Source organism: Coprothermobacter sp. (assembly GCA_013824685.1).
Classification (GTDB): domain Bacteria; phylum Caldisericota; class Caldisericia; order Cryosericales; family Cryosericaceae; genus Cryosericum.
This window is the reverse complement of record PNOG01000008.1, coordinates 57,366-115,036: the sequence shown is the minus strand read 5'-3', so window position 1 is coordinate 115,036 and position 57,671 is coordinate 57,366. Positions and strand designations below refer to the sequence as shown.

Annotated in this window: 51 protein-coding genes and 1 riboswitch (2 of these 52 cut by a window edge); of the genes, 17 read left to right on the top strand and 34 right to left on the bottom strand. The window is 60.8% G+C overall.

What is annotated here, in order from left to right; genetic code table 11:
• Nucleotides 1-1,193: the 3' portion of an alanine racemase gene (locus C0398_02525; protein ID MBA4364866.1), read on the top strand. 76 nt of this gene lie to the left of the window's left edge; 1,193 of the gene's 1,269 nt are visible here — the last part of the coding sequence; the start codon falls outside the window, past its left edge; the stop codon is at nucleotides 1,191-1,193.
• 105 nt (nucleotides 1,194-1,298) lie between these two features.
• Nucleotides 1,299-2,876: a hypothetical protein gene (locus C0398_02520; protein MBA4364865.1), complete on the top strand. Its 1,578-nt coding sequence runs from the start codon at nucleotides 1,299-1,301 to the stop codon at nucleotides 2,874-2,876.
• A 61-nt stretch (nucleotides 2,877-2,937) separates the two neighbouring features.
• On the opposite strand, the gene C0398_02515 is transcribed toward C0398_02520, so the two are convergent.
• The 8 genes from C0398_02515 to C0398_02480 all read right to left on the bottom strand — a co-directional run bounded on the left by C0398_02515 (nucleotide 2,938) and on the right by C0398_02480 (nucleotide 9,190).
• Nucleotides 2,938-3,579 carry a hypothetical protein gene (locus C0398_02515; protein ID MBA4364864.1) on the bottom strand — a complete coding sequence of 214 codons (642 nt, stop codon included), beginning with the start codon at nucleotides 3,577-3,579 and terminating at the stop codon, nucleotides 2,938-2,940.
• A gap of 1 nt (nucleotide 3,580) precedes the next feature.
• Nucleotides 3,581-4,984 (bottom strand): dipeptidase PepV, encoded by a 1,404-nt coding sequence (locus C0398_02510; protein ID MBA4364863.1) that lies wholly within the window; start codon nucleotides 4,982-4,984, stop codon nucleotides 3,581-3,583.
• Nucleotides 4,985-4,996: 12 nt separating this feature from the next.
• The gene (locus C0398_02505; GenBank protein MBA4364862.1) at nucleotides 4,997-5,692 is read right to left on the bottom strand and encodes a chromate transporter; all 696 of its coding nucleotides are present in this window, start codon (nucleotides 5,690-5,692) and stop codon (nucleotides 4,997-4,999) included.
• The gene (locus C0398_02500; GenBank protein ID MBA4364861.1) at nucleotides 5,524-6,141 is read right to left on the bottom strand and encodes a chromate transporter; all 618 of its coding nucleotides are present in this window, start codon (nucleotides 6,139-6,141) and stop codon (nucleotides 5,524-5,526) included. The genes C0398_02505 and C0398_02500 overlap by 169 nt, the downstream gene beginning before the upstream one ends.
• Before the next feature lie 78 nt (nucleotides 6,142-6,219).
• Nucleotides 6,220-7,194, bottom strand: coding sequence for a phosphate acetyltransferase (gene pta / locus C0398_02495; GenBank protein ID MBA4364860.1), 975 nt, complete (start codon nucleotides 7,192-7,194; stop codon nucleotides 6,220-6,222).
• Between the two features lie 146 nt (nucleotides 7,195-7,340).
• Entirely contained in the window at nucleotides 7,341-7,658 is a 318-nt protein-coding gene (locus tag C0398_02490) for a branched-chain amino acid transporter AzlD (GenBank protein ID MBA4364859.1), read from the bottom strand.
• A complete protein-coding gene (locus C0398_02485; protein ID MBA4364858.1) occupies nucleotides 7,651-8,337 on the bottom strand; it encodes a branched-chain amino acid transporter AzlC in 687 nt (228 codons plus the stop codon). The genes C0398_02490 and C0398_02485 overlap by 8 nt, the downstream gene beginning before the upstream one ends.
• Before the next feature lie 211 nt (nucleotides 8,338-8,548).
• Complete coding sequence (locus C0398_02480; GenBank protein MBA4364857.1) at nucleotides 8,549-9,190, bottom strand: ECF transporter S component; 642 nt, start codon at nucleotides 9,188-9,190, stop codon at nucleotides 8,549-8,551.
• A 78-nt stretch (nucleotides 9,191-9,268) separates the two neighbouring features.
• Here C0398_02480 and C0398_02475 point away from each other — a divergent pair, with 78 nt between their 5' ends.
• The 3 genes from C0398_02475 to C0398_02465 all read left to right on the top strand — a co-directional run bounded on the left by C0398_02475 (nucleotide 9,269) and on the right by C0398_02465 (nucleotide 13,299).
• Nucleotides 9,269-10,669, top strand: coding sequence for a hypothetical protein (locus tag C0398_02475; GenBank protein MBA4364856.1), 1,401 nt, complete (start codon nucleotides 9,269-9,271; stop codon nucleotides 10,667-10,669).
• Nucleotides 10,670-10,776: 107 nt separating this feature from the next.
• A complete protein-coding gene (locus C0398_02470) occupies nucleotides 10,777-12,192 on the top strand; it encodes a hypothetical protein (GenBank protein ID MBA4364855.1) in 1,416 nt (471 codons plus the stop codon).
• Nucleotides 12,193-12,504: 312 nt separating this feature from the next.
• The gene (locus C0398_02465) at nucleotides 12,505-13,299 is read left to right on the top strand and encodes a hypothetical protein (GenBank protein MBA4364854.1); all 795 of its coding nucleotides are present in this window, start codon (nucleotides 12,505-12,507) and stop codon (nucleotides 13,297-13,299) included.
• Here the strand turns inward: C0398_02465 and C0398_02460 are convergent.
• The 12 genes from C0398_02460 to C0398_02405 form a co-directional block, all read right to left on the bottom strand.
• Nucleotides 13,289-14,107: an iron permease gene (locus C0398_02460; GenBank protein MBA4364853.1), complete on the bottom strand. Its 819-nt coding sequence runs from the start codon at nucleotides 14,105-14,107 to the stop codon at nucleotides 13,289-13,291. The genes C0398_02465 and C0398_02460 overlap by 11 nt on opposite strands.
• A 98-nt stretch (nucleotides 14,108-14,205) precedes the next feature.
• Nucleotides 14,206-15,036 carry a hypothetical protein gene (locus tag C0398_02455; protein ID MBA4364852.1) on the bottom strand — a complete coding sequence of 277 codons (831 nt, stop codon included), beginning with the start codon at nucleotides 15,034-15,036 and terminating at the stop codon, nucleotides 14,206-14,208.
• Nucleotides 15,037-15,048: 12 nt separating this feature from the next.
• On the bottom strand, nucleotides 15,049-16,710 hold the full coding sequence (locus tag C0398_02450; protein MBA4364851.1) for an AAA family ATPase: 1,662 nt from the start codon (nucleotides 16,708-16,710) through the stop codon (nucleotides 15,049-15,051).
• Nucleotides 16,711-16,801: 91 nt separating this feature from the next.
• On the bottom strand, nucleotides 16,802-17,602 hold the full coding sequence (locus tag C0398_02445) for a hypothetical protein (protein ID MBA4364850.1): 801 nt from the start codon (nucleotides 17,600-17,602) through the stop codon (nucleotides 16,802-16,804).
• 33 nt (nucleotides 17,603-17,635) lie between these two features.
• Complete coding sequence (locus C0398_02440; GenBank protein ID MBA4364849.1) at nucleotides 17,636-18,358, bottom strand: hypothetical protein; 723 nt, start codon at nucleotides 18,356-18,358, stop codon at nucleotides 17,636-17,638.
• 234 nt (nucleotides 18,359-18,592) lie between these two features.
• Entirely contained in the window at nucleotides 18,593-19,114 is a 522-nt protein-coding gene (locus C0398_02435) for a hypothetical protein (GenBank protein MBA4364848.1), read from the bottom strand.
• Nucleotides 19,115-19,178: 64 nt separating this feature from the next.
• The gene (locus tag C0398_02430) at nucleotides 19,179-19,835 is read right to left on the bottom strand and encodes a hypothetical protein (GenBank protein MBA4364847.1); all 657 of its coding nucleotides are present in this window, start codon (nucleotides 19,833-19,835) and stop codon (nucleotides 19,179-19,181) included.
• A gap of 18 nt (nucleotides 19,836-19,853) precedes the next feature.
• On the bottom strand, nucleotides 19,854-20,645 hold the full coding sequence (locus C0398_02425) for an oxidoreductase (GenBank protein MBA4364846.1): 792 nt from the start codon (nucleotides 20,643-20,645) through the stop codon (nucleotides 19,854-19,856).
• A gap of 35 nt (nucleotides 20,646-20,680) precedes the next feature.
• Entirely contained in the window at nucleotides 20,681-21,094 is a 414-nt protein-coding gene (locus tag C0398_02420) for a hypothetical protein (protein MBA4364845.1), read from the bottom strand.
• Nucleotides 20,979-21,332, bottom strand: coding sequence for a hypothetical protein (locus tag C0398_02415; GenBank protein MBA4364844.1), 354 nt, complete (start codon nucleotides 21,330-21,332; stop codon nucleotides 20,979-20,981). The genes C0398_02420 and C0398_02415 overlap by 116 nt, the downstream gene beginning before the upstream one ends.
• 201 nt (nucleotides 21,333-21,533) lie before the next feature.
• Nucleotides 21,534-22,403 (bottom strand): hypothetical protein, encoded by an 870-nt coding sequence (locus C0398_02410; GenBank protein MBA4364843.1) that lies wholly within the window; start codon nucleotides 22,401-22,403, stop codon nucleotides 21,534-21,536.
• Nucleotides 22,403-25,447, bottom strand: coding sequence for a restriction endonuclease subunit M (locus tag C0398_02405; protein MBA4364842.1), 3,045 nt, complete (start codon nucleotides 25,445-25,447; stop codon nucleotides 22,403-22,405). Before C0398_02405 ends, C0398_02410 begins: the two co-directional genes overlap by 1 nt.
• Nucleotides 25,448-25,590: 143 nt before the next feature.
• On the opposite strand from C0398_02405, the gene C0398_02400 reads away from it, so the two are divergent.
• The 3 genes from C0398_02400 to C0398_02390 all read left to right on the top strand — a co-directional run bounded on the left by C0398_02400 (nucleotide 25,591) and on the right by C0398_02390 (nucleotide 29,926).
• Nucleotides 25,591-26,445, top strand: a complete 855-nt coding sequence (locus C0398_02400; GenBank protein MBA4364841.1) for a ribonuclease — start codon at nucleotides 25,591-25,593, stop codon at nucleotides 26,443-26,445.
• 205 nt (nucleotides 26,446-26,650) lie between these two features.
• Nucleotides 26,651-27,322, top strand: a complete 672-nt coding sequence (locus C0398_02395) for a hypothetical protein (protein MBA4364840.1) — start codon at nucleotides 26,651-26,653, stop codon at nucleotides 27,320-27,322.
• A 57-nt stretch (nucleotides 27,323-27,379) separates the two neighbouring features.
• Nucleotides 27,380-29,926, top strand: coding sequence for a hypothetical protein (locus C0398_02390; protein MBA4364839.1), 2,547 nt, complete (start codon nucleotides 27,380-27,382; stop codon nucleotides 29,924-29,926).
• A gap of 75 nt (nucleotides 29,927-30,001) precedes the next feature.
• On the opposite strand, the gene C0398_02385 is transcribed toward C0398_02390, so the two are convergent.
• The 8 genes from C0398_02385 to C0398_02350 form a co-directional block, all read right to left on the bottom strand.
• Complete coding sequence (locus tag C0398_02385) at nucleotides 30,002-30,478, bottom strand: molybdenum cofactor biosynthesis protein (protein ID MBA4364838.1); 477 nt, start codon at nucleotides 30,476-30,478, stop codon at nucleotides 30,002-30,004.
• The gene (locus C0398_02380) at nucleotides 30,475-30,930 is read right to left on the bottom strand and encodes an MOSC domain-containing protein (GenBank protein ID MBA4364837.1); all 456 of its coding nucleotides are present in this window, start codon (nucleotides 30,928-30,930) and stop codon (nucleotides 30,475-30,477) included. The genes C0398_02385 and C0398_02380 overlap by 4 nt, the downstream gene beginning before the upstream one ends.
• Nucleotides 30,927-31,409, bottom strand: coding sequence for a cyclic pyranopterin monophosphate synthase MoaC (gene moaC, locus C0398_02375; protein ID MBA4364836.1), 483 nt, complete (start codon nucleotides 31,407-31,409; stop codon nucleotides 30,927-30,929). The genes C0398_02380 and moaC overlap by 4 nt, the downstream gene beginning before the upstream one ends.
• Before the next feature lies 1 nt (nucleotide 31,410).
• Nucleotides 31,411-32,376 carry a GTP 3',8-cyclase MoaA gene (gene moaA / locus C0398_02370; GenBank protein ID MBA4364835.1) on the bottom strand — a complete coding sequence of 322 codons (966 nt, stop codon included), beginning with the start codon at nucleotides 32,374-32,376 and terminating at the stop codon, nucleotides 31,411-31,413.
• The gene (locus C0398_02365) at nucleotides 32,376-33,605 is read right to left on the bottom strand and encodes a molybdopterin molybdochelatase (protein ID MBA4364834.1); all 1,230 of its coding nucleotides are present in this window, start codon (nucleotides 33,603-33,605) and stop codon (nucleotides 32,376-32,378) included. The genes moaA and C0398_02365 overlap by 1 nt, the downstream gene beginning before the upstream one ends.
• 44 nt (nucleotides 33,606-33,649) lie before the next feature.
• A complete protein-coding gene (locus C0398_02360) occupies nucleotides 33,650-34,435 on the bottom strand; it encodes a phosphate ABC transporter ATP-binding protein (GenBank protein MBA4364833.1) in 786 nt (261 codons plus the stop codon).
• Nucleotides 34,416-35,135, bottom strand: a complete 720-nt coding sequence (locus C0398_02355) for a tungstate transporter permease (protein MBA4364832.1) — start codon at nucleotides 35,133-35,135, stop codon at nucleotides 34,416-34,418. Before C0398_02355 ends, C0398_02360 begins: the two co-directional genes overlap by 20 nt.
• A gap of 26 nt (nucleotides 35,136-35,161) precedes the next feature.
• Nucleotides 35,162-36,973, bottom strand: a complete 1,812-nt coding sequence (locus C0398_02350; protein MBA4364831.1) for a hypothetical protein — start codon at nucleotides 36,971-36,973, stop codon at nucleotides 35,162-35,164.
• A riboswitch (molybdenum cofactor riboswitch) is annotated at nucleotides 36,963-37,080 on the bottom strand. It overlaps the preceding gene by 11 nt.
• A gap of 122 nt (nucleotides 37,081-37,202) precedes the next feature.
• On the opposite strand from C0398_02350, the gene C0398_02345 reads away from it, so the two are divergent.
• From C0398_02345 to C0398_02315, 7 genes are all read left to right on the top strand, one after another.
• Nucleotides 37,203-40,517: a hypothetical protein gene (locus C0398_02345; GenBank protein ID MBA4364830.1), complete on the top strand. Its 3,315-nt coding sequence runs from the start codon at nucleotides 37,203-37,205 to the stop codon at nucleotides 40,515-40,517.
• Between the two features lie 9 nt (nucleotides 40,518-40,526).
• Nucleotides 40,527-43,568: a hypothetical protein gene (locus C0398_02340; protein ID MBA4364829.1), complete on the top strand. Its 3,042-nt coding sequence runs from the start codon at nucleotides 40,527-40,529 to the stop codon at nucleotides 43,566-43,568.
• Between the two features lie 235 nt (nucleotides 43,569-43,803).
• On the top strand, nucleotides 43,804-46,659 hold the full coding sequence (locus C0398_02335) for a hypothetical protein (GenBank protein MBA4364828.1): 2,856 nt from the start codon (nucleotides 43,804-43,806) through the stop codon (nucleotides 46,657-46,659).
• A 119-nt stretch (nucleotides 46,660-46,778) separates the two neighbouring features.
• The gene (locus C0398_02330) at nucleotides 46,779-47,690 is read left to right on the top strand and encodes a hypothetical protein (protein MBA4364827.1); all 912 of its coding nucleotides are present in this window, start codon (nucleotides 46,779-46,781) and stop codon (nucleotides 47,688-47,690) included.
• Nucleotides 47,669-48,592 carry an EamA family transporter gene (locus C0398_02325; protein MBA4364826.1) on the top strand — a complete coding sequence of 308 codons (924 nt, stop codon included), beginning with the start codon at nucleotides 47,669-47,671 and terminating at the stop codon, nucleotides 48,590-48,592. The genes C0398_02330 and C0398_02325 overlap by 22 nt, the downstream gene beginning before the upstream one ends.
• A 251-nt stretch (nucleotides 48,593-48,843) precedes the next feature.
• On the top strand, nucleotides 48,844-50,130 hold the full coding sequence (locus tag C0398_02320; protein MBA4364825.1) for a phosphopyruvate hydratase: 1,287 nt from the start codon (nucleotides 48,844-48,846) through the stop codon (nucleotides 50,128-50,130).
• 49 nt (nucleotides 50,131-50,179) lie between these two features.
• The gene (locus C0398_02315) at nucleotides 50,180-51,403 is read left to right on the top strand and encodes an MFS transporter (protein MBA4364824.1); all 1,224 of its coding nucleotides are present in this window, start codon (nucleotides 50,180-50,182) and stop codon (nucleotides 51,401-51,403) included.
• Here C0398_02315 and C0398_02310 read toward each other — a convergent pair.
• A complete protein-coding gene (locus tag C0398_02310; GenBank protein MBA4364823.1) occupies nucleotides 51,361-52,167 on the bottom strand; it encodes a hypothetical protein in 807 nt (268 codons plus the stop codon). The two genes, C0398_02315 and C0398_02310, sit on opposite strands and share 43 nt — an antisense overlap.
• A 44-nt stretch (nucleotides 52,168-52,211) precedes the next feature.
• Here C0398_02310 and C0398_02305 point away from each other — a divergent pair, with 44 nt between their 5' ends.
• Together C0398_02305 and C0398_02300 are read left to right on the top strand one after the other, a co-directional pair.
• Entirely contained in the window at nucleotides 52,212-52,502 is a 291-nt protein-coding gene (locus C0398_02305) for a hypothetical protein (GenBank protein MBA4364822.1), read from the top strand.
• A complete protein-coding gene (locus C0398_02300; GenBank protein ID MBA4364821.1) occupies nucleotides 52,499-53,620 on the top strand; it encodes a threonine synthase in 1,122 nt (373 codons plus the stop codon). The genes C0398_02305 and C0398_02300 overlap by 4 nt, the downstream gene beginning before the upstream one ends.
• A 94-nt stretch (nucleotides 53,621-53,714) precedes the next feature.
• On the opposite strand, the gene C0398_02295 is transcribed toward C0398_02300, so the two are convergent.
• From C0398_02295 to gltA, 5 genes are all read right to left on the bottom strand, one after another.
• Complete coding sequence (locus C0398_02295; protein MBA4364820.1) at nucleotides 53,715-53,999, bottom strand: hypothetical protein; 285 nt, start codon at nucleotides 53,997-53,999, stop codon at nucleotides 53,715-53,717.
• A gap of 65 nt (nucleotides 54,000-54,064) precedes the next feature.
• Nucleotides 54,065-54,724 (bottom strand): hypothetical protein, encoded by a 660-nt coding sequence (locus tag C0398_02290; protein MBA4364819.1) that lies wholly within the window; start codon nucleotides 54,722-54,724, stop codon nucleotides 54,065-54,067.
• Between the two features lie 18 nt (nucleotides 54,725-54,742).
• The gene (locus C0398_02285) at nucleotides 54,743-55,450 is read right to left on the bottom strand and encodes a ubiquinone biosynthesis protein UbiE (GenBank protein ID MBA4364818.1); all 708 of its coding nucleotides are present in this window, start codon (nucleotides 55,448-55,450) and stop codon (nucleotides 54,743-54,745) included.
• 212 nt (nucleotides 55,451-55,662) lie between these two features.
• Nucleotides 55,663-56,304, bottom strand: coding sequence for a hypothetical protein (locus C0398_02280; protein MBA4364817.1), 642 nt, complete (start codon nucleotides 56,302-56,304; stop codon nucleotides 55,663-55,665).
• A gap of 143 nt (nucleotides 56,305-56,447) precedes the next feature.
• Nucleotides 56,448-57,671, bottom strand: the 3' portion of a protein-coding gene (gene gltA / locus C0398_02275) for a glutamate synthase (NADPH), homotetrameric (protein MBA4364816.1). 204 nt of this gene lie beyond the right edge of the window; the window shows 1,224 of its 1,428 coding nt (coding positions 205-1,428); its start codon lies beyond the right edge, outside the window; its stop codon occupies nucleotides 56,448-56,450.

The window sequence follows — 57,671 nt, the reverse complement described above, 5'->3', positions numbered from 1 at the left end:
TTCAATCAAGCGCTGCCGACAGGAGCGTACATACAGTGAGTAGTTTTCCGCGTGTCGTCGTCGACCTCGATTGTCTGACCGATAATGCCGCCAAGGTCCGCTCACTCTGTCGGGAGCACGGACTAGGTGTCGTGGCCGTCACCAAAGGAGTGACGTCGGACGCCGAGATCGTTCAGGCGTTCATGCGCGGTGGCATTCACAGCATCGGCGATTCGCGCGTCCACGACTTTCTGAGCCTGCGTCAGGAGGAGTTTGGTGTCCTGGAATTGACGCTCCTCAGGCAGCCTCCGCACTCACAGATGCATCTGGTTCCACACATCACCGACCGCGCGTTTATGTCGGAGTTGAGTGCCATGGAGGCGCTGGGTGAGGCTGCTCTGGCCAAGGGAACGACCTGTGACGTCCTCGCGGTGGTCGAAATGGGAGACCGTCGCGACGGCGTGCCGACGTCGGAGCTGACCCCATTCGTCCTTGCCGCATCGAGGATTGCGGGTGTGGAGGTCGTGGGCCTGGCGGCAAATGTGGGATGTATCACCGGGATCTTACCCACCGCCGAGAACCAGGAACTGTTCGGTGCGTCAGCCGCGCGTGTCCGCCGCGAGACAGGGCTACCCCTGCAGATTGTCTCGACCGGAGGAACGGTAGCCCTCGACCTGATCGAGCATGGCTTGCTGTCACCGACGGTGACCGAGCTGCGAGCGGGCGAGGCGTTGCTGCTGGGTGTCAGTACGACCGACTCGCGCGTCATCCCCTGGCTGCGCCAGGACGCGTTTGTCCTGGAGGCCGAGGTCATCGAGGTGCGGGAGAAGCCGAGCGCGCCCGACGGGCCGGTAGGCTTGGACGCGGAAGGCCGGCAACCCCATGTCGTGGACCGTGGTGTCCGCAGGCGCGCGGTGGTGGCACTGGGATATACCGACACGGACCCAGGCGCTCTGATACCTCTGGACGACGGTGTCACGATAGCCGGCAGCTCCAGCGATCATATGGTGCTCGACGTGACAGAGGCAGAGTACGATTTCTGCGAAGGCGACGTCGTGCATTTCAGGATGAAGTACGCAGCACTGCTGCACTCCATGTTGTCACCGTACGTGGCCCGGGAGTATCATCGGAGCCAGAACGCCGTTGTCGAGATGCTGACCCGGGAGGGTCGATTGACACAGGGACGTCAGACTAGCACAGAGGATGGTGCGTGACAAAGAGGGTTTTCATGAAGATGTCTCCAGAGCCGGCAAGTTCGCTGGGTGCTGTGCATTGCAACTGGTCTGGGGCATGAGAGCACAGTCGCAAGGGGGGGTGAGATGAAGGATTGGAGCTGGACAACGATGGTGGAGCTGCCGGCCGACCAGGCACAGCAGGAGCCTGATGCTTCCTGTGTTCCCGGGAGCTGCCCGTGCTCGTGCCTCCGCAGTATGGTGCGCGTGATAGACGCAGTCTCGACCGAGCAGGCCGTGCTGGAGGCCCAGGCGGCACTTGGCGACGTGACCGGCAAGGTGCTCCTCTCCGTCTACCGCAGGGTGGCAGGCGAGGATCTGCTAGATTTGTTGGCGACAGGACATGATCCCGGCGAAACGCTCACCCGCATCAGAGTGCCGATTGTGGCGGCCTCGATGCTGGGAGCCGTGCTGACGGATAGCGTGGTCCGTTGGGCGACTGTCGACGAGGGCGACGTTTCCGCGGTCGGCGTGGCAGCCCTCCACGACCAGGGACAGACCATTGGACTGGTGATCGCCGAGTCTGCACGTGACGGTTCGGGGGTGGGCAAACCGTCTGCGGTTTGCCTGCGCTGCGTGGCTGCGGTCATGAGTGTGGTCACCCTCAGGGCCAGGGTCGATGAAGCGCGCGGAATCCTGTTGTTGTTGGCCCGCTATCGCAGTGTGGCGGAGCTGTCCGTGCAGGTGACCCACGACTTCAACAACATGATGCAGGGAGTGCTTGGCAACGCGGCGCTGGCCAAGATGGACGTACCCGAAGATAGTCCCCTCGCCGTGTCGATGGCTGCTATCGAGGAGTCCGCCACACGAGCTTCAGTTCTGGCGCGCAAGATGCTGAACTTCGCGCGCGATAGCGCCAAGGGCGCGGCGACATGCGACGCGGTCAAGGTGGCCTCGGATGCGCTCGACCTGGCTGGGACACTGTATCTCAAGGGAGTCACGGTTACAAAGGAGTTGCCCGGACATGCCGTTCCCGTGCGCATGACCGACAACGACCTGGAGAATGTACTGGTCTTGCTCATCAAATCTGGGGTCCTTCGGCTCAAGCCGGTCACGGGCGTCCAGTTGAGCATTACCAGTGGTCCCATGAGTGAACGCGCAGAGATTCGACTGGAGCTTTACGGCGTCACCCAGGCGATCAGCACTGAGGATGGCACGGAGGCAGAACTGCTCGCGTCGGCGGCGCAGGCGGTGGCAACCAGGAGCGGAGCATCGCTTGATGTCACGTCTGTCCCGGGAGTCACCAGCATTGTCCTGACAGTGGCAAAGGAGGTGGCGCAGCAGTCTTCGTTCAGCTCTGGCCCCACGCAGCCGGTACAGGAGATGAACCTCAGGGGGACGCGCGTCCTCGTCGTCGGCAAGCCGTCACCGCTCGTCATGCTGCTCGGCGCGACCGGGTGCACGGCGCAGGCGTCGTTGACCTGGGAGGGCGCTGCTCAGGATATGGCGTACTTCGCTCCGCGTGTCGTACTGGCCGTCATCGGCGACAGCTCCGACCTGGACGCGGCGGTGGAAGGCCGTGGACGTCTGGGTTTGCCGGTGATCGTCATTTGCCAGCACGGCGTCGGTTGTCCTGCTGACAAGGCATCATCCGTCGACGGCGTCCTGGGTCTGCCGCTTGACCTCGACGACCTGCGTCATATGCTCACTCGCGTCCTTCACTGACTAATTGTGAACCCCTTGGGGTCAGGCACAATGGGGTTCACAATTGATGACGGAATGTCCGTCAGATGAGTTCGAGTGCCTTGAGCCCGTCCTGGTACTTCGATGAGGCGCGACGGGGAACGACAGCGAAGAACGTCTCGAACACGCGCATCAGGTCCCGAAGACCCTCGACCGAACCGGCTTTCTGTTCGATCTCCAGTTCGGTTGCCTCTGCCTTGTGACCGGGCTTACGGGGGGAGCTGAAGGCGACCGTGTCACACGCGATCTCGTAGGCGCGCTCGCCCTCATGGAGGATGTAGTGCAGGGAGCGCTTGTCCATTGATCGCAGGGAAGCAGACAGGGTCAGGTCCTTCAGCAGGATCACTGACGAAGGCATCAGGCGCAGGATGTCCTCGACGTTTGGCAGCGATTTCTCCGAAAAACGCAGGGCGTCGACCTCGTCCTCGGGACGCTCCTGCACGAGCCCGTCCGGCGAGGAGGACGGACCCTTGAGAGACAGAAAAACCCTGCCCTGCATGATGCGCAGACGCAGGGCGTGGTGGCTGTAGAACAGGGTCAGGTCGGGAGTGTCGAGGTAGATGGTCAGGATGTCGACGGTCCCGGCATGCTCGAGCGCGAAGTTTCCAATGTGATCCATGGCGTTCAGGCGGCGAAACAGCGCCTGATCCAGGACCTGATACTTGACTTCGCGCTCGGTGCCCACCCTATCCCTTCAAGAGCTCTGCCATGGCGTACGCGTAGATGCGCGTCGCCTTGAGCAGGGAGTCGACGTCGATATACTCGTCCGGTCCATGCTCAGTCATCGGCTGACCGGGGAACAGTGGTCCAAAGGCAACTGCGCCAGGGATGGCCCGCGCATAGGTGCCGCCGCCGATGGCAAAGCACTTTGCTTCCGTGCCCGTATATTCTGTATACGCCTTCTGCAGGGTCTGGATGAGGGGCGTGCCGGGATCGACATAGTGTGGCGTGCTGTCAGACATGACCGTGAACTCGACCTTGGTCCCCAGCAGTTTCTCGACGAACTGGTCGGTGACCTGCTTACTTGTGATCGTGATTGGATACCGGATGTTGACGACCGCGGTGCTGTCGTCATGGTCGATATGCAGGGTACCCAGGTTGAGCGTGAGGACACCCGAGACCTCATCCGCAAAATCCACGCCCACACGGTGCCCGGTCCACTCGGTACCAATCTCGCGTGCAAGGAACTGCAGGGACTCGTCGTCCTCGAGACAGTGTACGGCGTCCAGTACTTGCAACAGCTTGCCAATGGCGTTGCGGCCCTTCTCGGGAGTAGATGCATGGGCGGGCATGCCTTCCACGTCGAGCTTCAACTCGCCGTTTGCGAGCGTCGTTGATACCGAAAACTCGTCCTTGGGCAGGCGTTCGATCAATCCTTGCAGACGCTGCAGCTTGTCATGATCGGTGACCAGGACCGCCTCGGCGTGCTGCGGGACGACATTGGAACGCGTGCCGCCCTCGGCGTGGCGCAGCATGCCTCCGTGTGTGCCATGACCGGCCAGCTGCAGGTTGAGGATACCCTTCTCGCCGTTGACGATAGGGAACTCAGCGTCTGGGCTGAATCCGGACTCGGGGATGCCGTACTTCTTGAAGTAGTAGTCGAAGTCGGCCCATCCGGACTCCTCGTCGGTGCCAAACAGCAGCATGATAGCGTTCCTGGGCTCGATGTGCTGCGCTTGCAGCGCCGCACGGGCGGCAGCCAGCGCAAAGATGGAGGCAATGGCTGGTCCCTTGTCGTCGGCGGAGCCTCGGCCGTACAGCCGGCCGTCCTTGATGGTCCCGGCAAACGGGGGAACACTCCAGCCCGTTCCTTCTGGCACGACGTCGACATGGGTCAGGACGGCATATTGTGTCCCATCGCCGCCCCAGCGGACGCGGCCGACATAGTTCTCCATGTTCTCGGCCGCAAACCGTCGTCCTTCGGCGGTCTTGAGCATGAACTCGAGAGCACGGCCGATCTCTTTGCCAAACGGAGCATGCGAGTTGGCCGTCGCCGGGTCTTTGACTGACGGGATAGCAATGGCGCCGGACAGTGCCACCATCATCTCGTTCTCGTGTTCGTTGAGGTAGTTGTCGATAGCTTTCTTCATGTAGTTCCCCCTTTACCTGAACATCAGGAGTCCGAGTCCACCGGCTGCAAGCAAGACCAGGAACAGGTTGAGCTTCTTCCCATACTTCAGTATAAGCAAAAGGATACTGAGTGCTGCGATGTATCCCCACCACGCCGGGATTCCGCCCCTGGCGATGGAATAGACCGCGTAGGTGAGCAGGGCCAGCACGACGGGTTTCAGGCCGTCGAGAAATGCTGAGACCCAGCGGTTTGTGCGGAACGTGTGTGCGACGGTCGCGATGATGAGGATGATGATGAACGAGGGCAGGATGACACCCATCGAGGTGACCAGCGCGCCGGTGAGACCGCGCAGCTTGTACCCCACAAAGGTCGCCATGTTGATGGCGACCGGACCCGGCGTGATTTCGCTGATGGCGACGAAGTCCAGAAACTCCTTCATGGGAACCCAGGCCAGATTGACAACCAGGTCTTTCTGCAGCAGCGGGATCATGGCCTGTCCGCCGCCGAACGTGAAGATCCCTATCTTGAAGAAAACGCCGAACAATGCAAGGAAGCTGATCATGACACGCTCTTTCCGACGGTAGGCACTGTTCCACGCCGTTTGAACGCCTCGACGGTGATGCCGACCAGGCCGCCGCCCAGGATGAGCCAGACAGGGCTGACCTGGTGGACGAAGAACAGGATGCCGAGCGATGCAGCGCATACGACAGCGGAGACAATGGTCCATTTCTGCCGTTTGCCCAAGTCAAGGACGATGGTCGCTATCTGTGCGACGACGCCCACAATGACGCCGGCAAAGAAGCGCTGGACCCAGACGTTGTCCTTGAAGCCGGGGAAGAAGATGGCGATGACGATGATGACGGCCACGGCCGGGATACTGACGCCCAGTGTGGCAAGGACGGACCCCAGGATACCGCCTTGCGTGTAGCCGACAAACGTCGCCATGTTGACGGCGATGGGGCCGGGCGTGACCTGGCTGATGGCCAGCATGTCATAGAACTCCTCATCCTTGAGCCAGTGATACTGCTCGACGAGATAGCGCTTCATCATGAGGATCATGGCGTACCCGCCTCCGATGGTAAACGCCCCGATGATGAAGAAGATCCAGAACAGCAGAAGCTGTTTCCTGACTGACGCGTGACCGGCTGTATAGGTGATTGCCTTCTTCTGTTCCATGCATTCCTCCGGAGTCACGAAAGGGGCAGCACACGGCTGCCCCCCAGATTTCTATGTCGTGTGGGCCAATCCTCGCAACTACGCGTTGAGGAGCGCAATGCAGCAGACGTCGCGGATGTCCTCGGGTGAGCAGCCACGGGACAGGTCGTTGGCGGGCTTGGCAAGACCCTGCGAAATCGGCCCGATAGCCTGAGCGCCTGCCAGGTGCTGGACTATCTTGTAGCCGATGTTACCTGCATTGAGCTCGGGGAAGATGAACACGTTGGCCTTGCCTGCGACCGGGCTGCCCGGAGCCTTGCGCGCACCGACGGAGGGAACGTACGCGGCGTCGAACTGCAGTTCGCCGTCGAGCAGGAGCTCGGGTGCCTTCCGGTGTGCCAGTGCAGTCGCCTCACGAACCTTGGTGACCATCTCATGCTCGGCAGAGCCTTTGGTACTGAAGGACAGCATCGCGACGGCGGGCTCGATACCCGTCAGCGTCTTATACGTCTTTGCGGTTGCGATCGCGATGTCGGACAGCTGGTCGACAGTGGGGTCAGGGATGACGGCACAGTCACCGAAGCCCAGCAGCTTGCCGTCGGGCATGACCATGAGGAACATCGAGCTGACCGTCTTGCCGCCAGGCGCGGTGCCGACGATCTGCAAGGCAGGCCGCAGCATGTCGCCGGTGCTGTGAACAGCGCCCGTGACCAAGGCGTGCGCCATGCCGGTCTCCAGCATGCAGGTGGCGAAGTAGATGGGGTCCACAGATAGCTCGGCCGCCTTCTCGGGTGTCATGCCCTTGGCTTTGCGCTTTTCATAGATGAGGGTGGCAAACTCGGCCGCCTTGGGTGATGTGTTCGGATCCACGATCTGCATCCCGGTCAGGTCGACGCCGAGGCGGGTCGCATTGGCGCGGATGGATGTCTCGTCCTCGACCAGGATGACGTCCGCCATTCCTCCGCTGACCAGCATCTGTGCCGCTTTGAGGGTACGTTCTTCATTGCCCTCGGGCAGAATGACAGTGCGGTGCAGGGCCTTTGCCTTGGCTCGAATATCTTCCAGTACACTCATGTGTTCCTCCCGCAAAGGTTGGCTACACCAAGCATTGTACCACGGCAGCGTTCAGCGTCCAATAGGACGGTGAAACGTCCGGTGACCGGCTGATGACGCGGTTACGTCAGGCGATGTCTGCGACTCTCCATGACGGGCACGGAACACTACGCGAGCAGCCGTGTCAGCACCATGTAGACTGCCGTTCCTGAGAGAATGCTCAGGAGAGCGCTGTGTTTCCACCGGTGGGCGAGGACGGTAATCGCCACGCCCGCAAGTGCCGGTATCCCGTAGGGCATTATGCGCCACGAAATGCTACTGAGCGAGTAGAAGACGAGAAGCCATAGAACAAGTGGTGGCAGAACAGTCTCGACGGTGGCAACCCAGCGGGGCGGGCGCTTTCGGCTGAACAGCAGGAACGGCAGCAGGCGGCTTGCGAAGGTGATGCCTGCCATGACGGCGAGGACAACGAGGGAGTCAGGCATCGTCCGTGTGCCTTGCGAGAAGCAGCAGCAAGCCTGTTCCAACAGCGATGGAGGCCGGCAGAACGGCCGATGATGGAAGAACGAGGCGTCCGACCACGGTCGTTGCCAGGGCGACAGCAAGGGGAACCAGCGAACGGATTCTCTCCGTGCTTCCGACGGCTAGGACCACAAACAGAGCTATCAGCGAAAACTCGATGCCCGTGATGGTGGCGGGGACCGCTGTTCCCAGGAGGGCGCCGATGAGCGTTCCAGCAACCCAGTACAGCTGGTCGAGGAGTGAGATGGCGACGTACAGCCGAGTTCTTGTGGAAGGATCCGGTTCCAGGGTGGTCGTCAGCAGGGCGAAGGTCTCGTCCGTGATGGCGAAGATCAGGTATGGCTTGGCCCACCGTGCGCCGGAGAACTTGATAAGGAGCGACAGGCCATAGAAGGAGTGGCGCAGGTTGAGCAGGCACGCCATCATGACAGCCGTTGGCATGGACATGCCAGTCGCAGACAGTCCAAGGATGAAGAACTGGGTGGCTCCCGAGTAGACGAAGATGCTCATGGTCACTGGATACCACCATGGGTGTCCGGCCTGCACTGCCACGAACCCGAATGCGACGCCGAGAGGGATGTACCCCATCAGAACCGGGAGAGTATGGCGTGCAGCCTGTCGGAAGATCGATTGGTTTTCCATGGGCGGATTGTATGGAATCGGCGGTCGGTGTCAAGCCGAAGGATGGGCTGCTACACCAACCGGGGTCAGGTCCACACATTTTACAAAACCGTTCACGTCAGGCAGAAGAACCCGTGGGCGCAAACCCACGGGTTCTCGGTCTCCGGAGGATTGACTATTACACTGTTCCTATCGGTACCTGGATAGGGGCGAAGGCGCTGAATGATAGGATTTAGTCAAGATCGCGCTTCATCTGTCTCTGTATGGGCCGGCAGACGGCGTATGCGGCCACCCCGCCGATCACCGCTTCGGGAATGCCGCTCGTCAGGATGGTCAGGCCGATCAATCCGAGAAGCACGTCGAACCCTTTCCCGAGCACCGTGGCGTAGCTGTGGCCAAAGAACACATAGATGCCCCCAAGGACTCCAAAGGTGTTCGCGAGACTGCCCAGCGCTCCACTGAGGCCATAGACGACGCCACTCTTCCATTTCAAGCGGGTGAACAGCTTGAAACAGGCGCCCGCTACCACGCCGACAAGGATCCTCGGCACAAAGCAAATGACAAGGCTCCACACATTGCCTCGCGTGGTCCCGAGCGCGTAGAACGGGGTGAAGACAAACGCGACAAGAGGGTTCGGCGGGGTGAACGTCCAGACCAAAAAGCTGAACAGGCCGGCGAACGCCCCCATGGCTGCACCCGCGCCGGTGCCGAGAAGGATGGCTGTGATGATGACCGGGACCATGGCGAGGGTCGCAACGATCGGTCCGATCGCTGGAAGCGATCCCAGCGGAGTGAAGCAGACCACAGCCTCGATAGCGAGAAGCATGGCGAATTGAGTCAGAATGAGGGTACTTCTCTTGAGCGGTGTTTTCATGCCAAACCTCCATATAGGGTATCGGCGGCATCCTCGGCGCAACAATCGCAGCCGCTCCTCTGTATCGAGAAGGCGGTGATGTCCCCTTGCGAAACCACAGGCATGGGTGGTTCCACAAATATTCTAGCACAGTTTCCTCAGCGCGGGCGTATACTGGTGCCGCGGGAGGTTGGATCTCAGGAACGAGAGGTGGCACGAATGGGTGATGTGATGCGGTTGGTGGCGCGAGTTTGCCGGAGGTATCTTGCGGGGCCCGACCGGGACTTTATCCTGCGCCCAGCCACTGGGTTCACACCGCCTGGCGTCACGCGGGCGGGGCTGTACCTGCACATCCCCTTCTGCCGGAGCCTGTGCCCATACTGTCCGTACAACCGTATTGCGTATGATCCCGATCTGGCGGAACCCTATGCGCAGGCGGTTCTCGCGGAACTGGCCAGGTACGCGGGCGGTGAGCACAACATCCAGGCATCGTCTCTCTACATTGGCGGCGGCACGCCCACAACCATGATGAACCAGCTTGGGCCGGTGCTGGAGGGCTTCCACAGGGTCTTCGACATCACGGGCGAGGTTGCCCTGGAGACGACCGTCGGCGACATCACACCGGATGCAGTGACGCGTCTGCGTGCCCTTGGCGTCGACGTCCTCAGTCTGGGCGTGCAGAGCTTCAACGATCGTCTCCTGCGAGCGATCGGCCGGACATACAGCAGTGAAGCAGCGCGCGCGGCGGTGAGGGTAGCGCAGGCCGGAGGGTTCCAGTCCCTGAATGTCGACCTGATGTTCTGCCTCCCCGGGCAGACAGTCCAGAATTTCCTGCACGACCTGGAACTCGTGACACAGCTGGGCGTGGACCAGGTGACCTGCTACCCCTTGTTCTCGTTCCCCTATTCGACGGCTGGGCGTTCGCAGGGCCTGCCCGAGCTGCGCATGCCACCAACGCGTGAGCGGCGCGCCATGTATCATGCGATGCATACGTTCCTCGAGGGCCACGGCTATCGGCGCGTATCCGTCTGGGGGTTCCAGAAGGGTCAGGGTCCGCGGTATTCCTCGGTCACACGGGACGAGTACCTCGGCTTCGGGGCGGGCTCCGGGTCGCACATTAACGGGTTGTCCTGGTTCAACACGTTCTCCGTGTCGGAGTACACGGCGGCGTGCGCTGCAGGCCGCTCTCCGGTGGCACTGTCCATGCCTTTTACGCCGGCCATGGAACGGTCGTTCTGGCTCTACTGGCGCCTATATGACTCCAGCATGGACATCGCGCAACTGCGGGACCACTTTCGCGCTGATGCAGGCAAATTGTGGCTGCTACTGGCCAAGGCGCGGGCGCTCGGCATGGTCCGCGAAGAGGCCGGCCGGTTGTGGCTCACGGAACGAGGCGCGTTCTGGATCCACCTGCTGCAGAACGAGGTCGCCCTTCGGGCCGTCGACCGTATCTGGAGCGTCTGTCTGCACGATCCCTGGCCGGAGGAGATCCAGCTGTAGGAATCACCCGAACTGATGTACACCTCCTGCAGGCTCCCAGGATGTTGATGCTTGCGTCGTGACAATGCCGTAGCCGGCAATATACTATCCATTGCGGGAGGTGAGCGATGGATGAGAACGAGAAGGCACGACTGGCGCAGGTACTGAAAGGTCAACTAGCTGGCGGACAGCACCCCGGTCCCGTCATCCCGTCTGTACATCCTGCCATCCAGCCCGATTTCACTCCGTTTGCGCTTGCGGCGTGTGCAGCGAATGCACATCTGCATCGGCATATCGATGACGCGCTGCGGCTGGCTGACCCCACGTGGGACGCGCAGATCGCAAGCAGTATGCTCGTGCGTCATCCGGCGCTGATCACGCTGTCCATGGAAGACGCACCGTATGCGTGCAGGCTGGTCGGTGTGGCGGTGGCGGCACAGCACGACCAGCGGGCGCGGTCCTGCCTGGGTGAGATCATGCGCGATGGCTGGCGCCGCGCGTGGCAGACGGTCAGCGCCGGCGAGAGTATCAGCCTGGAGCGGTTCAGAGCAATGCATCCGAGGGAACAGCAGCAAGAACCCGATGTGGAACTGGTGGTACTGGTATGGTACGCTGGCGTCTGCGGTGTCCCGGTGGCGGAGACCCCGTTGCGTGAGGCTTTGGATCATTCGCTCGTCAAGGCGCTGCACCGCCTGACCCTGGCAGCGGCGGAGATCGATACGGAAAGCCAGTCCCGCTATGATGCCGCTTTGAGGTATGACGAGCTGTGGTGGCGGGCGACGAGTGGGGACTCTGGAGACCGGGAGCTGGCTGCGCGCCTGAGCGCCGCTCGTGACCTTCTCAGGCAGATAGCACAGATGGACCAGGCTGTCTCTCCAGGACCGGGCGACGTCTGGCAAGCCGCCTTTCTGCTTGCTGGAGCCGATACCGGACTCGACGATGGGACAGCCGTCAGCATGCTCGCTGGACTCTTTGCTTTGAGACAGATACCGGTGACAAAGTCACCGACTATGTACGGGCCGAGTCCATCGGTCGGCTCCCCGGAAGACGGCGTAGAACTGCGCAGGGCACGCGCGGATCTTGCGGTGCAACTGCGCGAGTCGCACCGCCTGACCGGTGAGCTGGATCGGGCACGCGACCGGCTGAGCGCACGCGAGGCTGAGATCTCGCGGCTGCTGGGTATTCTCTCGGCGCGTGACGAGTCTGAGGCTGAAGTGCAGTACACCGTGCGCTCCCTCACCGAGCGGGTCCTGGTTGCCGGTGGGCATGAGACGCTGTCCCGGAACCTGCAGACATGGCTTCCCAACAGTGTCTGTATCGCTACGAACGGCAAGGAAGACCTCGACCCCGCAGTTCTTGCCACGACCCGCCTCGTGGTCGTCCTGACCTCGTACATCAGCCATTCCTTCTCGGGGAAGGTGATCAACGAGGCCCACAAGAGGGACCTGCCCGTCCTGATGCTGGATTGGCGCAGCGCCAAGCACATCCTGCAGGAGATTGACCGCGCTCTGGCGGCGCAGCGGGACCTTCCGGCAAAGCAGTAGGACGCATCGTCATTCCCGCGCATGCGGGAATCCATCATTGCATCATCATGTGGGTCCCCGCCTTCGCGGGGACGACAAGAACCGACCGACCTCTGATCTGTCATTCCCGCGTATGCGGGAATCCATCATTGCATCATCATGTGGGTCCCCGCCTTCGCGGGGACGACAAGAACCGACCGACCTCTGATCTGTCATTCCCGCGCATGCGGGAATCCATCCTTAACCTTATTGCCGTTGCCCAGGCCGGCGAGGGCCATATACTAAAAGACTAGGCCCAGATGACTGGGTGCCGCGAACGTGGAGGTCCAGAGAGTGAACATGCGCAAGGCAGTGGGATGGATCCTGCTGGTAATAGCAGTTGCAGCGGCAGTCGTCGTTTCGGTCGGGTTCAGCCGTGACCGTGCCGACGAGCGCCACGCGGTTGCCTACGTGCAGTCGGCGGACGTCTGGCGGGCCAGACAGCAACTCCTGTGGCAGGAGGCCGACATCGCTTATAGTGCCCAGGTGGCACGGCAGGAAAGCATGCTGCGGGTGGCCGAGGCTGAAGAGGCAGGAGATGTGGCTGCGGTCGAGGCAGGTGACCACGAAGCCATGGCACGTCAGGGCGACCGTGAGGACCAACTGGTTCGGTCGGTCATCGCGGGATGCGACCCAGCGGTCGCCGCTCAACTCCACCCCGTGGCAGAGCTGGCATGGCCGCTGACGGGACCTATGAAGGTCACGTCGCCCTATGGCGAACGCATGCACCCCATCATCGGTGAAGAGGCGTTTCACCGGGGCGTCGACCTGCGCTCTCACTATGGCTCGCCCATCCTTGCGGCCGCTGATGGAGTCGTCCTATACATCGGCAGCAAGACCACCTATGGCAACATGGTCGTCGTCCTGCACGGTGAAGGCATTGCCACGGTGTACGGTCACTTGTGGAAGTTTGTGGTCCAGCCCTACCAATGCGTCAAGAAAGGACAGCTCCTCGGGTATACGGGCAACACGGGCTTCAGCACTGGCCCTCACCTGCACTTCGAAGTGCGCCAGGATGGTGAGCCGACCAATCCACTCGAGTGGCTGCCTCCCATCGAGACAACTGACCAGGGGGTGGTCATCCAGTGACCGATGCTGACGTTGCCGGACGAAAGTAGGCCCACAGTGCTCCAACCAGATAGGCAATCCATGCGACGACCTGCACGAGATTGGGGCTGTCAGTATATCCGAAGATAGAGCTCAGCAGGCCACCGATGATACTTGTGTCACTCAGCAGGGTCCGCGTGGACCAGAGAGGGGCGACTCCTGTCGGAAGCAGGCCAAGGCCCTGGAACTCACCAACACCTCCAACCAGGAGACCGGCGGCCATGACGATGAGGAGGACACTCGTGACGGTGAAGAACGGTTTGAGAGCCAACTGCCTGCTCCCGCCGTACACGATTCCACCAAGCACGGCGGCGACGGCGAAGCCGAGCACGGCGCCACTGATGGTTGCAGCTGGACTGGCCTGCTGTGTGGAGCCGACGACAAAGAGGACCGTCTCGATACCTTCCCGGATCACAGAGATGAACGCGAGCGAGGCGAGCATCCACACAGAACCGTCGCTGACGGCATGCAGGACGCGTTGCCGAAGGCCGGAGCCGATCGCCCCCGACTCTCGCTTCATCCACAGGGTCATCCACGTCAGGATGATGACCGCCAGGAACTTCAGGCTTCCCTCGAGAGGGGCCTGGAAGCGTTCAACTTCCGTCGTGTGCAGGACGGCGAAGATGCCGACTGCTGCCGCAACACTGACAATCGCCGCCGCCGCTGTCCCCAGCCATACCTTGCTTGCAGAACGGCCGGCGCCCAATTGATGCAGGTAGGCCAGAATGATGGCCAGCACCACCGCTATCTCTACTCCCTCGCGAAGCGCTATAATGAACGTATTCAGCATATCTCACCCTTTCCTGCCGGGCCACAACAGGCACTCAGCAAGAAAGTATATATAGCTATTCTAAGAAACAAGTGAAGCAGGTATCAACATCGTCGTCTTCACACCCCCGGCACGATGCCGCCCATTGGCGTCAGATCGAGCCCACCTGCCCGCAGAACCCGGATGAGCGCATTGAGTCCCACGGAATCGCAGGCCATGTGCCCGGCGACGACGAGTCTCCCTTTGACCTCCGACTGCCGCAGCTTCAGGATGTCGGCGACTTCCATGTGCAGGGTCATCACGGTCCCGACGCCGTGGCGCCAGTACGTCTCCACGACGGAAGCGCCACCGTTGGTGCCACCTGCGAAGGCAGTGACGACCTTGCCGGCCGACGCACCGGGGTCCCCCACGACAATCGCCGGACGCGTCCTGGCGTGCGCGTACTCTGGGAGTTCGAGCAGGATGTTCGTCAGGTCCTGTACGGTCGCAGCAGAACCAGTCTCGCCCAGGCGCCGCTGAACGTGGGTGTCCACGATGCGTTCCATCATGAGGTCGCAGGGATAGTGGACGTTCATGAACGGCATCCCCATCAGGCGGGCGACGCTGGGCATATAGTCCCAGTTGCGCATGTGGTTGTTCCGCTCGACACCGAACTGGCGAGGTTTCAGGGCTTCGCGCGCCTCGTCCTCTGGTACGCCTGCTTTCCTGAGGGTTTGCAGTTGCCGGTTCATGACGAGGTGCAGGTTCAGCATGGCGTCGCCTCCCTGTGGGTGATGCACGATGACACCGTCGTACCCCAGGTCGCGGGCGATGCTCAGCAGACCGGTGTCGGCGTCGATGCACACCAGCGCCTTCGTGATCTCGCCGGGCACATACACCTGCGTGTCCTCCGGGACCTCCGTGAGTCCCGCCATGTCCAGTGCCAGTTGCATGATTCGGTCCGTATGCATATGTGCCTCTGCCTAGTAGTTGAAGAAGCTGTTGCCAATGAACTCGCGGATGATGGACGTACTGGGGATGACGTCGATGTCCATCACGGGCAGGAAGTAGTCCAGGAAGCGGACCAGCCGGCGCGCCTCGGAGTATTCGGGGACGGTGTTGTCAATTTGCAGCAGCAGCTGCATGGCGTAGTTCTTGAGGAAGGCCAGCTCGTACACGAGCGACGAGTTGAACATGGCGTCGGCGTTTTCCTGGAACGGGAAGATGTGGCGTTCCTCGCCCATGCGGACAGAGTGCCATATCTGCAGGGTCTGCAGGGCGGAGTACCCGCGGAAGTTGTGGTCACGTACCATGCGCCGCAGGATGCGCACATCGGTAGTCGGGATGCGGTTGTCGGCGTCCAGGTTGAGGAAGGTGAGGGCTGACACATAGATGCGATACTTCGCGCTGTCCGGTATCTGGGAGGTCAGTTTTGGGTTCAGGCCATGGATGCCCTCGACGACAAGGATCGTGCGGTCGTTGGGAACGATGGTGTCACCAGTGTCGGAAGAGGTTCCGGCCTTGAAGCTGTACCTTGGCAGCGTGACAGCCTCCCCGGCCAGAATGCGGTTGAGGTCTTCGTTGAACTTCTCCGTATTGAGCGACTCCAGGCACTCGAAATCAGGCTTGCCCTCCGGCCCCAGGGGGTTTTTGTCGCGGTCGATGAAGTAGTCATCGAGCGAGACTGCGTGCGGGTCGAAGCCGTTGACCCTGAGCTGCAGAGCCAGACGTTTGCTGAATGTTGTCTTGCCTGACGAGGACGGACCTGCGATGAGGACCAGGTGTGCTCCCGAGACCGTAACGCGGTCGGCCAGCTGCGCGATCTTCTTCTCGTGCAGCATCTCGCTGACCATGATGAGCTCGCGAGTGCGGCCGCCGGCCACGACATCGTTGAGGTCTCCCGCCGTCTCGACGCCGATGATGCGTCCCCACTCCTCCGCCTCGCCGAAGATGTCGGCCAGCTTGGTCTGAGGCACGTAGTCCGGCAGGGTGTTGGGGCTGGTGATGCCGGGGAAGACCAGCACCATGCCGGTGCGATAGGGGATGAGGTCGTAGAGCGGCGTATCGCCGGTGCTGTGCGGCATGAAGCCGTAGAAGTAGTTGGGGTGTTTGCCCAGGTAGTAGATGTTGACTGTGGACTTGCTGCGGAAGCGCAGCAGCTCTGCCTTGTCATGCATGCCCATGCCATCCAGCAGCTTCAGGGCGTCCCACTTGTAGAGCTCCTGCTTCTGGTACTCCAGATCCTGATCGATGAGCTCACACATGCGCTGCTTGATTTGGACAACCTCGTCATCAGTCGTGCGTATCTCCCGGAAGTCGCAGAAGAGCCCCTGCCCCAGCGAATGAAGGACGCGGAGTCTCCGGTCGGGAAAGAGGTCGCGTGCGGCAGCGTACAGAATGAACACGAGGCCACGCTGGTAAATGCGTGCGCCATCCTCCATCGTCATGTCGATGAAGCGGACGGTGGCGTCGTGGTTCAACGTCTTGAACAGCTCGCGGATGTCATTGTTGACGCGTGCCGCCATGATGCGTGACGTATGGTACGCTGCGTAGTCCTTTGCCAGCGAGTCCAGACGGACCCCTCGCGGGTATAGGACGTCTTCGCCGGTCTCCTCTATGTGCAGTCGGATCATCTCTGTCGCCATTGTGTTGCCTCCTGACTTCTCAGTCTACGCGCGCGGCGTGACTGGGCAAGGTCAACGACCCCAGGATGGTATGAACGTTGCAGAAAGAACGTCAGGAGCGGGGAGGTCCTTCCTGATGGCCGTGGGCGGCGGCGTGTGGTGCAGAGGTGACGCGCCCGCGAAGCAGGCGCTTGACGAAGAGGAAGACGCCGGGCGCGCGGTTGCGCAGGAAGGACTTCATCATTTCGCGTTCCCCTTCCCAGTGCTCCGTGACGGCGACGATGAAGTGCATGGGCAGGCGGGGAGACAGGACGATGCGGTCCATCAGGCGACCCATGCGCGAGTCCGTGCCATGCCGTTGATACCACCGGCGCAGTGTGTTGAAGGACAGAGCCATGAAGGCGACCTCGTTGCTGTGGAACGCAGGCTGGTCGAGAAACGTCAGGCGCGTGTAGTCGATGGGTTCGGCGACAGACCCGTCCTTGATGCTGCCCTCATACAGGACCGTGGAAGGATAGGGCGAGAAAACGCTGATACACGCGTCATCCGTGTGTGCTTGTGCATTGAGCTTGGGGGTCAGCAGCGCCGTGGCGCGTGTTTCGCCGGGCAGCCCCACCATGTTGTAGGCAAAGACGCGGATGCCTGCCGCGTGCAGCCGCTCGTTCACCTGGACTAGGAGTTCGTTGCTCATCGTGCGGCCCAGTGCCCGGTGGCGCAGCTCCTCGTCGCCCGACTCGATGCCCAGGTAGACTTGTGTACAGCCCATATCGGCCAGCAGCCGGACAGTATCCTGAGTCAGGAGCTCGGCGCGGTGGTCGCAGGCGAACGGGAGGCCGACCTTGCGCTTGTACAACTCTCCGAACCGGGCAAGCCAGTCTGTGGAGATGCCGAAGACGTTGTCCAGGAAGCGCAACTCGCGGACCTCGGGATACCAGCCCCGTAACGCTTAGATGTAGGCGATGGCCCCCTCAGGCGTGCGTGACCGGTGATAGTCCTTCGCATTGGGGTACAGGGAGCGGAAGGCGTGGTTGGTGCAATAGGTGCAGCTGAAGGGACACCCGCGCGACAGCATGCCGAGTGCGGTGTGCGTGCGGGTGGCAATGAGCTGACTGCGGTCGAACAGGCTGAAATCAGGGATCGGCAGCTCGTCGAGGTTGGCGACTAGGGGACCGACCGCTTCATGGCGGAGCTCCTGCCCATCGCGCCACCAGACGCCGGGAATATCCTGCGGAGTCCTACCGGTGACCCAGGCATCCACCAGCCGAGGTAGTACCAAATCGCCGTCGCCCTGTACGACGGCATCGACACTGACGACATCCATACAGCGTTCGGGCGCAAGCGAGGCATGATAGCCGCCCCAGACGATGGGTGCGTGTACCGCATCCTTCGCCCAGCCGGTCCAATCGCTGACTGACGGGAAGGCACTGGTGCGCACAGAGAACCCGACGATGTCGGGATGCGTCGCCGTGAGACGCGTGACGAAGTCCTTACGCGTCGGGGGTTGGGTCACGTGCACGAGGCTCACCGTGTGACCGGCCTGCTTGAGGGTCGCGGACAGAGCCGCCAGCCCTTCGGCATACCAGCCCCCGCGGTCTACTCTCGCCTGCCGTGGTTTGCTGTAGAGCCGTGTCGTCGTATAGTCAGGATAGACCAGTGTCACCCGTGCCATGCCCGTGCCTCCTCCATCCTTCTCGCCTGCCCCGTGCCGGGGTGGTACCGTGTCAGTACCCTGTCATATATACGACGCAGATGACACGTATTCTTCTTGTCAGGATATTCACATTGTCTTCACAAGTCAAGGCGAGGCATGACCGGGACTTGGGCCGCCAGTACCGCGTATGCGGGAATCCAGTCTTTGTATCGTCGTGTGGGTCCGTGGGGACGACGGAAGGAGAGTGACGAGTCAGTGGCTTGACGCAGCTGCCGCAGCGTAGGCTGCCAGGACCCACAGGTACCAGCCAAAGGTGACCAGGATGGGGAGTTCGGGCAGAGGCAAAGCTGCCGGCTCGATGATGAGGGTTGCGTTGATGCCCATCTTCCATCCACGCTGCTGGCGAAACCGGAGCAGAGGTTCCTTGTCCTCCAGCATCCACGCGCGCTCGCCTCGCCACATGTTGATGGTATGCCAGGAATACGTGTTCCCTCCGACGACCGACAGTCTCCCGTCACCGATCCAGGTGGACTCGAAGTCAGCCACGTGGCCCCCGTCCTCGGTCTCCACCGTCGCGCGGCGTCTCCAGAACCCGACACGGTTGAAGACCAGCGTTCCTGTCGAAAGCGTGGCAACGGCGTGCTCTCGGAACATGCTGGGCATCGCCATGGTCCCCACTGTCTTGCCGACCGACCGCAGCTCCCATGCTCGATGCCCCCACTTCGGCTGCGTCCACTCGATTTCGGCGAAGGTCGTGTCTTGTGCTGGTTTCATGTCCCGCTCCTTTTCATGTCATACTCCAACAGGATAGCAGAGAAAGCTGTGTGCTCTTCCCGACTCATGGCGGAAGCTGCAGGACCATTCGGCGACTCTCGACCATGATGGAGGACGCTGTCCGGCGGTCGGCGTGCAGGACGTGGAACCCGATTCTCTCGTACAGCGCCTGGGCACGCGGGTTGTCGACGTCGACATCCAGTTCGACGCAGGAACACCCGGACGCGCGGGCCCTCTGGATGGATCTTGCGATGAGAGAGGAACCGATGCCGAGTGACTGCTGCAGCGAGTCCACACCAACGAAAGCGATGAACCAGCTGCCGGACAGGTTGCGCTGCAGCGCTCTGGCCACGACCACACCACGCCAGGCAAGGCGCACGAGCGCGTGGGCTCCCAGCTGTCCAGCTGCTCGAACCAGCCAGGCAGAGCTGCCATTCCTCGACGCCACACTGTACGCAGTGATGAAGCCGGCCGGGAGGCCATCGTGGAGTGCGATTTCGGTGTTGCGGCAGGAGAACATCCCGCCGGGAGCCCGATAGAACCTCTCGATGATATCGAGAGGTGACAGCCTGGCGGCAAGACCCGTGAACAGCGGGTCGAGGTCTCTGCGGGCGATGTCATACATGAAAGGTGCCACAAACGGCGCGTCGTCTGGTGTCGCAAGTCTGAAGGTCAGTTTAGGGACACTCATAGTCGAGTCCTTTCTCACATCTGCAGACATGACTTTACACGCGGTCCTTCAGGGAATGTACAGGTCTCCTGTTGCTACCACGACGGTCCTGCCTGCGATGAGTACGCGGTTCCCTGCGAGGCGCACCTTCAGGATGCCGCCACGCGAAGATGCCTGGTATGCCACGAAGTCGGTCTTGCCGAGCACGTTGCTCCAGTAGGGCGTCAGGGCCGCGTGCGCGGAACCCGTGACCGGGTCCTCGAAGATGCCGTCAGCGGGCGCAAAGAAGCGGGACGTGAAGTCATACGGCGCATCCCCCGCCCCCGTCACGATGATGCCGGGCACGTTGAGTTTCATGGTGGCTGTACGGTCGGGAGCAAGTGCGCGCACAGTGGACGCCGAACCGAGGTCGAGCAGCCAGTAGTGGTGGGAGTTGACACCAGTCCAGCGGGGAGTCGTGTCGAGCCTCAGAGCGTCGAGGACCCCTGCGGGGACGGGCGCAGGCGAAGGGGGCAGCGACGGGAAGTCGAGCTCGATCCAGTCACCCTGGTATCGGGCGGCAAGCTCCCCACTCAAGCTGTTGAAGTGGACCTTGTCACCGGTGACGAGTCCTGCTTCGTGCAGCGCCCGGGCAGTAGCGAGTGTCCCGTGGCCGCACAGCGGCACTTCGACTGCTGGTGTGAACCACCGCAGTCGCCAGGCGTCGCCCTCCCACAGGACGAACGCTGTCTCCGACAGGTTCATCTCCCGTGCGATGGACGCCATGAGCTCGGTAGTCAGCGGTCTCTCCAGAAGACACACTGCCGCGGGATTTCCGGCGAATGCCCTGTCTGTGAACGCATCGATAATAAAGTAGGTCATAGGCTTGCTACCTCCTTCGCGCAACTCATTGCTGTTCAGAGTGGGTCGAATTCCAACTTCCTGGGCTTGGCTCCACAGGCCAATGCGTAGCGGACGATAGTGCTGTACTCGAGATCAGATCCGGCATGTTCGATCTTTGACACGTATTCCTGAGACCTGCCCATGCGTTCAGCAACGACTCTCTGAGTCAGTCCAACGCTCTTGCGCAGCTCGCGCAACTGCCGCGCCGCCGATAACTCGGCTTTCATCTCGATGTAGATCTGCCGCGCCTTCGGATCAGTCTCAATGAGTTTCTTGATTTCCGACCGATACGCTTCCGTGTCGGTCGTCATGTCACGTATGTCCTTCATGGTTCTCCTCCTGCAGACGTCGTTCCAAGGCTGCTCTCCGGGAGCGGGCGACTCGTAGTTCTCCCGGTGGCGTTTTCTGAGTTGCCTTCTTGTACGCATGGACCCCGAATAGTTGGTTCACACCTTCATACACATAGAAGACCCTGATTCTGCCGTCTGGTTCAATGACTCTTACCTCGAAGAGATTCCGCTCCAGTTTCCTGCCATGGGGCATGAACAGCTCCCCATCTCTCTCCAGTTCTTCGACGATAGCCCAGAATTTGAGCTGAACCGCAGTATCCTGTTCATGCAGGAACTCCAACACCTCTGGCAGCAACACCAGGCGTTTCTTCCCCATACCTTCCTCCTATGTATATAACCCAAGAGTGGTGAAAGTCAAGAATTCTAGATTACTAGAAGCCTGGTTTAGGGGTGGTAGTTGGTATTCTGTGGTTCAGCCGCGAGGGGCATGTTGCGCCAAGAATGACCATCGGCAAGAATTCTCTCCAGGCTCCAGCCAAGTAGACGCGCAGGGGGATACAGAGAAACTCAACGGGTCCTACGGGGTAACTGACCGTATCTCGGAGCTGCTGGGGCCAAGGATATGACAGGCGATTCGTTGGCGCACCCGGTCAAACAACCAGACTGAGGCGAAAGCTGACTCCCAGACGGAGCGGCCAATACTGGATTCCAGGTATTCAGTCGTCTCTTCGAGGAATCCACTGATGTCGGTCCATAGCACCAGATGCGCGCGCTCGGGGCAAAGCGGTTCTCGGCCGGACTCGTCGCGATATTGTTTTTCGCACTTCTCGGCAATCCGGGAGACGGCAGGATTTCGTGACGTGACTGCTCCGTGCCAAATCTCGGGATCTTCTACAGAAGACATCGGGTAGAGACACACGCCTGGGAGATGGCAGATACTCAGATACTGGTTGCCTTGATGCAATCTATATAGCGAGACATCAAGGTCTCCGTCGGGAGTAATGTCATCATATGGTATGAGCGTTTCACCATCTGGACCTTGAGGATAGTCAATCCGGGGGTCGCGTTTCAGAAGGTACTTGAATACCCGCTGGATAGCATTGTGTGGATGCACACTTTCCTCGGGTTCGCCAAGGTCGAGGACATAGCCGCGATACTTCGCGCGAAACAAAGGCCACTCCGTCGAAGTCAACAAATGTCGGTTTGAGGACGGATTCTGTCGATCTGATTGGGACCATGCCACAAGGTCGTATAATTCCTTAGGGTCAACCTGAGTCAACTCGTAGTATGCGATAACGTCTGCTGACCGGCAGACCATGTCTGGCACTGCCTTGTGCTCATCGCCATGCTCCACAGAGTCCCAGTGCGACCTGGGGCCGCCTTCACTGTGCGCAAATTCCTGGAAGACCTCTAGGTCATCCTGGTCTTGCTGCTCGGAATGATTCATCAGTGGTTGCTGATGAGTGCAGCTATGTCGGAATCGCCCAGATCGTACAGGCGGAAGACAAGGGAGTCGATGGCGCGGTCGAGGGCGGTGATCTGGAGCTGAAGGCTGGACTTCTCGCGGTCGGTGCCGGAGACGGCGAGCTGACGATGAAGCGTCAGCATCTGGTCGACGAGGCGGACCATCTCGTCATGCATCGCCTTGTCGGCAGGCTTAACGAAGTCGATAGGACGGATTGGCAGCTGAGCCAGAAATTGGCTGAAGAATCTGTAAAAGCCACCTCGAATCGGGGTACTGACTTGCTTCCAATATGTTTCGATCAACGAGCTGTTGAGCAGGCCGAGGACGTACAGTGGTGCTACTTCACAGTCGCGCTTCAATGTGATGGCGTAGCCGCTGGTAAGGGCGAACGCTCCCTCCGAGTCCCACGCAAAGGAGGATCCTGATGCAATGTCAGGGACGATGATTTTCGCCGCTGTCATCGCCTCGATGTTCTTTGGGTAGATGAATGCGTACCAGTCATCGCCAGCCATCTTGTTGTCTTCGCGCCCCTGCAAGTGACTCTTGGCCTCGTTCAGGTACGCGTAGGTAAGCGGCCAATCATGCTGGAGTTGCTTTGACGGGAGAAGCTCGGCCTTTCCATGGGCTACTAGATACGGAACGATGACCGCTTTGCCGGTCGGACTGATCGAGTACCTGCGAATCTCCTTTCCTTCGACAAAACGCAGTGTCGAGGCAGACTCGATCTGCGTGCTGCGTTGCAGGAACTTGGATTTCACTACCATCGTGGTGCCATCATCGCTCAGGACGTTCACTACGTATACTTCATTTGCGCTTGTCCTAATGCCTTGAGCGATCTTCTGCGCTATGTCCCCCAGCTTCACCGGCATCTTACTCAACCTCTCGAAGAGGGCGGCTCCATTGCCGACAGTGAAGTTCCATGCGGCTGAGGTGGCCGTGGTCGCGAGAAGATCGCCCTCGGTGGCGGAGCGGTCGCGGCGCCATGCAGCAAGATCGGTGACCTTGGCGATGTGAAAGCTCTCGTGTGGTTGAGCATCAAGGAAGAGCAGGCACGTGTAGGTGGTCGCGTTGTCAAAGACCTGCTGGTCCCCAAAATGGACAATGCTCCGCAGATGACCACCGTCTGCAATCAGCTTGCGCAGCGGTTCGCCGTATTGGGCGTTGAAGAACTTGTGTGGCAGGATGTAGCCCAGGCGGCCGTGATCATTCAGGACGCTCAAGCCCTTCTCGACGAATACGGCATACAGGTCGTAGTTGCCCTTGCTTGCCGCACGGTACTTCCCTTTGTAGTATTCGACTTCGACAGGGTTGAACTCCTTGAGTGCCTGGATACGGATATACGGCGGGTTGCCCAGCACGACGTCGAAACCGCCACGGGTATCAAAGACTTGCTTGAAGCCGGAGGTGCCCTTCCAGTCGAAGGCGTTGATGCGGTAGCGGGTGTCGTCACTGATGAAGAGGCTTTCGTCGGCGTCGCTGTAGAAGTCGGGACCGATGAGGGAGTTGCCGCACTTGATGTTGGCCTCCAGCTTGGGGAGCAGGCGCTGGCGGCCACCCCTGGTGAACAGCTCGGCGGTCTCAGAGGTCTCGCCCTCCAGCAACCGCAGGGTCAGCGACAGCTTGGCGATCTCGACCGCCTGGTCGTCGATATCCACGCCGTAGATGTTGTTGGTCAGGATGCGGCGCTTCTCGTCGATGGTCAGGCGATAGTCACCTGTGCGCGGCTCGATGATGCGGTAGTCTTTGAGCGCTTTAGCCCGGTGCGTCTCCTGTGCGTACCAGTCCAGGTGCCAGCTGAGCAGCTTGTCATATGATCCTAGCAGGAAGCTGCCGGAACCGCAGGCGGGGTCGAGGATACGCAGCTGCTCGACCTTGGACGGGATCGTCTCCTTGAGTGCCTCCCCGACGGTATGGTCCACGATGTACTCCACGATGTCCCTGGGGGTGTAGTAGACGCCGCCGGCTTTCTTGACTTCGGGCTTCTCCTCCACTTTGACACGGTGCTCCGTGGTGAGGCGAATGGTTTTGCCCAGGAACTGCTCATAGATGTTGCCCAGGATGGCGACGTCCAGCACCGAGAACTCGTAGGGACTCTGCGGGTAGTAGACGCTGCGGACGATGTCCTTGATGATGTTGTCGTCGACCGTCAGGCCGGGCGTCAGCATGTCCTCGGCGAAGTTGAAGAGACCGCCGTTGTACCGTGCGTCGGCCTGGGTGAAGAGCTGCAGCAGGCGCGTGTACTGGTTCGTGCCGTTGAGCAGGGAGTGCAGCGTGCCATAGATGTCGATGCCGCGGTCCTCGGCGATGCGCAGGAACACGATGCGGTCGATCGTCTTCTGGACAGCGAAGTTGAGCTGATGCAGGGGCAGTTCGCGGTTGCGCAGTGCGATGTTGCGCGCCAGCTTCTCGCGCCACTGGTCGATGAGGCTCAGGAACTCCTTGTCGACCTCACTGGTACCACGCTTGCTGCGCGTGTCCTCGACATACTTGTCGAAGGCGCCGTGAAGGATGGCTTCGCGCGAGAAGGTACCGGTAAGGAACGCCCACTTCTCGGGATAGTCCTCGAAGGTGAAGTACTGGATGCGTGCCACGGAGGCGCTGTCATTCGGGCCGGGCTTGATGCGCGTGTCGTAGACGGCGAATTCCTGGAAGTCGGTCAAGATCGACAGCGGCAGCTTGGCCGAGTAGGCGTAGCGGCGCAACTGGTAGGCGGGACTGGGGTCGTTGCGCAGATCGACTGACGGTTTCTTGGCCTCCACGAAGAACTTGCGGACGCCACCGATGCGGAAGCAGTAATCAGGTGCTTTGGTGCCGCCCTCGATGCTGACCTTGTCCTCGCGGATAACCTCGCGGTACTGCTCGGCATAGCCGTTTCGGTTGGCGACGTCCCAGCCCAGCAGCTCAAACAGGGGATCGATGAAGTCAGTACGTGTGTTGGCCTCATCGTACGAGACACCCTTGTACTGCTCCAGGTGTTCCTTGAAGCGCTCGATCAGATGGACCAGTTCGTCCGGCGGGTTCTCCATGAAGCCCCCTCATTTAGTATTGTACACCAAACGAGGGGCGTGCAACCTGAAACAGGCAGACCATGTCGACGTTTCAGAGGCAGATGTCGGGATTCAGCTATACTTCGGGTAGATAGTAATCATTCTGGCCCGGAGACAATGCGATGAAGAAAACAGAGTCCTGGAGATTGCTCAAAGACCTGTATGCCAGGTTTGTGAATGATGACGTGCTTTCGACAGGAGCAGAGGTAGCCTTCTTTCTGCTCCTGTCCCTGTTCCCATTTCTCATCTTCCTGATGACGCTGGTTTCCTATGTACAGATCGTCGACGTTCAGGACAGCATGCAGGTCCTTGCCGCGCTTATGCCTGCAAGTGCCTATGAGATCCTGCGGGATATCGTCAATGAGACGATTGCGGACAGAAGCGGAACCCTGCTGTCATTAGGCGTGCTCTTTGCACTGTGGTCGTCAACAAGTGGCGTTACGTCTCTAATGCGGGGCATAAACAGGGCATATGATCAGGAAGAAACGCGACGCTTCTGGAGGATGAAGGCCATTTCGCTGGGCTTCACGGTTGAGCTTGCCGTCGTGATTGCGGTTTCGTTCGTTCTTGTCGTTCTCGGCAGGATCCTGGGAACACGGATCTTTCAACTCCTGGGCTTCTCGGATGTGTCTCTCGACATCTGGAACTACGGCAGGCTCGCCATTGTCACGATCACGAGCACTCTCATGTTCATGTTCTTCTATCATGTTGCCCCGAACTGTCGGCTGAAGCTCAGAGAAGTCATACCTGGGGCAGTAGTGGCATCGATTGGCTGGGTGACCGTCTCTCTTGCCTTCTCCTACTACGCGAACAATCTGGGGAGCTACTCGAAGGTATACGGAAGCCTTGGTGGTATCATTGCCTTGCTTATGTGGATGTACCTGAGCAGTATCAGCATCTTGATGGGTGCCGAAGTGAACGCCTCGCTCATGTTTACGAGGACAGGAGGGGAAAAGCCGAAGTTCAAACGGTTCTAGAATCATGTGCGACCAAGAAGAAGTACACGGACATCTCTGATCTTCTCCCCCTGCAGGTTAGTCAAAACACCGGTATCACGTCATACTCATGGTGGAGGGTATGATCTCCGCTGCGAAGCCGTAGAGATATGGCGCGCTGACGGTGCTGGGAACCCGAAGTTCTGCGGGACATGACACTCGTAGACTCAGGTGCGAAGGAGGGGACATGAACAACGAAGATGCACGTACATCAAAGATAGGGTTGATCCTTGGCAATGTCGTAGGTTGGTGGGGCCTGCTGTATGTGGTATTCAGGGCCGTTGCCAGAAGGTTCATTCTTGAAGAGTCGTGGGCAGGCCCTTTCACATGGGTATCCATTGACATATTGCTCGCGACCGTAGTGTCCTCGGTCGTTGCAGCCATCGTCGTGGTCATTTCGATCCGGCATCTGCCTGTTGCACGACCATTTCTCAGGAAGTTCGTCGCCTTTCTTCTGCTTATGACCCTGCTGGGAGGAGGGTTCTACTTCTGTGCTACCGCAGCCCACGAAGGGACTCTCTGGAGTTGTCTGTCCACTAGTCTGAACACAGGATCTCAAGCCGATCCATCCCCGCGGATATCTCCTCCGATACAGATACTCAGTATTCCCTATTCGACGATTTCCAATGGAAGATGGAATCTAATCGATTCATCCAATATCCTACTGGCACTGATATTCCCCTTTGCCTCCATGACTGCTTTGCCTTGTTTTCTCCTTATGCTCATCACTCCCTCATTTCTTGCCCTGCCCGTCTTCTGGCTGTTGGGCGTCCTGGGCCTGTTGTATGTCGTGTTGCCACAGCGAGCATGGGGATGGGCAAAAGACAGAGCAAAGTCAATACGGAGGAGCACAGGATGAAAACAACGAAATCACGGAACTATTCAGTTGTCGCCGCTGCCAGGATAGAGGATTGAGATGAGAAGGAGAGATCTGGTCGGTGTCCTGACTGTTTCGATCGTCGTCTTGATAGTGGCGGGCGCTCTTCTGCTACATTTCGTGGGTCCTCGTCTCCTCGGAAGGAACGAGAGATCGCAGGTGGCTTCGGTTGTTGAGGGCTTCGGCTCAAAACTAAAGGACGTGTCCTTGTCCGTTCCCGAGGAAGTCGCTTGTCAGGAGATAGAACAAGTCTATGCCCCATTTGTGAGTCCACACTTCCTGTCGGATTTGATGCACTATCCGTCCGGAGCGCCCGGACGGTCTGTCTCAAGTCCCTGGCCCGAGAGGATCGAGATCGTCTCCATGGAGAAGCTGGACGTCCACACGATCAAGGTGACAGGAAACATCATCCTCATGACGAGTGTGGAAGTAACTCAAGGAGGCAATGCCGGGAAGACCCCCATAGTGTTGTGGGTGCGGAATACGACCAAGAACGGCGCCTGGCTCATAGACTTGCTTTCGTATGGGGTCTACGCCTCTTATGACCCTGCAGAATTGACTGTAACGCTGAAGAGAGCCTTCTCCGATGTTGCGGGCATCGGAGAAGGGGGAGACCTCTTCATCGCCCAGACCATAGATATGAACGGCGACTCTGTCCCAGAAGCGCTTGTCGACCTGCAGACAGGCGGAGCCTACACGGAATACTATGCCATTTGTCAGGTGGAAGATGGGAAGCTTTGTGCCGCCAACTTCAGAGACAAGAATGCGCCGCTGTCGTGGCCGAAGCTCTTCTGGAAAGGTGCTTCTGCTCAGCATGAAGTGAAGTTGAACTTCGTAGACGATGGCAAAGGCAATCGGGTCATCTGTCAATACGCCATCGACAAGAGCGCTTCGGATCCAGCGGTGACTGAGAAGATCACCGTCGAAGCCTACAAGTGGAATGGGACAACAAAAGAGTTCGGATATGACGAAGGTCTTTCCATAGCATTCGAGCAGGAAGAAGAGAGACTTCTCATGCCAAGAGTTCTGACCTTTGTGTCCCTGGATTTCAAAGAAGTGGCAAGCAACTTCTCTGCAATTGACGCTGTTGCGGTCCGCAATGGGAAAGTCGCCTATTCAACGGGAACAGGCAAGATCCAGCCAAACGCCCCGAACAGCGCAACGACCGATCATGTTGTCATTTCTGATGTCACGAGCGGAAGAACGGAATACTCAATGAGTGTCAGCAAGAAGTGGGCAAGGATCCTGGATGTGCAGATGAATGACCGTTGGGTGCTTTTCAAGGTGTTGGAAGATCCTGGAGAGATTCCTTCCGAGTGCTTTGCCATCAACAGAAGGACCAATGAACTCATCAAGTTGCTTCCTGACTACGACTGGGGTGAGGAAGTCTCACCCGACACCACTGTCTTCACGGTGTTCGATCGAACACTTCTCCAGGGTGACTATGCGTATCTGGTCATCATGAGTGAGGACATGGTGGCGAGTGGCGATTCTACCAGCTTTCGAAGCGGAGCGGGAGGAACGAGACTCATCCGGGCGAACCTGAAGGATGGGAAACAGGAAAACGTCTTCACCCCTCCTGTGCAGTCCTTTTCGATACGTCAGATATGCTCGCTTGATAACGATTCTGTCGCGTTCGATACGTCAGAGGTCATGGTCAATGGCGACACAAGGGATCAGGTGTATTTCTACGACCCGTCGACTACCACACTTAAGTCAGTCTTCATTGATCAGTACACAGATTCGTCAGACCCGAGATCTATTGGCACCTATACCATCACGCCGGACAGGAAGATAGTTTACGCACTCAACAAGAGGATCGTGATTGCCCCAGTAGCAACGCCAGGTGACTTCACAGAAGTTGGCGTAGCGGAAAGCAATGACTACATTTCCGACTACATTGTTGCCTCTGACGATTACCTCGTTGCCAGACTTGACAATGGAGACATCTTCGTGCTCAGCAGGAAGTCAGGAGACAGAACCCTGATCAAGGGCGCGAACGTCAGAAGTGAAATTACTCTTGATACCGACGAGATAGCTTTTGTCAACCGGCAGGAAAAGGCAAACGACAGTGTTGTCTATCTTGATTTGAAGGACCTTTCGCGCTCGCAATTGGTCATCACTGACAGCACTGGGAACGGCTCTACCGGGGTAAGGCTTCCAGCGGGTATCAGTGGGAAGGATGTCTATGTCTATCTGCAGAACAATATCCTGCAACCCAATCTTGGTGGAAAGATGTTCTGCGCTTACAGCCTGTTTGGGAGCGAGATGAAGAACAACAAGGTGTACATATACCTTTGGGCGTTATGCCAGGAATATCGTTCGGAAAATAGAAAACTTGTAGCTGGAACTGGCATAAGCTGTCCAATTACGCTGATAGCCACACCCTCTCAACAAGGCTACACAATAACTGAACATCAACTCCCAGAGAATGGAACTGCCTATGCACCGAGTATCAAGAAGATGTTTCCACTGAAGTACTACAACGAGGTATTCTCCGAGACACAACAATACGACACTGTGATAGCTCGCGAATTGGGTAGTAATGTCGAAACGCAAGCCAGGACGTACTACGGCTTGCAGTAGCAATAGGCAAGGCACAAGCCTGATCGATCAGACTTGTGCCCATACGGTAGATATCGAGAGACTCTTGCGGTATGTCTAGTGTCCCTTCCCTGCGATCATCTCCAGGGCATGCGGTAGCAGCGGGATGAGGACGTCCATACCATCCTGGACGGCCTTGAGGCTGCCAGGGAGGTTGATGATGAGCGTCGCGCCCCGGAGGCCGGCCTCGGCCCGGGACAGGCAGGCGGTCGGGACGCCCTTGTTGAGGCCGTAGAGACGAATGGCTTCACTGATGCCAGGTGCGCGGCGGTCGACGACGGACAGGGTTGCCTCGGGGGTGACGTCGCGGGGTGAGAATCCCGTGCCGCCCGTGGTGATGATGGCGTCGACGTGATGATCGGTCGCCCACTTCTCGAGGATCTCAGCGATCTCCATCTGTTCGTCTGGAACGATGGTCATCTCCTCGATCGTCCAGCCTGCACCCTGTAGGCGTCCGGCGATGAACGGGCCACTCTCGTCGACGCGGGTCCCTGCGGCGCAACTGTCGCTAATGGTCAGAACTGCTGCTTTCATGGGGTTCCTCCTTTGCTGATGATGGTGATAGTGTCGCCGGCCTGAACTGTGCCGGGCGTGATGACGTGGGCGAAGATGCCCTCGCGGGGCATGACGCAGTCGCCGACCAGCTTGCGGATCTCACAGCCCAGGTGGCATTCCTTGCCGATCTGGGTGACCTCCACCGTAACAGCGGTGCCGATCTGAAGACGTGTCCCGACCGGCAGAGTCAGCAGGTCCAGACCTTGCGTTGTGATGTTCTCGGCGAAGTCGCCGGGCTGCAGCACCAAGCCGTGGTCCTGCATCTTGTCGATGCTCTCCTGCGCCAGCAGACTAAGTTGACGGTGCCAGTCGCCTGCGTGGGCGTCGCCCTGCATGCCCAGCATGGTGATGGTGACAGGACCCTGCAGGGGGTGTTTGCGCGTGCCCTTCTGTTCGGAGATGTTGACCGAGACCACGACGGGATGGTTCATGCACCCTCCCACAGCCCCGACTGACCGCCGCTCTTGCGGACGAGGCGCAGGTCGGTGATGCGGATGCCCCGTTCGACCGCCTTGCACATGTCGTAGACGGTGAGTGCGGCGGTGGATGCGGCGACCAGGGCTTCCATCTCGACGCCGGTCTCGGCCTTGGTACGGGCGGTCGCTTCGATGTCGATGGCATGATCAGGCTCGTTGAGTGTCAGCGTCACGCCGACGAATGTCATGGTGATTTGGTGGCACAGCGGGATCAACTCCCACGTGCGCTTGGCGGCCTGGATGCCCGCGACCTGCGCGACGGTCAGGACGTCGCCTTTCTTGAGGTTGCCCGCCTTGACCAGCTCGAAGGTCGCGGGCGCCAGCAGGACGCGGCAGCGGGCGACGGCCTCCCGGGCTGTCTCCAACTTGCCGCCGACGTCTATCATGCGCGCGTTGCCCTTGTCGTCCAGATGTGTCAGTTCATTGCTTCCCATGCTATCCTCCTATGCTTCCCATGGCGCGGCCGTAGTTGCGGGCCGTCTCCGGCATACACTCGGGTTTCTGCTGCATCGCTCGCACAAGCAGTGCGCGCAGCGCCTCCTCGTTGACGACGGGGCGTAGGGCGGGCCGGATGTCGATCTCGTCCTCTCCAAACAGGCATAGCCGCAGGTGACCGTCGGCGAGCAGCCGCAGACGGTTGCAGGTGGGGCAGAAATGCTCCGTGACCGGCGCGATGACGGCCACCGTTCCGGGTGCGCCGGGGATGCGACTGTACTCCTGTGCAGGACCGTTACCGTCAGGCTTGTCGGCTGGCTCCAGACGAGCTAGATCTTCCAGCTTGCGTCGCAGTTCGGCGGCGGGTACCAGGTAGTGGTCCTCGCCCAGCGGGCCGATGGGCATGTACTCGATGAATCGGACCTCGATGGGCAGGCGCCTGGTGAGGTCGAGGTACGGCGCCAGGTCGTCGTTGACGCCACGCAGGATCACGACGTTGAGCTTGATGGGGCTGAATCCTGTGTCTACGGCTGCTTTGAGGCCGGCGAGGGCGGTGTCCAGTGAGCCGACACGCGTAAGGTGGGGGTAGACAGTGGGGTCCAGCGAGGGCAGGCCAATATTGACGCGTTTCAGGCCGGCCGCTTTGAGGTCAGCGGCAAACTGAGGCAGCAGGATACCATTGGTGGTAAGCGAGAGGTCCTGCAGGCCGGGGACGGCGAGCAACATGTGCACGAGATTTAGAATGCCGAGGCGGCACAGCGGGTCGCCGCCGGTGAGACGCACCTTGACGATGCCCTCAGAGACAGCGACGCGCATGAAGGCGACGATCTCCTCGAAGCGCAGGATATCCTCGTGCTTCAGCATGGGCACACCCTCTTCCGGCATGCAGTAGCGGCACCGCAGATTGCAGCGGTCGGTGACGGAGATGCGGATGTAGTCGATGGTACGTCCGAAGCGGTCCTGCATCAGTGGTCCTCGGGCAAGTCGGTGAGCTGAACATGAATGGTCTGGCCGGCTTCGACGACAGGTGTATCCTCGGGGATGATGGCGATGCCGGTGGCAAGCGCCATGGACGTGAGGATGCCGGACCCCTGGGGACCGGTCAGGGTGGCGTGGAGGACTCCGTCGCGGTCCTGCGGGCGGACCCGCACGAAATGGGTACGTCCCGCGTCGGCGCCCTTTGCGTACCGTTCGTCGAGAACGGCCGTGCGGACAGGGCGGTGGAGCAGGACATGGCCCATCATGCGGCGTACCAGGGGGCGCACGTATTCCTCCGTGCAGACCATGCAGGATACGGGGTTGCCGGGCAGCCCTACAATACGCCTGGAGCCCAGGGTCCAGAAGGCCATCGGCTTGCCGGGCTTCTGTTTGACGCGCCAGAAGACCAGTTCTGCACCCATCTCCTGCAGGACTTCCTTCACGAAATCGTAGGCGCCGACTGAGATGCCGCCGTTGGTAAGCACGATGTCAGCCTGTTCGAGTGCCTGTTCGAGCGCAGACCTCACGGCCGCACGGGTGTCGGGCACGCGGGCGAAGACGACTGGTTCTGCACCCATTGCGGCGACTTGCGCGCGCAGCGAGTGGGCGTTGGCGTCGCGGATCTGTCCCGGTCCGGGCGTCTCGGCGGCATCGACCAGCTCGCTACCAGTGGTCAGGATGGCAACGCGGGCGCGTGGGTGAACCATGACCGTGGCATGGCCGGCTGCAGCGCACACGCCGACTTCGCCCGGACGAAGGACTGTCCCGGCTGTGAGGACGATGCCGCCGTCTTTCATGTCTTCGCCCGCCTTGCGCACATTGACGCCGTTCTTGAGCGCCAGGAGAATGAGCACGTCATCACCCTCTGCGCGGGTCACCTCGACGTGGACGACGGTGTCGGCGCCTGTGGGGAGGGGCGCGCCTGTCATGATACGGATGGCGGTGCCGGGGCGGACCGGCTGCGTCGCAACACTGCCGGCAGGGACGTCTTCCAGGATGTGCAGGCGGACAGGCGTGGCTTCGGATGCCTGCTGAATGTCGGCGGCGAGGACGGCGAACCCGTCCATGGCGGAGTTGGCGAAGGGAGGCACGTTCCCGTGTGCGATCACATCCTCTGCAAGCACCAGTCCCGCAGCCTCGTCGAGCGGCATGGTGACCGGTGTCAGCGGCGTTGCGTGGTCCAATATCGCCTTCAGCGCTTCCTTGATGTCCAGCATGATTCCTCCGTGGCAGATGTTACAACAATGAGGGCTGTCCCCTGTTACACAAGCAGTTCGCCCGCAACGAAGCGGCGGGTCCGGTCGTCGCGTGGATGACTGAAGAAGTCGTCGCGCAGCGCCTGTTCAATGATACGTCCCTCGTGCAGGAACGCTACCTGGTCGGCAACACGACGCGCTTCAAAGATGTCCTGCGTTACGATGACGGCCGTCATGCCCAAGTCGTCCCTCATGTGCAGCAGCAGGTCTTCGAGCAGCTTTGTGCCGTAGGGGTCCAGGCTGGCAGACGGCTCGTCGAGGAAGAGCAGGCGTGGCTGCAGGGCGAGGGCGCGTGCCACCGACAGGCGTGCTGCTTCGCCGCCGGAGAGCGACGATGCATGCTGGCGGGCTCGCTCTGCAATGCCGGCGTCGCGCAGAGCGGACATCGAGCGTTCTTCTGCCTCGGCTCGACTCATACCGCGCAGCTGCAGCCCGTACGTCACGTTGCTGAGGACCGAGCCGCTGAAGACCGCCGGGTGTTGAAACGCGAGTAGCATCTGGCGTCGCAGGGGCAGGTAGCGCTGGTCCTGAGCTGGACTCCTGGTCGAGGAGCCGTATGTGACGGTCGACACACCAAGGACAATGCCGTCGTAGGCGATGGTACCTTCGTCGGCAGGTTCCAGCAACCCCAGGATGCGCAGGAGGGTCGTCTTGCCGGCGCCGTTCGTGCCGAGGATGACGGTGATGCTGCCGGCGGGAACGCTGAGGTCGATACTCCGCAGGATCTCCCTGGCACCGAAGTGCTTGCGCACGCCTCGCGCTGTGATGAGGTCAGTCGAGGTGGCGGACATTGCCGGCCTCCGATGTTCCCTCGCCCAGGTGGGACAGGACGATGTTGACGAGAAAGGAGACGAGGAGCAGGATGATGCCAAGCGCGATGGCGCGATCGAAGCTCCCCTGACGGGTCTCGAGGACGAGTGCCGTGGTAAGCGTACGGGTTGCCCCTTGGATGTTGCCGCCCACCAGCATGGCTGCCCCGACCTCGCTGATGGCGTTGCCAAACGCCGTGATGACGGCGCCTAGGATAGCCAGGCGTGCCTCGCGCACCAGCGCGATGGACGCCTGTGGGCGTGTGGCTCCAAGCGTGAGCGCGAGGTCGAAGACGCCCTTGTCGGCACCGCGCAGTCCAAGGACTGACAGGCCCACGATGACCGGGAGAGCCAGCGCGATCTGAGCGACCACCATCGCTGTCGGGGTGTAAAGCAGTTCCAGCGGCCCGAGGGGGCCGCTGCGGGAGAACAGGAGGTACACCAGGAGGCCCGCCACCACCGGCGGGAACCCCATCAGGGTGTAGACGACGTTCATGACGCCCTGCTTGCCCCGGAAGTGGGCGAATGCGAGCAGGATGCCGAGAGGGAACCCTGCCAGTGCTGACCAGAACAGGGCGCTCATGGTGACGCGGAGGGACGTCCCCAGGGCCTCGTACGTTCCGGGGTCCAGGGAGAGGATGAGCCGAACGGCCTGCGCGAAGCCCCGGCCGATATCACCCATCGCTGTCCCTCCGCGTCGTCTGCATGCTACTTGTGGATCTCGAGCCGGTACACGTACTTGAGGCTGTTTACCAGGAACGCGCCCTTCGTCGTCATGAGCGCCATGAAGCCGTCGTCGGTCGAGAGTGTTGCACCGTTCTTCAGGTAGGCGACGGTGATCCTGGTACCGGTGCGTGCGTTGTAGATGTCGTCATAGTCCAGTGTCACGCGGCTGCCGTCGGTGGCCGTGGCGACGACCGTCAGGCGCCTGGCGGCCGCAAGATCAGGCGAGATGACCTTCAGGATGTCGATGAGCTGGACACCGCCATAGAGAACCGGCGTGAGCGACTGGTTGTTCTGTGGGTAGATCTTGACCGTCGTGACGGGGAACTTGCGGACGTCGTTCAGGTGGTAGATGACCGCCTTGCCGCTGGGGAGCACGATGTCGAGGCTGCGCGTAGCCTTCCACTCAGTGGAGTCCGGGAAGAAGAGGGTCTGTCCGTATTGCTCGATGCCGAAGCTCTTGATAAGTTCCTGACCGGGCAGGCCGGTCATGAAGTCAGCGAATCGAACGGCGAGGTCCACCTTGACCTGTGGGTACTTGGCGGGGTTGACGGGCATGAGGCCGTAGGGATTGAGTAGTCCCTGGGACCCCTGGACGAGGATCGGCAGCTGGATCTTGCCGCCGTTCTGATACGCAAGGTAGGTGGCTCGGTCGGTCAACGTGTACGCCTGCTTCTGGTCGGCCATCATGAGGACTTCACCCATGCCCTGTCCGGCGCTGAGATACCAGGACTTGCCCGCAGGCGTGATGCCCGCTGCCTTCCAGATGTCGAGCTCCTTGGTGTTGGTACCAGATTTGTCGCCGCGGCTGATGAAGGTCGAGCTGGAAGCGGCGAGCTTCTTGAAGGCCGCGGTGGCGTCGGTCATGCCGTTGATCTTCGCAGGGTCACTTGCCGGTCCCACGATAATGAAGTCGTTGTACATGACGTCCTTGCGGAAGAGGCCGAAGCCGTCGGCCATGAACAGGTCTTCCTGGGCGCGCGCGTGCACGAGCAGGACGTCTGCATCGCCCTTGCGCCCAGTGGTGATGGCCTGACCGGTGCCAACGGAGATGATCTTGACCTTCACGTGGTTGGACTTCTCGAAGAGGGGAACGAGGAAGGTCAGGAGTCCGGAATCGAAGGTGGAGGTCGTCGTGGCGAGCACCATCGACTGTGTTGTGGGTTCCTTGTAGTCGAGGATGACAGGGAAGTAGGCAGCAGTCTGAGCACGCGTGATAGCAGTGGTCGGCTTGGCCACGTCGGTGACCATGCCCTCCTGCACACACGCGGCCGTGGCTGTCCGGGCCCATTGAGAAAGGTCCTCCGAGCCCGCGACCTTATCCAGGACCGTGTGCGTCGCCATGCCACGTGTCTCGAAGCCCATGCGACGTGCGACGATGACCATCGATTCCTCACGGGTGATGTTGGCCGTGGGGTGGAAGGTCCCGTCCGGGTACCCGGAGACCCAACTCTTGGCCACGGCAGCGTAGACCAGAGGAGCAGCCCAGTTGCCTGTGGGCAGGTCCTTGAGCGTTGTGGTGGGCGACTGCACGGGGTCGAGCCCTGCGGAGCGCGCAAGGGCCACGATGAACTCGGCACGGGTGACCGGAGCATTGGGACGGAACGTCCCGTCCGGGTAGCCCTTCATGAAGCCTTTGGCGACGACCTGCTCGATGACGGCTTGGTCGGGACGTCCGATGATGTCGGAGAGTGACGCGGCGTGCGCTGGACGGACGGACGCCATAGACAGGAATGCGAGCATGAGCACCACCGCACAGATACGGCGGACCAGCAGACGTGACAGACCTCGGTTCATTGTTTCTCCTTTCCACAATGGGAGGCACGGCCGTTTCCCGCCGTACCCTGCCGGCTGTACGCCATGGCTTGCGCCGAAGGTCGGACAGCTCGAAGAATTGTTCTCTGCGGTGGTGCTGCAGAGAATAGTAGTATAGACTTCTGCACCAGTATGGCAAGAAATCGAGGGGAACTCCTTCCTCCACTCCGCCCGTACGAGAGTCTTTCTCCTCTGTCTGTCATTCCCGCGTATGCGGGAATCCATCCTTGTCACGCGCTGTGATCCCTGCTCTTGCGGGGAAGACAGGAACTGTGAGTTTCTGTCTTCATTGACCTTGAGGCGGTTTGGCGGTATACCCAACACATCTGCCTCTGCGCGGGTTGAGCATGCGGCCCGCCGGCGGCGCAGGAGGAAAACAATGACGAGGCGACTGCAATGGTGTCTGAGAATCGTGGTAGCGGTGGCTCTGCTCCTGGGGTGCGCGCTGCCAGGGAAGCCCGCGCGGGGCGCATTGAATCTGCCCACGATCGACGTTGCCTTTCTGGCCCGTGTCGGGTCGTCGCCATCGTTACAGGACGTCATCGTCCGCATGCAGGGTCTTCCGCTGGTCGGCAGAGTCCAGGACGCAGAGGTGAAAGGGTGGCTGGACACCGTGGCCGCGCACGCATCGGAGGCAGCGATCTCGCAGGAGCAAATTACGTTTCTGGCGTCGCTGACGGCACAGGGTGTCGGGTATACAGTCAAGCAGCGGCTGAGCGTGACGTTCAACGGTCTTGCACTGAGCGTTGCGGGGTGTGACCTCGCGGCGGTTGTGGGGACGAGCCACGTTTCATTTGTCTATGAATCTCGACGGGCTCAGGTCCTGGACGATGACACAAATGCCGCCATCGGAGTGGATCAGGCATTGTGGGACCGTACCTCGGCGGGCGGGAAGAAACTCGACGGAACCGGCGCGACCATCGGCATCATCGACACCGGTATCGACTATATGCATCCGGACCTTGGCGGAGCCAGGTTCCCCAACGCGAAGGTTGTAGGAGGATACGACTTCGCCGACGGCGACGGCAACCCCATGGACAACCAGGGTCACGGCACACACGTCGCGGGCATTGCCGCCGCGGACGGCAAGGTGCAGGGCGTCGCGCCAAAGGCGAAGCTCTATGCTTACAAGGTGTTCAGCGACCAGGGAGGAGGGGCTGCCGATGGGGACATCATCGCTGCACTTGACCGCTCTGTGCGTGACCGCTGCACGGTCGTCAACCTGTCCCTGGGCATGTCCGGAGGGACCGCCGATACGCCCGAGAACGAGGCCATCAACAACGCGGTCAAGGCGGGTGTCGTAGTGGTCGCAGCGACAGGCAACTCCGGCCCGCGCAATCCTGAGACCAACTGGCCCCTGGGTTCGCCGGCGACGGCGCTCAACGCCATCGCGGTAGCCGCCTCCAACGACGGCCCCTATCCAGTCGTGGAGGTTGTGACGCCGACCGGAACGGGGCTGGACAATATCATGGGTGGCTATGCCGACATCGCCCCGGAGTTCAAGGAAGGTTCTACGTACAGCATCGTGGATGCCGGGTACGGGTCGAAGGCAGATTTCGCTGCCGTGAACGTCAAGGGCAAGGTCGCGCTTGTCGAGCGGGGTCCCATCGGGACAGGCGGGATCTACTTCCGTGACAAGGTCCTTAATGCACAGGCAGCCGGAGCAGCCGGCGTCATCATCTATAATCACAGCCCTGGTGTCCTGGGGATGACGCTCAGGGTAGCGGCCGGCGACGAGAGCAAGGACTATGTGCCCTGCATCGGCATCACGCAGGATGCAGGACTAGACCTGAAGATGCTGACAATGAGAGGGCTGGTAGTCCGGTTTGGAACGCGGAGCAACCTGGGGACGCTTGCAGACTTCAGCTCGATGGGCCCCACTGAGGATTTTCACTTCAAGCCGGAGGTGTCTGCTCCTGGCGTCACTGTGAATTCGACGTTTCCAAGTGGCGAGTATGCCAAGCTGGACGGCACGTCGATGGCTTCGCCAGGGGTGGCCGGAGCCGTCGCGCTGATTAAGGCTGCTCGTCCCGACTGGACGCCGGAGACGGTCAAACTGGCGCTGATGAACACGTCGGATGTCCTGCGCAACTGGCAGAACGACGAGGTTATCACGTGGACACTTCAGGGAGCCGGCCGGGTCGACGTACCGGCTGCCATCGACGCCCCAGCCGTGGCTGGGATAGCCGCCTCCGACGGGAAGGCGACGTTCCAGACAGGCGCCATTCTGGTCAACGATGACAGCGTTGCCACTGCGACGACGATCAAGCTCCGCAGCCTCTCAGGCGGCAGTGTCACCTTCTCGCCTTCGTTCGGTTGGACGATGGACGCGCGTGCAGGCGTGGAGGTGACCGTCGCTCCGTCATCCATCGTCGTCGCTCCCGGCGGAACGGCACAGATTACCGTGACCACGACCGTGGACCCGGCCACTGTCGCAGACGGGCCACACGAGGGGATGATCACCCTGCAGTCGGCCAGTGGAATACTGCATGTGCCCTACATCTTCTGGCGCGCGAGCGTTGAAGTTCCTGAACAGCTGAGCGGGATGCATACGAGCACGGCAACCCTGGTGGCGCCCGGTGGTACGGTGGACGTCCGGTTTAACATTGGCTACGGTGGGGTGCGGCCTGCCGTCGAGACAGGAGACGAGCCTCAGGGTTCCAGCTTTGCCTCGCAGGTCGTGGCAACGGTCACGGGTACAGATGGCACGACAACCCTCGGGACCGTGTACCGCAGGTCGCTGTTGCTTGTGGGTGACCATGGATTTACCTGGGACGGTCGGGACGTTCACGGCAATCTCTTCCTGACCGACGGAGACTATCTTCTGAGGACGTCGGTCGTCGAGAGCAACAATGATCCGGCGAACCTGGAGATCTCCGAGGCGGCGTATCAGTCGGCGCCCATTCGTGTCACGGGCGTGGCAGGCGTTCCGGCGCTCAGCCTGAACATCGTGGGCGGGAGTCTGCGCGAGGGCGAAGACGTGACGGTCAGCCTGACCGCCGACACCACGACGAGTGTCTCAGGCATTTCGGCTGCTGTGCAGTTCGAACCCTACTACCTTTCGATGAAGTCAGTGCAGGAGGGCGACTTCCTGAACCAGGGGGGAAAGGCCCCGTCGAGTTTCGTTTCCACTGTCGACGCTTCGGGAGGCAGCATCGCGGTCGACGGGGTAACAAGGACGGGCCAGGTCCAGGGGCGCGGCAGTGTGTGTACGGTCACATTCACTGTCCTGCACAGTGGCTCCACGGAATTGTGGATTGGGAAGCCTCTGGCGACGAACGGCAGTGGAACGACAGAGACGATCGCCCGGTCGCTGGCCGTCACGCTGCGGTCGGGAGGCAACGTCTGGGACATCGACGGCAACAAGCGCGTGGACCTCGGTGACATGGTCGCTCTCGCCCGTGCGTATGGCTCGAAGGCCGGGGACAGACGGTACGACAACACGGCAGACCTCAACGGTGATGGTCGCATAGACGGTGCCGACCTGCAGATCCTGCGCCAGCACTATGGCGACGTGTACCCCTAGGAGACGGCAATGAAGAAAACGATGAGCCTGCTGTGTGTGATTGCGCTCTTTGGAGCGTTGCTGGTGCCAGGCATGGGAACGGCGGTGGGTGCCGTCGCGTTGATCGAGGTCGACACAATCGGCGTGATGCCCTCTGACTATGTCGGGACGCTAACCATCGAGAGCGTCAACACTGTCGAGAACGACTACCCGTCGGCACGTGCATTCCCATCGCAGGGCGTGGCCATCCTGCCAAATGGGGACGTCGTCGTGTGTGACACTGGGTACGGCCGCGTCCACGTTTTCTCGGCTGGCCTTGTCCACAAGCGCGTCATGGGATCGTTGGGGAGCGGGCGCGGGCAGCTGCAATACCCGGCTGACGTTGCTGTGGACAGTGTCGGCAACGTCTATATCGCTGACTTCTTTGGCAACAAGGTCGTCAAGTATGGCGCCGACGGCCTGGTTGTGATGGAGTTCGGCTCGGAAGGCAGGGGATCCGGCCAGTTCGAGGGGCCAGCCGGCATTGCCGTATTGCCGGATGGCAGCATCTGGGTCGCTGACCAGTTGAATGACCGCCTGGAGCAATTCACGGCGACAGGCACATATGTGACAGCCGTGACAGGCATCTCCCGTCCCGCCGGCATGACGTCAGCAGGCCTCTTTCCTTATGTCGTTGCCAGCGGCGACAGCGCCGTCTACCGGTTGAGCGGAACGAAGGCCGTCCGAGTCTTTGCGGCTGCAGGAGATGCGGAGAACCTCATCACGAGCGCTGCCGACCTTGCAGTTGACGCAAAGGGCAACATCTATGTCGCGGATCGTGGCACCGGCGAACTGCCGGTCCCCGCCGTCAAGGTCTTCTCCAGCAGCGGTCAATATCGGCGCAGCTTTGGGCAGTACCCGGCCGACATGACCGACATCCAGGACGGCGAAATGCTCAGTCCCGGAGGCGTCGCCGTCGCGCCTGATGACACGGTCTATGTCATGAACAGCGGGTTCTTCCGCGACGCGACCAATCCCTTCGGCAGCGGCTACCACGCGACGCTCGTCGAGTACGCCCCCGGCGGCGGCGTGGTGGCTGTCCAGGACTATGCCATCGACCTCCGGGGACGGCTCAACAATCCCCAGGACGTTGCCGTCGACAGCAAGGGTCAGCTATGGGTAACGTGCAGCTCACCCGCCGTCTCCGCCGACGGTCAGACGATCGAGTGGAACCGTGGGTATGTGGACGTCCTGGACCGCAGCGGCAACGAGCTGTTCACCGTCATGCGCGCAGGCTCCCGTTCGATGCAGCTGGTGGAGTCCGTCGCGGCAAACGGCACAGGACTGGTCTATGTCGGTGCACAGGATGCCAAGGGAGGATTCATCGCTGTCTATGATGAGGCCGGCAACTATGTCAGGACCATTGGCGCCGGCAAGGTTGACGGGCCGAGCGATCTCGAGATGGCAAGCGATGGGACACTGTGGGCCTGCAACCAGGGCGATGGGTCTGTTGTGCATCTGGCGGTCGACGGAACAGAACTGGGCCGTTTCACAACTGCCGGTATGCCCGGCGGACTGACCATCCTGCCGGGCGGAGACCTGCTCGTCTGCCTGTGGGGTGAGTCTTCTGAAGTTCAGCAGGTAGTTCGCTACAGTTCCAGCGGGGTCGTCATCCGGACATTCGGAGCAGTGAGCGGCGGTCGCGGCGACGGCCAGATGTACTATCCTCACGATGCGATGCTGCTGCCTGATGGCCTCATCCTGGTGAGTGATGCCGAGAACGGGCGCTTCATCGCGTTCCGCCAGGACGGATCGGTCGCCTGGACAACTGCCAGGTCCTGGTATCTTCCGGGCAGGATGACGTGGTCGGCGCAGGGCACCTTCTATGTGACCGACGGGTTTCATAACGTGATTCGTGAACTCAGCTATGGCCAACCAGAGGCGCCCTCGGGTGCCGCCGTGACCGTCCGGCTGGACACCGTGGAGCGTGCGGTTTCCGCTGGAACGACAACGCGCCTGCAGGTGAGACTTCGCAACTGGAGTACCCGGACAGACACGTTCGCGGTCAAGTCGACGGTCCGTGGCGGAAGCGGGTGGTCGAGTTCGGTCAGTCCCGCGTCGGTCACGGTGTTGTCTGGAGCGACAGGCACGGTGGCAGTGACCGTCCAGGTCCCGGCGGGCGCCGCGGCGGGGACAGTCGGTGCCGTGGATGTCGAGGTCCGCAGTGCGCTGGACCCGGCAAGTGTCACGACCGTCCATGCCGAAGTCGCGATCCGCACTGCTCCTCCTGTGGTTGTCGGGGGAGTCCCGGTCGAGACGTTCATGGGAGCGACGGTGCAGGTGCCGGTGGATGCACGTGATGTGGAGAGTCTCTACGGAGTGGGGTGTCGTGTCACCTATGACGACAAGGCGCTACAGTTCGTGAGTGTCGCGCAGGGAGACCTCATGGGTGCCGAAACGCTGTTCATCGAGGATCACGGCACTGCAGGCGAAGTAACCATCGCGTCGACGCTCAAGGGCGACGCCCGGCCAGTCACCGGAAACGGCAGTATCGCCGTCCTGACGTTCCGCGCGCTCGGGGCCGGAACGACACAGCTGGACATCGACGAACTTCAGTTGCTGGGTGGAGACGGGGGGAGGCAGGAACTTGCGGGCAAGGCGCGTTCCATTCCTGTGCGCGTCCTTGCAGAACAACCCCGGACGGTTCTTGTCCTTCGCATTGGCTTGCCCACCATGAATGTCGGCAGCTCCGCGGTCGTGCTGGATGCGCCGCCGGTCATCGTCGAGGGACGCACGCTGGTCCCGATCCGGGCCGTTGTCGAATCGCTTGGTGGAAGCGTTGCCTGGGATGCTGCCAGTCGGACGGTGACCATATTGCTCGAGGGGACCGAACTCACGCTCGTCATCGGGAAGTCGAGAGCATTGGTGAACGGCACATCGACTCCTGTCGACGCCACGAACCCAAAGGTCGTGCCTCTGATCCTGAACAGTCGCACGATGCTCCCTCTGCGTTTCATCGCAGAGAGTCTGGGCGCCGACGTGCAGTGGGAAAGTTCGACCCAGACCATCACTATCACATACCCCAAGCCCTGAGTTTTTCAGGGTTTTCACATCTGGCTGGGTGGCGATGCGCATGAGTCAGCCGTCTGCGTTGTTTCGGCCGGTGAACGGCGTAAACTATCATGAGAGGGTATCTCATACTCTCGACGGCATGAGGGTGATCCGGGTGTTCCCCAAATTGTGGCCGGAACCTGATCGGTTCCAACTGTGTGCACATTGGCTTGCCCCAGAGTAGTGGTTCTGCGTTGAAACAGGAGGTTGACATATTATGACTGGACAGACGGCAATGATATCGGCGTTCGGCGTACTGCTGCTGGTGGCTGTCGCCATCTTCATCTGGGTGCGCAGGAGCAAGTTCGGCGGCTGGGCCATGGGGCTTAGCGTGGCGCTCATGTTCGTCGCGGTCGCGGGGCTGGTGTTCTCGGCGTTCGCAGGCATCTACACGGATTTCCTGTTCTTCACCGAGGTCGGCTATCGGCAGGTCTTCTGGACAAGGACGCTGGCGAAAATCGCCGCCTATGTGGTAGGGGCCGTCGTGGCCTATGCCATGGTGTGGGCGGTCACGGGACTCCCGCGTGGCCTGTTCGCCGGGATGAACGCGGACGACGCCCGTCGCACTTCTCAGACGCTCAAATGGGCGCGCATCATCATTGCCCTTGTTACCGCGAACTTCGTTGGTTTCGGTGCAAGCGGTCTCAGTCTGCAGCTCCTGGCCGCGACACGCCAGGTGGCGTCGACGGCGTACACCGACCCCATCTTTGGGCACAGCATCAGCTTCTACTTCTTCACATACCCTGTGGTACGAGGGCTCCTGGGCATTCTTGCGGGCATCGCCGTGGGCGGTCTGGCGGTGATCGGTGCAAGTTTCCTTCTGGCGACATCTGTGGCTGGCGATGCCGCGCTGCACCGTGGACTGCGCAACCGCCTGAGCTTCTTTGCAGGCATCCTGTTGCTTATCGCGGCTGCAGGAGTCTGGTTCTCGATGTATGGACTTCTGTTCCAGAGCAACGGCGTTGTGTTCGGCGTGAGCAACGCGGATCAGGTCGTCCGCATCCCGCTTATCAAGGCGACGGCCGTTGGCATCCTGCTGTGCGGCATCGTATTCCTGCTGGCTTCGTTCAAGCCACGGCTGGCAAACCCGAGATTCCTCGGCTGGCTCGGCGCCATCACGCTCATCGCCTATGTTCTGCTTGTATCTGGCATTCCAGCGCTCTATCAGCGCTTTGCCGTCAAGCCCAACGAACTCTCCCGCGAGACGCCCTATCTGGCCAACAACATCGCGGCGACCAATACCGCGTTTGGCCTGTCGGCCGTCAACGTGATCCCCGACCCTGGCACGCAGACGATCTTGTCCGCGGGCGCTGTCGGGGCCAACAAGGACGTTCTGCAGAACGTGCGGCTGTGGGACTGGCGCGCGCTGGCCGATACCAACGAGCAGCTGCAGTCCATCCGCAGCTACTACAAGTTCAACGATATCGACATCGATCGCTATACGTTGAACGGGAAGCCGCAGGAAGTCATGATTGCGGCGCGTGAGCTGGACCAGTCACTGCTGTCGGATACCTCGCGCAGTTTCGTCAATGATCGGCTGGTCTACACCCACGGATTCGGCGTCGTCGCAAATGGTGTCAGCGACTTCTCGTCCGAAGGCGCTCCCGTGTATGCCGTGAAGGACATTCCTCCCGTCAGCAACGGTGGGTTCGTCGATATTTCCGAGCCGCGCATCTACTATGGTGAAAGCACGAACGGGTATGCCATCGTCAAGGGTAATTCGTCGGAATTCGACTATCCACAGGGCGACGCCAACAAGCAGTACCAGTACACGGGCAATGGCGGCATCCGCCTGTCGATGCTCAACCGGCTTGCCTTCTCCTTCGTCAACCAGAACGTCAACATCCTGATATCTGGGCAGATCAGCAGCGAATCACGAATCATGGTTTATCGCAATCTCCAGGAGCGCGTCAAGCACATTGCGCCGTTCCTCGAGGTGGACAGTGATCCCTACATCGTCGTGGACCCCGAGGGCAGGCTCTTCTGGTTCGGTCAGGGGTATACGACCTCGCAGTACTTCCCCTACAGCGAGTACTACGATGCCGGCGCAGAGTTGAACGGCAAGGTCGTCAACTACATCCGCAACAGTTTCATGTACACCGTGAACGCATTCGACGGGACGACGACCTTCTACCGCATCGACAAGGCCGATCCTATTGCAGCGACCATCGACCGTGTCTACCCGGGGCTGTTCAAGACGCTCGACGACGCTCCATCGTTCGTCAAGGATCACTACCGGTATCCGTCCGGGCTGGGCGCGCTGCAGAGCCGCGTCTTCTCGAAGTACCACATGACGGACCCCCGTGTGTTCTATGGACAGGAAGACAAGTGGGCGGTGGCAAAGGAACGCTACCTGGGAACAGATGCCTCCATCGAGCCGTACTATATCTTCTTCAGGATGCCGGGGTCGACGGGACAGGTGTTCTCGCTGGTCACGCCGTTCACGCCTGTCGGAAAGGACAACCTCGTCGCGCTTATGGCAATCAGTTCCGATATCGGCAGCCCCGATCGTGTGTCGGTCATCAAGTTCAGCAAGGACCGTGTTGTGTACGGTCCGTTCCAGGTCGAGGCCCGCATCGATCAGGATACGGAGATCTCCAAGACGCTGACGCTCTGGAACCAGCAGGGTTCGCAGGTCCTCCGGGGCAACATGCTCATCTTGCCGGTCGACGGCTCGCTGCTGTATATCGAGCCCATCTATCTGCAGTCCAGCAGCTCCAAGATGCCGCAGATCAAGAAGATCGTCGCGGCCACCAAGGACAAGCTGGTGTGGGGGGACAATCTAGACCAGGCTCTCAGCAGTCTACTGGGAACGACGGTGGACATTGGTGGGGTAGGACCAGCGACCACTACTGAACCTGGGACAATCGTACCACCTGAGACGGGGACGACGGGAGGGGCTGTAACGGCTGGGACCGTGACGGCCGAACAGAAAGCGCTCATCGCGGAAGCAGTCGCTACGATGACCCGGTACAAGCAGTACACGGCAGCGGGCGACTTCGCGAAGGCTGGGCAGGAACTCAAGGCGCTCGAAGACGTCCTGGCAAAACTGGACGCATTGAAGACACCATAGCAGTAAGTCCGGAGTGTGCAAAACGGGCCACGGCAAGCGCTGTGGCCCGTTTTGCATATACTGGACACAAGGCACCAGCTGTCATCCGAAATCACGGTGTCTTTGGTGGAGAACTGGACATGATGCGACAACCTGACGTACGGCGTGGAATTCCTATGGCATTGTGCGCCGGTACGCTGCTGGGAGCAGGAGCTCCTCTTTCAAAGCTGCTGGTCTCCCGGATGGACCCCGTAGCTCTTGCAGGAGCGCTGTATACCGGTCCGGCGATCATCGCCGCGCTGGCGCTGCTGCTGGGACTCAGCAAACGCGGGCGGTATGTGCGCGTCACGCGTCGGGATGTTCCACGTCTCGCTGTCACAGTGCTGACCGGTACGATCGCAGCGCCTGTCCTCCTCATGTATGGAATTCGTATGTCCAGCGGATTTGCTGCTTCGCTCATGCTGAACATGGAGGCGGTTGCCACAGCACTCATCGCACTAACATTCTTCGGCGAGCGCGTTTCTCCGTCAATCTGGCTTGCCGTCCTGTGCATGACGCTCACCGGCATCCTGGTCACCGGTACGGGCGGTGAAGGATTGGCACCTGTCGCGGGGGCAATGCTCATTCTCGGCTCCTGTGCCGCATGGGGGATTGAGACGAATGTCGTGACGACACTGTCGTCGCGTGACCCTCTGCTGGTCACGCTCATCGAATGCCTGCCGGCCGCAGTGATCCTTACGCTGGTGGGCGCCTTCCGCATGGGCGGCCTTCCGCCGGTGCGCGATCTCTTGTTGGGAGTACTGCTGGGATCCGTGTCCAACGGAGTCGGCCTGCTGCTCTACTTCGTGTCCCTGCGGACCATGGGGGCGGCACGGACAGCCGCTTTCGCAGGTGTTGGGCCGCTGGCCGGCGCCCTGCTGTCGCTCGTGCTGTTCAGAACGCCTGTCACCTGGGTCGTCGTTGCTGCGCTCGGACTGACGGCGGCAGCCGTCCTCGTCGTGGGGCGCGATGACGAGCGGCGTTCACTGGCGTGGGAGACTGTGGAGGGGTGAACGTCCGCCGGGGCATTCCACTTGCGCTGGGAGCGGGAGTCCTGTTCGGGCTCAGTGCCCCCCTGTCGAAGCTCATCGTCGCCGGTATGGATCCGATCGCGCTCGCCGGTGTCCTCTACCTTGGAGCATTCGTGGCCGTGTCCGTGGGTCGTCTGCTTGGGGTGACGCGTGGACTGCAGAGCGAACCACTCCGGCGCTTGGACGCGCCGTACGTGCTCACGATGATCGCCGTCGGTGGAGTCTTGGCACCCGTCCTCCTGATGTTCGGCGTACGTGCTGCGTCGGGGTTCACAGCATCGCTTCTCCTGAACCTCGAGGGCGTGACCACGGCGCTCATTGCATGGATGTTCTTCAGGGAACGTGTTTCGGGGGCGGTGTGGGGGGCGGTCGTACTGATGACGACGACCGGTGTCCTGCTCACCGGGGTCACGGCGGGCGAGATGTCCAGCATGGTCGGACCGCTGCTGATCGTGGGCGCTGCCATTGCGTGGGGCGTCGATAACAACGTGTCCGCGCGGCTGTCCCGCTGCGATCCCCTTGTCCTGGTCAGTGTCAAGGGACTGGCGGCGGGACTCTTCTCTCTGGGACTCTCGTGGGTGACCAGAGGAAGCTTGCCTGCCCCGACCAACCTCCTGGCCGGGCTTGGCGTCGGCTGCATCTCGTATGGGGTTTCTCTTGTGCTGTTCATCCTTTCGCTCAAGGCTATGGGCGCGGCCCGCACGGGAGCCTTCTTTGCCGTGGGTCCCTTGGCCGGAGCCCTGCTGTCGCTGGTCATCTTCCGCAGTCCGTTTACGTGGGCGATGGCGGTGGCGCTAGTCCTGACGGCGTCGTCGATTGCGCTGGTGGCAAGCGAGGGCCTGCGCGCCGATGGCAGGCCACAAGCCGACCAGTTGACCGAATGACCGTTCAGGACAAACTGTAACGTTTGCGGAGAGTCCGTCATCCGGGAGGCTCATAGGAAGTGGGTAACGCGCGCTTGTGTATGTGGACAGGGTCGCCTGTCCATGGTTGATCAGCCGGTTCGTCGGCAATGATGAGCTGAAGGAGACGACCAGCAGACCGTCATGATGAACTCACACATCGCTCACACTGGAAATACTGATTGGCTGAACAATACTATAGTGTCCATTACCCTGTACCAGGAGGAACAACAATGACAACAGCTATCAAGAGTGTACTGGCACGAGAGATCCTTGATTCGCGTGGCAATCCGACGGTCGAAGTAGAGGTCACCCTTGCATCCGGCATCATGGCACGGGCGGGCGTTCCATCTGGTGCGTCGACCGGTATTCATGAAGCTCTGGAACTGCGTGACGGTGACAAGGCCCGCTATGGCGGAAAGGGTGTCCTGAAGGCCGTAGAACATGTGAACAAGGAGATTGCGCCCGCTGTTATGGGCAAAGATGCTACCGACCAGGCCAGTATCGACCATGCGATGATCGAGCTGGACGGCACTCCGCACAAGAACAGACTGGGCGCCAACGCCATTCTGGGCGTCAGCCTGGCAACCGCACGGGTTGCGGCACAGGCCTGTGACCTTCCGTTGTACCGGTACATTGGCGGCGTGACCGCGACAATGCTGCCGGTCCCCATGTTCAACATCATGAACGGCGGCGTCCACGCCAACTGGCAGGGAACCGACCTGCAGGAATTCATGATTGCCCCGGTGGGCGCACCAACGTTCCGGGAGGCTGTGCGCTGGGCAAGCGAAACGTATCATACGCTCCAGAGCGTTCTCAAGAGCGCGGGCTACACCACCGGCGTCGGTGACGAAGGTGGATTTGCTCCGGCGCTCAAGCGCAACGCTGACGCCATTGAGCTGATCATCAAGGCCATCGAGAAAGCCGGGTACAAGCCGGGCGAGCAGATCGCCATCGCCCTCGACCCAGCCTCCAGTGGTTTCTATGAAGACGGCCTTTACAACCTGCGTACCGAGGGTCGCAAGGCCACGTCTGCCGAAATGGTTGCCATGTATGCCGACTGGGTGGAGAAGTATCCACTCGTCGTCCTCGAGGACGGTCTGGCCGAAGACGATTGGGACGGTTGGAAGCTGCTGAACCAGACCATCGGGCAGAAGATCGAGCTGGTCGGCGACGACCTGTTTGTCACCAATGTCGAACGCATCCAGCGCGGCATCGACGAGAACGCTGCCAACGCTGTCCTCATCAAGCTGAACCAGATCGGCACGCTGACCGAGACTTTCGCGGCCATCATGATGGCGCGCAAGGCCGGATGGGGAGCCATGGTGTCCCACCGCAGTGGCGAGACCGTCGACAGCTTCATCGCCGACCTGACCGTCGGTATGGGCACAGGTCACCTGAAAACGGGTGCGCCCTGCCGTGGCGAACGTGTCGAGAAGTACAATCAGCTCATGCGCATCGAAGAACAGCTGGGCGACCAGGCCTCGTACGCCGGACACGCCGCGTTCGTACGGCCCTAGCTAGCGGGGAAAAGCACGTGAACGGCGCGGCACGACTCCTGTCCAAGAGATGAATCAGGACAGCGTGCCGCGCCGTCGCATTCCTGGCGCTATCCGCAGCTTCTTCGCCCTGAACTCCAGCATGATTGCCCTGCTTGCCATGGTTGTCCTGGTGGGCATGGGCGAGAAGATGGCCGAGCGGTTCCTGCCACTGTACCTCATGGCCGTAGGCGGCACGACATGGGCGGTCGGCTCGCTGAACGGCATGGACAACCTGCTGTCGGCTCTCTACAGCTTTCCGGGGGGATATCTCAGCGACCTGCTGGGCTACAAGAAAGCACTCATCGTGTTCAACCTCGTCGCGATGGCAGGATATGTGATCGTCATCCTCGTTCCCACGTGGTGGGCGGTCCTCGTCGGTGCCGTCTTCTTCATCTCCTGGACAGCGATCTCTCTGCCGGCGATCATGTCGCTGGTCAGCAAGGCCGTCCCAAAGGACAAGCGCACAATGGGCGTCAGCCTCCACTCACTGACACGGCGCATCCCCATGGCGTTGGGGCCGGTCGTCGGTGGCGCGCTCATCCAGGTGTTCGGACGCATCAAGGGTGTCCGTATCTCGTTCGGGGTCGCCCTGCTGCTGGGGGCCGTAGCCATCCTGCTGGAGGTCTTCTTCATCAAGGAAGACCCGGATGCCGGCAAGAAGGACCGTGCTGTTCGCCTCAAGGACTCTATCCATTTCATTACCCCAGATCTGCGCAACCTGCTTATTTCGGATATCCTCATCCGGTTCTCCGAACAGATTCCCTATGCGTTCGTCGTCCTGTGGGTCGTGGACCGGAACGGTATGACGCCCTTGCAATTCGGCGTCCTGACGACGATCGAGATGATAACCGCGATGCTCGTCTATATCCCCATCGCAATCCTGGCGGACCGCAACAGCAAGAAGCCGTTTGTCCTGACGACGTTTGTCTTCTTCACCGCATTCCCGATTGTGCTGTACTTCAGCCGGTCATTCCCTGCGCTGTGTGGTGCTTTCGTCCTGCGCGGCCTCAAGGAATACGGAGAGCCGACGCGCAAGGCACTGATCATGGACCTTGCACCGGAGAACGCCAAGGCGTCGACGTTTGGGACGTACTATCTCCTCCGGGACGTCATCGTCTCGGTCGCAGCCTTTGGTGCCGCCTGGTTGTGGAATAGGGGACCGGGAGTGAACTTCTTCACCGCCGCAGCCTTCGGGGCTGCCGGCACGATCTACTTCGCAGTGTTCGGGCGCGACCTCAAGTCCGCTGCCTGACGTTTCGCATCTCGGCGCCTGCGGGCGAAAGCGGGCACGCCCACGACGAGAATAGACCACCATACCCCGATACTCCACCCCGCGAGGATGTCCGACAGATAGTGCGCGCCAAGGTACAGGCGGCTGAACCCGATGAGCAGAGGGAAGAGAAATGCAAGGGCCAGCCAGAGCCTCTTGAGTCTGGGCGAGCGCGTGGCGCGGAACAGTAGATAGAAGCCGAGTGCGTAGAGGGCTACCGAGATGCTGGCGTGTCCGGACGGAAAGCTCGCATCCAGGGGGGTGACGACCGCGAGTACGGCTGGGGGCCGCGGCCTGCCGAAACCGGCCTTGCCGAGCGAAACGACAAGCTGTGACCCGGCGGTGGCAACAATGATCGACAACGCCGAGCGACGCCTTCGGTTCCACAGGAAGACGACCGCGCCGATCAGCACGATGACGACTACCTGCCAGTTTCCAACGAAGGTGACGGCCTCGAAGAAACCGATGCCGGCCGGCGTACGGTGTGCGGCAAGCCAGTGCACGAGCCATCCGTCGGCCAGCACGATACTTTCCGTGTCGAGCACCTCCTCCGCCAGTCCCGAGACGAGGGCGCCGACGTATAGCAGGGCTGCACCCACCAGCACGGCGAAGGGCACGGGGTTCTGCAGCCAGAGGCGTGCGCGACTGGCCAGGAACGACACCTGTTTTCTCATGCAGACATGATAGCAGAACAGACGCGGAAGCATGCATGCCTGGGCTTGCCTGGCGGGGCTGTCCCGATACACTTCAGAGGCAGGGACCCATTTCCGTGGTACTCCAGGAGGTACGAGTGCGCGACGCGAAGACCAGAGAAGCCTTTAGTGCTGAACACCATGCGCTGCTGCTGGGCCACGAAGAGACACAGCGTGCTCAGGGGGAGTGGATGCTCCCATGGAGCTACCACACCGCGCACCTCTATGCCACGATGAGCGCAGTGCTGCAGCGGGAGCTGGGTTCTGCCGGTGTCGCTGTCTCACAGGCGGTGCTGGAGACCTTTGCCGCACGATTCGGCCCTGCCATGGCAGATGTCCTTGCCACGGATGCCGGTACCGATTTCGACGTGCTGCCGGAGGGACGATGAGCTCCTCTCTGTGCTGCGCCCGGTGCGGCCGTGACTACGACGATGATGGAAGACGCCTGCGCTGCGATTGTGAAGGCATGCTCGACGTGCGGTTCGAGCCGTCCTTCCGGCCCAGCATGACGGCTGGACGACCATATGATCAGTGGCGCTACCGCGAGGCACTGCCTGTCGGCGACGACGTCGTGACGATGGGGGAGGGCTGGACGCCTCTGCTGTCCGTACTATTCGACGGGAGCGCGCTGCTGATCAAGCAGGAACAGCTCTTTCCGACTGGCTCGTTCAAGGACCGGGGCGCGGCAGTCCTCATGACGCACCTGCGCGAGCTCGGTGTGGAGCGTGTCGTCGAGGATTCCTCGGGCAACGCGGGCTGCGCGGTGGCCGCGTATGCCGCCCGTGCCGGTATCGCCTGCGATATCTACGTACCCGAGGATACCTCCCCCGCCAAGACGGCGCAGATCGAGGCATATGGTGCGACGCTGCACCGTATCCCCGGAACGCGCGAAGACACAGCGCGCGCGGCGCTTGAGGCGGCCGCGACGTGTGTGTACGCCAGCCATGTGTACAGTCCGTGGTTTCTGCAGGGGACGAAGACGTTTGCGTATGAGGTCGCGGAACAGCTCGGCTGGACGACCCCCGATACCCTGGTGCTGCCCGCGGGTAACGGCACCTTGCTGCTTGGGGCGTACCTGGGGTTCACGGAGCTCACGCGGGCGGGAATCGTGAGTCATGTGCCACGCATCATCGCCGTACAGACTGCGGCATGCGCGCCTCTTTCTGGCGCGTTCGCGGAGGGCCTGGATGAACCCGTCGCAATCCATGCGAGCCACACGACTGCCGAGGGCATCGCCATTGCGACCCCGACGCGTGGTTCGCAGGTGCTGGCGGCGGTGCGTGCCACCGGCGGATCGTTCGTGGCCGTTGCTGAACGGGAGATCGTCGCCAGTCTCCGAGATTGTTGTCGAGGCGGCTGGTTCATCGAACCGACGTCCGCCGCGGTGATCGCGGGCGCGCGCAGGTATGCCCGCACCGCAGCGCCCGGCGAGATTATTGTCACAGCGTTTACCGGACATGGGTTGAAGGCGGCGGGCAAGATCGCTGAACTCGTGGATTCTCTCTGACAAGATGAGGTCAGCGATGCAGCTGGCACGTTCTCGTGCCCGGGTCGCCGACTGCAGGCGGCATCGGCCCCGCAGGAACACGATCGAATATGCGTCAGGTGGTTCTGACGGCGCGGAACAGGATCCAGGAGCTCAGGATAGCCAGTGCGGCTATGGAAAGGGCGAGCGTTGCCCGGTACTCCTTGCGTTCTTCCTCAGTCATTCGGCCGTGGTCGCGCAGCAGCATGGTCGCAGCTACGGAACCCGCAATAGCCAGCAGCAGTACTGATGCGATATTGCTGGGAACATAGAGGTTGCGCCCACCGGGCGCCATGGTCCGTCCGTCCCAGACGTAGTTGCCTAGTCCCAACAGGCCTCCGGCGAAGGCCATGATCGTCATAAGTCTTCTCATCCAGGACACTCCTTGTTTCCGGCCGGCTGTAGGCGTCATAGCGTTATTTGGGGTCAGCGGGCTCCCTGGATTTCGCGCAGGTCGATCACTGTCTCCTCGGGCTTGAGGAGACCGCGCATCGCGTTCTGGTCTACATCTGCCACCTTGAGGATAATCCGGAGACGATGTGGTGATGCGGCAGGGAACGATGACACGGTCGTAACGCCCCCACCCGCTTCGACGATGCGGTTAAACAGCGAGGCGAGAGCACCCTTGCGGTTGTCTATCTCAAGAGATGCGCGGACACCCGGTGCGCGTGAACCCAGCATTTCGACGAACAGCTTGAAGATGTCCGTTTCGGTGATGATCCCTACAAGGGTGTGCGACTCCGAAGGACTCACGACGGGCAACGCGCCGATGTTGTGGTCAGCCATGGTCGCAGCAGCAATCTCGATGGGACAGTCAGGACAGACCGTGACCACGTCCTGGTGCATGACCTGGCGTATAGGCAGGGCAGCAGCCTTGGCGCTGGCTTCGACCCAGCTGATGGGTCGGTCGACGGAGGGCAGGGCATACAGCAGGTCCTTCTCGGAGACGATGCCGACCAACAAGTCGTCTTCGACGACAGGAAGACGGTGAACGTTGCGCGCGCGCATTATGTTGAGAGCGTCGGACAACCGTGCCTCGGGCTCGATGGTCACGAGGTCGTGCGTCATGTATTCACGGACAAGCATCGGCTTCTCCCTGGGACCTTAGCGCTTGCGCGCCGTGCCAACCAGGAACGCACCGGTCAGCGGCCTGAACATGCGGCCGAAGAACTCCCGTCGCGAGGCGGTGCTGTCCAGGAACGCGTCCTCGTCGGGAAGTGTGTGGATGCAGCTTTCCATCGTCAGGGCCCCAAAAGTGCCCGTGCGGTGGATCAGCAAGCGCAGGTCGGACGACGAGAAGAAATGGGCCGCCCCGTAGATAGACTCTTCACGTTTGGCGTGTTCACGGCGAGCATCGGCCCATGGAGAATCGTTGTTGAGGACGCCGACGACCAGCTTGCCCCCCGGTCGTAGTACCCGGGCCATTTCCATGAGAGCCATCAGTGGGTCCGCGGCAAACTCGAGCGCGGTAATCGACACAACCATGTCGAAGGTCCTGTTTTCGTAGGGGAGCTTGAGCATGTCAGCCTGATCGTACCAGATGTACTGGCCACGGTCCTGGGCCTTGCGGCGCGCTATCTCGATCATCTTGGGGGAGATGTCTACGGCAGTGACGTCGGCGCCGCCTTCGGACAACCGAATACTGTACAGTCCGGTGCCGCATCCCACGTCCAGGACGGTCTTGCCCCGCACGACGCCCACATGCTTGAAGACCAGAGCGCTTTCGAGCTCATCTTCATAGGCGCCCAGGGGTGTCATGTACCAGCTATCGTAAGTATCAGCCATGCTGTCGAACAACGCGTCGTCTGCCATGTGGCGCCTCCCGGAGAAAATCCTCTCTATTCATTGTCTGCGAGACAGGCAGGAATGCAAGATGGAGGAATGCAGGTGATGCCGTCATGGATCGACTGACCGGCTGATTCTCGCAACAGCGCTGGAGCGGTGAAAGACTAGCTTGCAGAGCAGACTGACGGCCCGACGATGTGTTTTGTCGCCGGGCCGCTTTGCTCCAGGAAACCTGAGGCTCAAGCTTCCGTTTTCAGGTTGAAGATACGATAGGCCAGAAGGTACAGTGCAACGGCCAGCAGACTGCCGATCGCGTCCGCGATGACGTGCTGCTTGAGGACCTGAGTGGCGATGACCGTGACCACGGCAAACACCGTCATCAGGCAAGCGACGGGACGGTAGCTCCTCTTGACCCACCAGAAGCTGGCGGCAAGAGCAGACAGGCCGCAATGCAGCGATGGGAAGCAGTTGTAAGGGTTGTCGCTGGCATACTTCGCCAGCAGAGCGTCGACGTATCTGCTGCTGCCCGCGACCAGGTTGGTGGGACGGGGCACATACGTCTGGAACACGATGTAGACACCGTTGCTGATAGCCTGGATGGCGATGAAGGCGACGCCGAATGCCGTGAAGATCTTCGGATGGAAGACGAAGAAGAACAGGAGACAGAAGTAGAGGACAGGTTCCAGCCAGTTGTACGGGACGATGAATTGCGGGATGACCGGAACCCACCGATCGAAGGCTGTCTGCAGGATGTGGACGTTGGCCGTCGCGTGGTTGGTCATGCCGTACCAGGTCGAGGACCAGTAGACACCACCGGCGAGAACGACGTTCACCAGGTATCTCCACCAGTTCTCCGTCATGAATCGTTTCAGTCTGTCCATCGCGTTCTCCTCCTCCCCGACGACAGCTCACTCGCGCTGCGCGGGCACACCAGGCATGATAGCCCTGGATGAGTGTAGTACAAGGACAGCGAAAAGGGCCGGAACACGTCCTCCGGCCCGCAAATGCTTCCCGTATGTCTGGTCTAGCCCCTGGCCGTCTCGGTGGTTCTCGTGAGCAAGGTGTGGATGGCACGTGCGGCCTTGCGGCCCTGGCCCATGGCCAAGATGACTGTCGCAGCGCCCAGCACGATGTCGCCACCTGCAAAGACTCCCGGGACCGACGTCTCCATGGTTTCTTCGTCAGTGATGATGCCCCCGTGCCTGTTCATCTGCAGACTCGGGAGAGCGGCGGGGATCAGCGGGTTGGGGTTGTTGCCGATCGCCACGACGACGACGTCCGCAGGGATATTGCCGATCTGGCCGGCAATCGGCAGCGGCCGCCTGCGACCGGATGCGTCCAGTTCCCCGAGCTGCATCTTCTGCAGAGTCAGGCCGGTGACCCATCCCTCACTATTGCCGAGGATCTCCAGGGGGTTCTGGAGGAAATGGAACTCGATTCCCTCCTGGATCGCATGGTGATATTCCTCTTTGCGGGCGGGCATTTCCTCCTCCGAGCGTCGATAGATGACCATGGCCCTTAGGGCTCCCAGCCGCAGTGCCGTCCGGGCCGAGTCCATGGCGACATTGCCGCCGCCCAGGACCGCCACTGATTTGCCGTGCAGGATGGGGGTGTCGGAGTTCTCGTCGTAGGCGTGCATGAGGTTGGCGCGCGTCAGATACTCGTTGGCGGAGTACACGCCAAGCAGACTCTCGCCCGGGATGCCCAGGAAATTGGGAAGCCCGGCGCCACTTCCGATGAACACGGCGTCGTAGTCCCTGCGCACCTCGTCGACCGTGAGGGACTTACCGATGACCGTGTTGTAGTGGAAATCGACGCCGAGTCTGGTCAGGTAGGCAACCTCCGCATAGACGATCTTCTTGGGCAGACGGAACTCGGGAATGCCATATCCCAGGACGCCTCCCGGCATGTGCAGCGCTTCGAACACGGTGACAGCGTGACCCAGCTTGATGAGGTCGCCGGCTACGGTGAGGCCTGCGGGACCGCTGCCGATGACGGCTACGCGCTTGCCGGTCGAGGGTGGAATCTGAGGGATGATTGCTGCGTTGTTCTCTCGTTCCCAGTCGGCCAGGAATCGTTCCAGCTTGCCGATCTGCACAGCCTTTCCGACATCCCGGTGCGCCTTGCCTACGGTGCAGCTCTTCTGACACTGCTCTTCCTGGGGGCAGACGCGCCCACAGACGGCAGGCAGCAGGTTGGTCTGCTTGATGATTCCGATCCCGGCGATGTAGTCGCCGGACTCGATGGC

Coding starts and splice junctions, on each gene's coding strand:
- C0398_02315 (MBA4364824.1), top strand. CDS start 50,180: ATGAATCAGGACAGCGTGCCGCGCCGTCGCATTCCTGGCGCTATCCGC.
- C0398_02280 (MBA4364817.1), bottom strand. CDS start 56,304: ATGGACAGACTGAAACGATTCATGACGGAGAACTGGTGGAGATACCTG.
- C0398_02320 (MBA4364825.1), top strand. CDS start 48,844: ATGACAACAGCTATCAAGAGTGTACTGGCACGAGAGATCCTTGATTCG.
- C0398_02430 (MBA4364847.1), bottom strand. CDS start 19,835: ATGTCTGCAGATGTGAGAAAGGACTCGACTATGAGTGTCCCTAAACTG.
- C0398_02350 (MBA4364831.1), bottom strand. CDS start 36,973: ATGAACCGAGGTCTGTCACGTCTGCTGGTCCGCCGTATCTGTGCGGTG.
- C0398_02415 (MBA4364844.1), bottom strand. CDS start 21,332: ATGGGGAAGAAACGCCTGGTGTTGCTGCCAGAGGTGTTGGAGTTCCTG.
- C0398_02405 (MBA4364842.1), bottom strand. CDS start 25,447: ATGGAGAACCCGCCGGACGAACTGGTCCATCTGATCGAGCGCTTCAAG.
- moaC (MBA4364836.1), bottom strand. CDS start 31,409: ATGGGAAGCAATGAACTGACACATCTGGACGACAAGGGCAACGCGCGC.
- C0398_02410 (MBA4364843.1), bottom strand. CDS start 22,403: ATGAATCATTCCGAGCAGCAAGACCAGGATGACCTAGAGGTCTTCCAG.
- C0398_02485 (MBA4364858.1), bottom strand. CDS start 8,337: ATGGAAAACCAATCGATCTTCCGACAGGCTGCACGCCATACTCTCCCG.
- C0398_02460 (MBA4364853.1), bottom strand. CDS start 14,107: ATGCTGAATACGTTCATTATAGCGCTTCGCGAGGGAGTAGAGATAGCG.
- moaA (MBA4364835.1), bottom strand. CDS start 32,376: ATGCAGGACCGCTTCGGACGTACCATCGACTACATCCGCATCTCCGTC.
- C0398_02300 (MBA4364821.1), top strand. CDS start 52,499: ATGAGCTCCTCTCTGTGCTGCGCCCGGTGCGGCCGTGACTACGACGAT.
- pta (MBA4364860.1), bottom strand. CDS start 7,194: ATGAGTGTACTGGAAGATATTCGAGCCAAGGCAAAGGCCCTGCACCGC.
- C0398_02475 (MBA4364856.1), top strand. CDS start 9,269: ATGTCCCCTTGCGAAACCACAGGCATGGGTGGTTCCACAAATATTCTA.
- C0398_02295 (MBA4364820.1), bottom strand. CDS start 53,999: ATGACGATCATGGCCTTCGCCGGAGGCCTGTTGGGACTAGGCAACTAC.
- C0398_02340 (MBA4364829.1), top strand. CDS start 40,527: ATGAAGAAAACGATGAGCCTGCTGTGTGTGATTGCGCTCTTTGGAGCG.
- C0398_02425 (MBA4364846.1), bottom strand. CDS start 20,645: ATGACCTACTTTATTATCGATGCGTTCACAGACAGGGCATTCGCCGGA.
- C0398_02450 (MBA4364851.1), bottom strand. CDS start 16,710: ATGGCGACAGAGATGATCCGACTGCACATAGAGGAGACCGGCGAAGAC.
- C0398_02380 (MBA4364837.1), bottom strand. CDS start 30,930: ATGAACCATCCCGTCGTGGTCTCGGTCAACATCTCCGAACAGAAGGGC.
- C0398_02520 (MBA4364865.1), top strand. CDS start 1,299: ATGAAGGATTGGAGCTGGACAACGATGGTGGAGCTGCCGGCCGACCAG.
- C0398_02500 (MBA4364861.1), bottom strand. CDS start 6,141: ATGGAACAGAAGAAGGCAATCACCTATACAGCCGGTCACGCGTCAGTC.
- C0398_02365 (MBA4364834.1), bottom strand. CDS start 33,605: ATGCTGGACATCAAGGAAGCGCTGAAGGCGATATTGGACCACGCAACG.
- C0398_02470 (MBA4364855.1), top strand. CDS start 10,777: ATGGATGAGAACGAGAAGGCACGACTGGCGCAGGTACTGAAAGGTCAA.
- C0398_02510 (MBA4364863.1), bottom strand. CDS start 4,984: ATGAAGAAAGCTATCGACAACTACCTCAACGAACACGAGAACGAGATG.
- C0398_02505 (MBA4364862.1), bottom strand. CDS start 5,692: ATGGACCATTGTCTCCGCTGTCGTATGCGCTGCATCGCTCGGCATCCT.
- C0398_02420 (MBA4364845.1), bottom strand. CDS start 21,094: ATGCGTACAAGAAGGCAACTCAGAAAACGCCACCGGGAGAACTACGAG.
- C0398_02435 (MBA4364848.1), bottom strand. CDS start 19,114: ATGAAACCAGCACAAGACACGACCTTCGCCGAAATCGAGTGGACGCAG.
- C0398_02455 (MBA4364852.1), bottom strand. CDS start 15,036: ATGCATACGGACCGAATCATGCAACTGGCACTGGACATGGCGGGACTC.
- C0398_02400 (MBA4364841.1), top strand. CDS start 25,591: ATGAAGAAAACAGAGTCCTGGAGATTGCTCAAAGACCTGTATGCCAGG.
- C0398_02385 (MBA4364838.1), bottom strand. CDS start 30,478: ATGAAAGCAGCAGTTCTGACCATTAGCGACAGTTGCGCCGCAGGGACC.
- C0398_02480 (MBA4364857.1), bottom strand. CDS start 9,190: ATGAAAACACCGCTCAAGAGAAGTACCCTCATTCTGACTCAATTCGCC.
- C0398_02335 (MBA4364828.1), top strand. CDS start 43,804: ATGACTGGACAGACGGCAATGATATCGGCGTTCGGCGTACTGCTGCTG.
- C0398_02360 (MBA4364833.1), bottom strand. CDS start 34,435: ATGTCCGCCACCTCGACTGACCTCATCACAGCGCGAGGCGTGCGCAAG.
- C0398_02355 (MBA4364832.1), bottom strand. CDS start 35,135: ATGGGTGATATCGGCCGGGGCTTCGCGCAGGCCGTTCGGCTCATCCTC.
- C0398_02490 (MBA4364859.1), bottom strand. CDS start 7,658: ATGCCTGACTCCCTCGTTGTCCTCGCCGTCATGGCAGGCATCACCTTC.
- C0398_02345 (MBA4364830.1), top strand. CDS start 37,203: ATGCGGGAATCCATCCTTGTCACGCGCTGTGATCCCTGCTCTTGCGGG.
- C0398_02330 (MBA4364827.1), top strand. CDS start 46,779: ATGATGCGACAACCTGACGTACGGCGTGGAATTCCTATGGCATTGTGC.
- C0398_02390 (MBA4364839.1), top strand. CDS start 27,380: ATGAGAAGGAGAGATCTGGTCGGTGTCCTGACTGTTTCGATCGTCGTC.
- C0398_02395 (MBA4364840.1), top strand. CDS start 26,651: ATGAACAACGAAGATGCACGTACATCAAAGATAGGGTTGATCCTTGGC.
- C0398_02440 (MBA4364849.1), bottom strand. CDS start 18,358: ATGGCACGGGTGACACTGGTCTATCCTGACTATACGACGACACGGCTC.
- C0398_02290 (MBA4364819.1), bottom strand. CDS start 54,724: ATGCTTGTCCGTGAATACATGACGCACGACCTCGTGACCATCGAGCCC.
- C0398_02285 (MBA4364818.1), bottom strand. CDS start 55,450: ATGGCAGACGACGCGTTGTTCGACAGCATGGCTGATACTTACGATAGC.